Annotated in this window: 54 protein-coding genes, 1 tRNA gene and 2 pseudogenes; 23 read left to right on the top strand and 34 right to left on the bottom strand. The window is 40.1% G+C overall.

The window, feature by feature from the left end:
* Nucleotides 1-85 precede the first annotated feature (85 nt).
* Nucleotides 86-571 carry a DUF2243 domain-containing protein gene (locus tag IQ230_RS13695; RefSeq protein ID WP_193932523.1) on the bottom strand — a complete coding sequence of 162 codons (486 nt, stop codon included), beginning with the start codon at nucleotides 569-571 and terminating at the stop codon, nucleotides 86-88.
* 147 nt (nucleotides 572-718) lie between these two features.
* Between IQ230_RS13695 and IQ230_RS13690 the strand changes: the two genes are divergently transcribed.
* Entirely contained in the window at nucleotides 719-1189 is a 471-nt protein-coding gene (locus IQ230_RS13690; protein WP_193932522.1) for an NADAR family protein, read from the top strand.
* Between the two features lie 124 nt (nucleotides 1190-1313).
* On the opposite strand, the gene IQ230_RS13685 is transcribed toward IQ230_RS13690, so the two are convergent.
* The gene (locus IQ230_RS13685; protein ID WP_193932521.1) at nucleotides 1314-2501 is read right to left on the bottom strand and encodes a glycosyltransferase family 4 protein; all 1188 of its coding nucleotides are present in this window, start codon (nucleotides 2499-2501) and stop codon (nucleotides 1314-1316) included.
* Nucleotides 2502-3263: 762 nt separating this feature from the next.
* Between IQ230_RS13685 and IQ230_RS13680 the strand changes: the two genes are divergently transcribed.
* Nucleotides 3264-4250, top strand: a complete 987-nt coding sequence (locus tag IQ230_RS13680; RefSeq protein WP_193932520.1) for an RNA polymerase sigma factor, RpoD/SigA family — start codon at nucleotides 3264-3266, stop codon at nucleotides 4248-4250.
* Nucleotides 4251-4358: 108 nt separating this feature from the next.
* On the opposite strand, the pseudogene IQ230_RS13675 reads toward IQ230_RS13680, so the two are convergent.
* Nucleotides 4359-5357: pseudogene (locus IQ230_RS13675) on the bottom strand (IS630 family transposase).
* Nucleotides 5358-5622: 265 nt separating this feature from the next.
* Between IQ230_RS13675 and IQ230_RS13670 the strand changes: the two are divergent.
* Nucleotides 5623-6315 (top strand): annotated as a pseudogene (locus tag IQ230_RS13670) (hypothetical protein).
* A 50-nt stretch (nucleotides 6316-6365) separates the two neighbouring features.
* On the opposite strand, the gene IQ230_RS13665 reads toward IQ230_RS13670, so the two are convergent.
* The 3 genes from IQ230_RS13665 to IQ230_RS13655 form a co-directional block, all read right to left on the bottom strand.
* Nucleotides 6366-7376: a DNA-methyltransferase gene (locus IQ230_RS13665; protein ID WP_228054894.1), complete on the bottom strand. Its 1011-nt coding sequence runs from the start codon at nucleotides 7374-7376 to the stop codon at nucleotides 6366-6368.
* Between the two features lie 53 nt (nucleotides 7377-7429).
* On the bottom strand, nucleotides 7430-8527 hold the full coding sequence (locus IQ230_RS13660; protein ID WP_193932519.1) for a Gfo/Idh/MocA family protein: 1098 nt from the start codon (nucleotides 8525-8527) through the stop codon (nucleotides 7430-7432).
* A gap of 170 nt (nucleotides 8528-8697) precedes the next feature.
* Nucleotides 8698-9480 carry a response regulator transcription factor gene (locus IQ230_RS13655; protein WP_193932518.1) on the bottom strand — a complete coding sequence of 261 codons (783 nt, stop codon included), beginning with the start codon at nucleotides 9478-9480 and terminating at the stop codon, nucleotides 8698-8700.
* Nucleotides 9481-10068: 588 nt separating this feature from the next.
* On the opposite strand from IQ230_RS13655, the gene IQ230_RS13650 reads away from it, so the two are divergent.
* Nucleotides 10069-10317, top strand: a complete 249-nt coding sequence (locus IQ230_RS13650) for a DUF6761 family protein (protein WP_193932517.1) — start codon at nucleotides 10069-10071, stop codon at nucleotides 10315-10317.
* 118 nt (nucleotides 10318-10435) lie between these two features.
* On the opposite strand, the gene grxD is transcribed toward IQ230_RS13650, so the two are convergent.
* From grxD to grxC, 6 genes are all read right to left on the bottom strand, one after another.
* On the bottom strand, nucleotides 10436-10759 hold the full coding sequence (gene grxD / locus IQ230_RS13645) for a Grx4 family monothiol glutaredoxin (RefSeq protein ID WP_193932516.1): 324 nt from the start codon (nucleotides 10757-10759) through the stop codon (nucleotides 10436-10438).
* A 67-nt stretch (nucleotides 10760-10826) separates the two neighbouring features.
* Entirely contained in the window at nucleotides 10827-11078 is a 252-nt protein-coding gene (locus IQ230_RS13640; RefSeq protein ID WP_193932515.1) for a BolA family protein, read from the bottom strand.
* Between the two features lie 63 nt (nucleotides 11079-11141).
* Nucleotides 11142-11717 (bottom strand): hypothetical protein, encoded by a 576-nt coding sequence (locus IQ230_RS13635; RefSeq protein ID WP_407646658.1) that lies wholly within the window; start codon nucleotides 11715-11717, stop codon nucleotides 11142-11144.
* A gap of 251 nt (nucleotides 11718-11968) precedes the next feature.
* Nucleotides 11969-12727, bottom strand: a complete 759-nt coding sequence (locus IQ230_RS13630; protein WP_228054892.1) for a lysophospholipid acyltransferase family protein — start codon at nucleotides 12725-12727, stop codon at nucleotides 11969-11971.
* A 267-nt stretch (nucleotides 12728-12994) separates the two neighbouring features.
* Entirely contained in the window at nucleotides 12995-13537 is a 543-nt protein-coding gene (tadA, locus tag IQ230_RS13625; protein WP_322742410.1) for a tRNA adenosine(34) deaminase TadA, read from the bottom strand.
* A gap of 5 nt (nucleotides 13538-13542) precedes the next feature.
* A complete protein-coding gene (grxC, locus tag IQ230_RS13620; RefSeq protein WP_193932512.1) occupies nucleotides 13543-13857 on the bottom strand; it encodes a glutaredoxin 3 in 315 nt (104 codons plus the stop codon).
* A 399-nt stretch (nucleotides 13858-14256) separates the two neighbouring features.
* On the opposite strand from grxC, the gene glpX reads away from it, so the two are divergent.
* The 4 genes from glpX to IQ230_RS13600 all read left to right on the top strand — a co-directional run bounded on the left by glpX (nucleotide 14257) and on the right by IQ230_RS13600 (nucleotide 20457).
* Nucleotides 14257-15294 carry a class II fructose-bisphosphatase gene (gene glpX / locus IQ230_RS13615; protein ID WP_099702068.1) on the top strand — a complete coding sequence of 346 codons (1038 nt, stop codon included), beginning with the start codon at nucleotides 14257-14259 and terminating at the stop codon, nucleotides 15292-15294.
* 282 nt (nucleotides 15295-15576) lie between these two features.
* Nucleotides 15577-16863: a glutamyl-tRNA reductase gene (locus IQ230_RS13610; RefSeq protein ID WP_193932511.1), complete on the top strand. Its 1287-nt coding sequence runs from the start codon at nucleotides 15577-15579 to the stop codon at nucleotides 16861-16863.
* A gap of 128 nt (nucleotides 16864-16991) precedes the next feature.
* Nucleotides 16992-19943, top strand: coding sequence for a UPF0182 family protein (locus tag IQ230_RS13605; RefSeq protein WP_193932510.1), 2952 nt, complete (start codon nucleotides 16992-16994; stop codon nucleotides 19941-19943).
* 94 nt (nucleotides 19944-20037) lie between these two features.
* Nucleotides 20038-20457 carry an acyl-CoA thioesterase gene (locus IQ230_RS13600; protein ID WP_193932509.1) on the top strand — a complete coding sequence of 140 codons (420 nt, stop codon included), beginning with the start codon at nucleotides 20038-20040 and terminating at the stop codon, nucleotides 20455-20457.
* Between the two features lie 20 nt (nucleotides 20458-20477).
* On the opposite strand, the gene IQ230_RS13595 is transcribed toward IQ230_RS13600, so the two are convergent.
* From IQ230_RS13595 to menA, 3 genes are all read right to left on the bottom strand, one after another.
* A complete protein-coding gene (locus IQ230_RS13595) occupies nucleotides 20478-21839 on the bottom strand; it encodes a 2-succinylbenzoate--CoA ligase (protein ID WP_193932508.1) in 1362 nt (453 codons plus the stop codon).
* A complete protein-coding gene (locus IQ230_RS13590; protein WP_193932507.1) occupies nucleotides 21824-22792 on the bottom strand; it encodes an o-succinylbenzoate synthase in 969 nt (322 codons plus the stop codon). Before IQ230_RS13590 ends, IQ230_RS13595 begins: the two co-directional genes overlap by 16 nt.
* Nucleotides 22793-22889: 97 nt before the next feature.
* A complete protein-coding gene (menA, locus tag IQ230_RS13585; RefSeq protein ID WP_193932506.1) occupies nucleotides 22890-23795 on the bottom strand; it encodes a 2-carboxy-1,4-naphthoquinone phytyltransferase in 906 nt (301 codons plus the stop codon).
* A 334-nt stretch (nucleotides 23796-24129) separates the two neighbouring features.
* On the opposite strand from menA, the gene IQ230_RS13580 reads away from it, so the two are divergent.
* Entirely contained in the window at nucleotides 24130-25542 is a 1413-nt protein-coding gene (locus tag IQ230_RS13580) for an isochorismate synthase (RefSeq protein WP_193932505.1), read from the top strand.
* Nucleotides 25543-25571: 29 nt separating this feature from the next.
* Here IQ230_RS13580 and IQ230_RS13575 read toward each other — a convergent pair whose 3' ends face one another.
* Complete coding sequence (locus IQ230_RS13575; RefSeq protein WP_193932504.1) at nucleotides 25572-26870, bottom strand: glutamate-5-semialdehyde dehydrogenase; 1299 nt, start codon at nucleotides 26868-26870, stop codon at nucleotides 25572-25574.
* A 241-nt stretch (nucleotides 26871-27111) separates the two neighbouring features.
* On the opposite strand from IQ230_RS13575, the gene IQ230_RS27685 reads away from it, so the two are divergent.
* Together IQ230_RS27685 and IQ230_RS13570 are read left to right on the top strand one after the other, a co-directional pair.
* Nucleotides 27112-27744 (top strand): hypothetical protein, encoded by a 633-nt coding sequence (locus tag IQ230_RS27685; protein WP_322742409.1) that lies wholly within the window; start codon nucleotides 27112-27114, stop codon nucleotides 27742-27744.
* Between the two features lie 27 nt (nucleotides 27745-27771).
* A complete protein-coding gene (locus IQ230_RS13570; protein ID WP_322742411.1) occupies nucleotides 27772-29106 on the top strand; it encodes a M48 family metalloprotease in 1335 nt (444 codons plus the stop codon).
* Nucleotides 29107-29146: 40 nt separating this feature from the next.
* Here the strand turns inward: IQ230_RS13570 and IQ230_RS13565 are convergent, their stop codons facing one another.
* From IQ230_RS13565 to IQ230_RS13550, 4 genes are all read right to left on the bottom strand, one after another.
* Nucleotides 29147-29305 carry a hypothetical protein gene (locus IQ230_RS13565; RefSeq protein WP_193932503.1) on the bottom strand — a complete coding sequence of 53 codons (159 nt, stop codon included), beginning with the start codon at nucleotides 29303-29305 and terminating at the stop codon, nucleotides 29147-29149.
* A 203-nt stretch (nucleotides 29306-29508) separates the two neighbouring features.
* A complete protein-coding gene (locus IQ230_RS13560) occupies nucleotides 29509-29958 on the bottom strand; it encodes a DUF2141 domain-containing protein (protein WP_193932502.1) in 450 nt (149 codons plus the stop codon).
* A 19-nt stretch (nucleotides 29959-29977) separates the two neighbouring features.
* Nucleotides 29978-30838: a nucleoside triphosphate pyrophosphohydrolase gene (mazG, locus tag IQ230_RS13555; protein WP_193932501.1), complete on the bottom strand. Its 861-nt coding sequence runs from the start codon at nucleotides 30836-30838 to the stop codon at nucleotides 29978-29980.
* 9 nt (nucleotides 30839-30847) lie between these two features.
* Nucleotides 30848-31408, bottom strand: a complete 561-nt coding sequence (locus IQ230_RS13550) for a metal-binding protein (protein WP_193932500.1) — start codon at nucleotides 31406-31408, stop codon at nucleotides 30848-30850.
* Nucleotides 31409-31499: 91 nt separating this feature from the next.
* Between IQ230_RS13550 and IQ230_RS13545 the strand changes: the two genes are divergently transcribed.
* Nucleotides 31500-31572, top strand: a tRNA-Val gene (locus IQ230_RS13545).
* Between the two features lie 27 nt (nucleotides 31573-31599).
* Here the strand turns inward: IQ230_RS13545 and IQ230_RS13540 are convergent.
* Complete coding sequence (locus IQ230_RS13540) at nucleotides 31600-33771, bottom strand: GumC family protein (protein WP_193932499.1); 2172 nt, start codon at nucleotides 33769-33771, stop codon at nucleotides 31600-31602.
* 2432 nt (nucleotides 33772-36203) lie between these two features.
* Between IQ230_RS13540 and IQ230_RS13535 the strand changes: the two genes are divergently transcribed.
* Both IQ230_RS13535 and IQ230_RS13530 read left to right on the top strand, forming a co-directional pair.
* Nucleotides 36204-37070 carry a WecB/TagA/CpsF family glycosyltransferase gene (locus tag IQ230_RS13535; RefSeq protein ID WP_193932498.1) on the top strand — a complete coding sequence of 289 codons (867 nt, stop codon included), beginning with the start codon at nucleotides 36204-36206 and terminating at the stop codon, nucleotides 37068-37070.
* Nucleotides 37071-37289: 219 nt separating this feature from the next.
* Complete coding sequence (locus tag IQ230_RS13530) at nucleotides 37290-38246, top strand: phosphoribulokinase (RefSeq protein ID WP_193932497.1); 957 nt, start codon at nucleotides 37290-37292, stop codon at nucleotides 38244-38246.
* Between the two features lie 76 nt (nucleotides 38247-38322).
* Here IQ230_RS13530 and IQ230_RS13525 read toward each other — a convergent pair whose 3' ends face one another.
* Complete coding sequence (locus tag IQ230_RS13525; RefSeq protein ID WP_193932496.1) at nucleotides 38323-39018, bottom strand: GntR family transcriptional regulator; 696 nt, start codon at nucleotides 39016-39018, stop codon at nucleotides 38323-38325.
* A gap of 220 nt (nucleotides 39019-39238) precedes the next feature.
* On the opposite strand from IQ230_RS13525, the gene IQ230_RS13520 reads away from it, so the two are divergent.
* From IQ230_RS13520 to IQ230_RS26660, 9 genes are all read left to right on the top strand, one after another.
* Complete coding sequence (locus IQ230_RS13520) at nucleotides 39239-40318, top strand: ABC transporter substrate-binding protein (protein WP_193932495.1); 1080 nt, start codon at nucleotides 39239-39241, stop codon at nucleotides 40316-40318.
* A gap of 68 nt (nucleotides 40319-40386) precedes the next feature.
* Nucleotides 40387-41034: an ABC transporter ATP-binding protein gene (locus tag IQ230_RS13515; protein WP_228054891.1), complete on the top strand. Its 648-nt coding sequence runs from the start codon at nucleotides 40387-40389 to the stop codon at nucleotides 41032-41034.
* A complete protein-coding gene (locus tag IQ230_RS26675; RefSeq protein ID WP_228054889.1) occupies nucleotides 40991-41152 on the top strand; it encodes a hypothetical protein in 162 nt (53 codons plus the stop codon). Before IQ230_RS13515 ends, IQ230_RS26675 begins: the two co-directional genes overlap by 44 nt.
* Nucleotides 41153-41193: 41 nt before the next feature.
* Nucleotides 41194-41478, top strand: coding sequence for an ABC transporter permease (locus IQ230_RS13510; RefSeq protein WP_228054887.1), 285 nt, complete (start codon nucleotides 41194-41196; stop codon nucleotides 41476-41478).
* 112 nt (nucleotides 41479-41590) lie between these two features.
* Nucleotides 41591-42634, top strand: a complete 1044-nt coding sequence (locus tag IQ230_RS13505; protein ID WP_193932494.1) for an aromatic ring-hydroxylating dioxygenase subunit alpha — start codon at nucleotides 41591-41593, stop codon at nucleotides 42632-42634.
* A 14-nt stretch (nucleotides 42635-42648) separates the two neighbouring features.
* Complete coding sequence (locus tag IQ230_RS13500; protein WP_193932493.1) at nucleotides 42649-43689, top strand: aromatic ring-hydroxylating dioxygenase subunit alpha; 1041 nt, start codon at nucleotides 42649-42651, stop codon at nucleotides 43687-43689.
* A gap of 180 nt (nucleotides 43690-43869) precedes the next feature.
* Nucleotides 43870-44085: a hypothetical protein gene (locus tag IQ230_RS26670; RefSeq protein WP_228054885.1), complete on the top strand. Its 216-nt coding sequence runs from the start codon at nucleotides 43870-43872 to the stop codon at nucleotides 44083-44085.
* Nucleotides 44086-44093: 8 nt separating this feature from the next.
* Nucleotides 44094-44426 (top strand): amidohydrolase family protein, encoded by a 333-nt coding sequence (locus IQ230_RS26665; protein WP_228054884.1) that lies wholly within the window; start codon nucleotides 44094-44096, stop codon nucleotides 44424-44426.
* A gap of 30 nt (nucleotides 44427-44456) precedes the next feature.
* Complete coding sequence (locus IQ230_RS26660; protein WP_265576215.1) at nucleotides 44457-44789, top strand: hypothetical protein; 333 nt, start codon at nucleotides 44457-44459, stop codon at nucleotides 44787-44789.
* On the opposite strand, the gene IQ230_RS13490 is transcribed toward IQ230_RS26660, so the two are convergent.
* The 12 genes from IQ230_RS13490 to glf all read right to left on the bottom strand — a co-directional run bounded on the left by IQ230_RS13490 (nucleotide 44786) and on the right by glf (nucleotide 56940).
* Complete coding sequence (locus IQ230_RS13490; protein WP_228054882.1) at nucleotides 44786-46207, bottom strand: amidohydrolase family protein; 1422 nt, start codon at nucleotides 46205-46207, stop codon at nucleotides 44786-44788. The genes IQ230_RS26660 and IQ230_RS13490 overlap by 4 nt on opposite strands.
* Nucleotides 46137-46307: a hypothetical protein gene (locus tag IQ230_RS27930; protein WP_407646656.1), complete on the bottom strand. Its 171-nt coding sequence runs from the start codon at nucleotides 46305-46307 to the stop codon at nucleotides 46137-46139. Before IQ230_RS27930 ends, IQ230_RS13490 begins: the two co-directional genes overlap by 71 nt.
* Nucleotides 46238-46747 (bottom strand): type 2 periplasmic-binding domain-containing protein, encoded by a 510-nt coding sequence (locus IQ230_RS27395; RefSeq protein WP_193932492.1) that lies wholly within the window; start codon nucleotides 46745-46747, stop codon nucleotides 46238-46240. Before IQ230_RS27395 ends, IQ230_RS27930 begins: the two co-directional genes overlap by 70 nt.
* Nucleotides 46748-46800: 53 nt before the next feature.
* Nucleotides 46801-47994, bottom strand: coding sequence for a hypothetical protein (locus tag IQ230_RS13475; RefSeq protein ID WP_193932491.1), 1194 nt, complete (start codon nucleotides 47992-47994; stop codon nucleotides 46801-46803).
* A 118-nt stretch (nucleotides 47995-48112) separates the two neighbouring features.
* Entirely contained in the window at nucleotides 48113-49309 is a 1197-nt protein-coding gene (locus IQ230_RS13470; RefSeq protein WP_193932490.1) for a glycosyltransferase family 4 protein, read from the bottom strand.
* A 47-nt stretch (nucleotides 49310-49356) separates the two neighbouring features.
* The gene (locus tag IQ230_RS13465; RefSeq protein WP_193932489.1) at nucleotides 49357-50604 is read right to left on the bottom strand and encodes a glycosyltransferase; all 1248 of its coding nucleotides are present in this window, start codon (nucleotides 50602-50604) and stop codon (nucleotides 49357-49359) included.
* A gap of 49 nt (nucleotides 50605-50653) precedes the next feature.
* The gene (locus IQ230_RS13460; protein WP_193932488.1) at nucleotides 50654-51388 is read right to left on the bottom strand and encodes an FkbM family methyltransferase; all 735 of its coding nucleotides are present in this window, start codon (nucleotides 51386-51388) and stop codon (nucleotides 50654-50656) included.
* 60 nt (nucleotides 51389-51448) lie between these two features.
* Complete coding sequence (locus IQ230_RS13455) at nucleotides 51449-52603, bottom strand: glycosyltransferase family 4 protein (RefSeq protein ID WP_322742408.1); 1155 nt, start codon at nucleotides 52601-52603, stop codon at nucleotides 51449-51451.
* Nucleotides 52552-53757 carry a glycosyltransferase gene (locus IQ230_RS13450; protein ID WP_193932487.1) on the bottom strand — a complete coding sequence of 402 codons (1206 nt, stop codon included), beginning with the start codon at nucleotides 53755-53757 and terminating at the stop codon, nucleotides 52552-52554. The genes IQ230_RS13455 and IQ230_RS13450 overlap by 52 nt, the downstream gene beginning before the upstream one ends.
* 7 nt (nucleotides 53758-53764) lie before the next feature.
* The gene (locus IQ230_RS13445; protein WP_193932486.1) at nucleotides 53765-54823 is read right to left on the bottom strand and encodes a glycosyltransferase; all 1059 of its coding nucleotides are present in this window, start codon (nucleotides 54821-54823) and stop codon (nucleotides 53765-53767) included.
* A gap of 41 nt (nucleotides 54824-54864) precedes the next feature.
* The gene (locus IQ230_RS13440; RefSeq protein WP_193932485.1) at nucleotides 54865-55746 is read right to left on the bottom strand and encodes a glycosyltransferase family 2 protein; all 882 of its coding nucleotides are present in this window, start codon (nucleotides 55744-55746) and stop codon (nucleotides 54865-54867) included.
* A 75-nt stretch (nucleotides 55747-55821) separates the two neighbouring features.
* Entirely contained in the window at nucleotides 55822-56940 is a 1119-nt protein-coding gene (glf, locus tag IQ230_RS13435; RefSeq protein WP_193932484.1) for a UDP-galactopyranose mutase, read from the bottom strand.
* Between the last annotated feature and the right edge of the window lie 731 nt (nucleotides 56941-57671).

Here is a 57671-nt window from a genome sequence, read left to right as displayed (position 1 = left end):
ATTTGGTTGTAAGTAGCAGTATTACACAGCAGATTAAAAACTTACACTATTACCATTTCAAGCGTTCATAGATTTTTATCTATGATTATTTAGCGATCGCCTCTTGCCCAGCACGAACGAAAAGCCATCCAATTATGACAAGAATTGCTCCAACAACGAGAAAGCCGACATCCCAAATGAACTCGTTTGCTCCTGGTTTAACGTGGTGAATACCAAGAATCTGATGATCAATCAATCCCTCTACTAGATTAAATGTTCCTGCACCGACGAGAATCGAGCCAAAAAAAACACGAGACGACCAAGGTACATGATTACGCTTCCCTGCTTGCCAAAGTAAAACAACTCCCACAATTGTCATCAACCACGTACCCGCCTCAAACAAACCATCTCCAACCATATTTAGCTCTAATTCCGGAACAGTTATAGCAGGGCGAATACTACTTAGCATATGATGCCACTGAAGGATTTGGTGCAGTAGAATACCATCGAAGAACCCTCCTAAACCTAGACCAAGGAAAACACCAGCTGCAACTAATGGGCTGTAGCGTTGCGTCTCGTCTTGCGCATCCATCTGAACACCTCAATTACCTAACAATGCCGTTCTAAAAAGGAACAGTGACTAACTGGTAGTACTTGCTGCTACTTAATTTAAAAAATAAAATTTGGTGCTTGCTCTATCTATAGGCATGATAATGGGCATGTACAAGATGTGTGAAAGATGACTATTTACTTTTACAAGGTGAATGAGCCTTATGGCTGTTTTTCTAATTTTTCACCTCACGGAGTTTTCTTACAGGATAAACATTGGCAAACTGTAGAGCACTATTATCAAGCACAAAAGTTTGTTGGGACAGCAGAAGCTACAACAATCATTCCTGTGATTTATGCAGTAAAAACTCCAGAAGAAGCAGCCGCTTTAGGACGTGATTGCACGCGCCAAGTACGTCCCGATTGGGAGCAAGTCAAAATCCCTGTGATGCGAGAAGCTGTCTTGCAAAAATTTCTAACACACAAAGATATTCAAGCGATTTTACTTTCTACTGGAGATACGATCCTTGTCGAAAACTCACCTACTGATTATTACTGGGGTTGTGGTGTAAACAAAACAGGTCAAAACCATCTAGGAAAAATTCTCATGAGTATACGCCAGCAAATTCGTTCAGTGTATACTGCAGAAAATTGCTGCTAGCTTGGCGAATAAATTCGTAGCTTAATAAACCTTATCCACGGAGGCGGATTTGTTAATACTCGGATCGCTATAGTGTGCGCAGGTAAACCTTGTTTGAGTAGCCCAGACTTCAGTCGCAGGAAATCTACATCCAAAAAACTTGCGATCGCTCTTCTATCACCTGATTGTAAACATTCTCTGTTTGCTGTGCTAATTTATACCAATTAAACCGTCGCTCTAAATCTTCGTAAGCATTATCAATCAACCATTGTTTATAACCAGGATTCTTTAAAATCTCCAAAATTCCCCAAGCAAGAGAATCTGGATTGTTTGTCCAAGTCACAATCCCAGTCTTCGTGTGCTGAACAACTTCTGGTAAACCACCTGTATCAGAGACTACGACAGGAACTCTTGCGGCAAAGCTTTCTAATGCGACAATTCCAAAAGGTTCGTAGAGGCTGGGAAATACAGCACAATCTGCGATTGTTTGAAATTTATTGAGTGGTTCGTCACTCATGAAACCTGTGAAATAGCACTTATCCCAGATGCCTAAATCCCACGCTTGGCGTTTCAAGTGGTCAACATGTCCACCACCAACCATGACAAACTTAACACGACCCTCCATTTCCCACAAAACTTTGGGAGCGGCATTGAGTAACACTGAAACACCTTTTTCATAGGTCATGCGACCTACATAGTACACAATACTTTCTCCATCCTCGGCAAACTGGCGACGCAAGTTCATCGCATCAAATTCATGGTGACGCTTTTTCTCAGGACGAATACCGTTAAAGATAACATCAATTTTGTTCCAAGGAGTTTGTAGCGCCCATTCAACTTCTCGACGCATATAGTCGGTACACACTATCACTCGCCAAGCGTTGTATGCTAATAGCTTTTCCTTGCCGTCAATATACTGCTGAATATCGTTGTAAATGCCATTGTGACGACCGTGTTCAGTTGCATGGATTGTGGCAATTAAAGGAACTTTGAAGTTATGCTTAAGGGCGATCGCGGCATCTCCTACCAGCCAGTCATGCGCATGAATGATGTCAAAAGGACCATCCTCTAGCATCAGTTTCGCTCCATGATGCCCCATACTCTCGTTAAAATTCACTACCCAGTGAAAAAAGTCGTTAGCTGGTGCTACTGGTAAGCGGTGTACATGAATTCCATCTACAACTTCATATAAAGGTGCTTGCCCAAATTCTACTGTCATTAAATGAATTTCATGCCCAAGCTTGACAAGTTCTGGATACAACTCCGCTACGTGGCGGGCAATTCCCCCAACAATTCGAGGTGGAAACTCCCAAGTCAAAACGAGAATTTTCATCTACCTCAATCTCACCAGTTTATTATTTCAAGATATATACAACTATCTAAAGATATATATCCACAAATTTAATTCGTGGAATTACGGAAATCTTAATGTATCTTAACAGTATAGTAATATATAAGCTTTTGTTAACGCTAAGATTTTTAGCTGTCATCAGAAAGTTGTTAGCTCCTATCCTGTCATTACCATTACAGCTACTGGCTTACTTTGAGTTCTCAGTTTTGAGTTTTGTTCGCGTAAGCGTGCCAAAGGCAATTATTTTGAATTTTCTTAACTCATAACTCAACATTTCACGACTCGTAACTCCCAACTTCCCCACATCAAGACAGCATATAAACACTCAATGTGGAATGTACCCCATCTAGACTTCGGTTATCCGGATACTGATGAGCATTCACTTGAGGGCTAGCTAAGTCATCATAGTAATAGTTACAATGTTTATTTTTCTTTAATACCTGTTAGGCTTTACTCTTCTTGAGATTTACTATAAGATTAATAATAAAGTCATTATGACTTCAACTTAATGGGATGTAGTCGATTGATAAATTTCTAGCTTGACCAAGCGAATGTGACTCTACAGCAACAATAAACCTGAATGCGCGGGGAAATATCCCCAAGGGATTATCGTCTCTACATCTTCTGTAGGATGCCTATCCACCGAGATTTAGTTAATGTTCCTGATATAAAGTTTGCAATCCCTTTCCCCCTCTGTCCCAGCCAAAAAGTATCTGATTTGTTTACGGAGTTGACGACGCACCAATGCCCACTGTTAACACCCCAACCGAAGAAAACACCAACACCCGATTCACGGCTGATATGGTGCGCACTTATTTGCGCGAGATCGGTCGTGTACCACTACTAACTCGTGAGCAAGAAATTATCTACGGCAAACAGGTGCAGCAAATGATGTCTGTGCTAGATGCCAAAGAAGCTTTAGCAAAAAAATTGCACCGCGAACCAACAGCACAAGAGTGGGCTTCACATGTGAACATGTCTGAAGCTGATATACACGACGTTGTGCGGCGGGGACAACGAGCCAAGCAGAAGATGATCGAGGCGAACTTGCGCTTAGTAGTTGCGATCGCCAAAAAGTATCAAAAGCGTAACATGGAATTCCTGGACTTGATTCAGGAAGGAACAATGGGACTTGAGCGTGGTGTTGAAAAGTTCGACCCTACACGCGGTTATAAGTTTTCTACCTACGCATATTGGTGGATTCGCCAGGCAATTACTCGTGCGATCGCTCAACAAGCCCGCACAATTCGTCTACCTATCCACATCACAGAAAAATTGAATAAGATTAAGAAAGTCCAACGAGAATTGGCACAGCGTTTAGGTCGCAGTCCTACCCCAGCAGAAATTGCAACGGAGTTAGAACTTGAACCAAGCCAAATTCGCGAGTACTTAAATCTTGCCCGTCAGCCAGTTTCTCTAGATGTTCGTGTTGGCGATAACCAAGACACAGAGTTACAAGACTTGCTAGAAGATGAAGGACCATCTCCAGAGCATTACATGACTCAAGAGTCGCTACGCCAAGATTTAGATCATTTGATGGCGGAACTGACCCCACAACAGCGAGAAGTCTTGAACCTGCGATTTGGATTACAAGATGGTAACGAACTTTCTCTTGCAAAAGTAGGCGAACGTCTCAACCTTAGCCGCGAACGAGTAAGACAACTAGAGCATCAAGCTTTAGCACACCTGCGTCGCCGGAGAGCAAATGTACAAGAGTACATTGCAAGCTAAGTTCCTACTGTCCCTAAGTTGTCATACGACCATCTTAATATTGGCAGCCTTTAAGCCTCCTACTCTTAGGAGGCTTTTTAATGGTTTCAGAAAAGAGCTTATAAGTATTCAAGCAAAATTAATTACATAGCCTTTGCCAAATTCTCGCAGCACTTTTTCAACATAATTTACTAAACTTACCCAACTCTCATAGACATTAATTTCTATCCAGTCATATTTCATAAAGCACCAGAGGATTTCAATAAGATTCAGTTGTGGAGAATATGCAGGTAGCCAGAAAATTTCTAAGTGATGATCTCGCCACTCGTCGATTTTTGCTTTAATCTTCTGGCTGCAATGAAATGAAGCTTTATTCATAACTACTACTGTTTTCTTCTGGATGGTTTGGCAAAACTTATCAAGGCAACAAATTACTACATCACTTGTGATTTTACCTTCAAGTATGTAAGCTTCTAACTCGCGCTCTTGATTGAGTAATCCTAAAACATTTAACCGCTGGCTTTGACAGCTTCTTAATTCAATTGTTTTTCCTTTTTCTTGCCATGCATAAGGAACATAAGACATTAAGCAAAAACCTGTCTCATCTAAGTACCTTAAATCAATCTCACCCAGACTATGTAACTTTCTTAATTCTTCTAGCTGCTACTTTTGTGCATATTCAATCGGGTCTGTTTCTCCACAGTACCCTCTTTTTTAGTCGTCTCCAACTCATCATCACAGCTTTTAAAACTCGTTTAATAGTGTCAATACTTACTGTAATTCCCCGTTTTTTTTAATCTGTGTCCACACCTGCTTGAGGTTTTTTGGTGTTTGTTTTGCCCAGTATTTAATTTGTTCTTTTTGGTTGAGAGTAAAAGTCTGTTTTCTGCCACGTCCTGGTTGATTATATAGTCCTAATCATTTATTGTTTAACCACGCAGTTATCCAGTTATAGATGGTTTTTCGACTGACTTGAAAAATTTTTACTAGTTGTTCAATCGTAAATCCTTCATGAATTAACAAAATACAATGCGCTCTTTGCCTGACTTGATGATGCTTACTTTCTTTTTGAATTCTCCTGAGCATTTTTTCTGTTTCTGAACTCAGCTTCTCTCCCAATCGCCGCATTAGCTTTCACTTGTCTCTCGCCAACTCTAATTTTATCCTGTGTAATTAATTTTGCCTATGTATTTATCATCTCCGGTTAAATAACCAGAATATCAGTATCGTTACGCTGTTACTATTGACTAGTTACTAGTCACCCTTCACCTTTACTGACCATTTTTGTTATCACTAATCAACCGGATTTGATATTAGTATCCCTCTTCTATCACTTTCCGAAAACAATCAATAAAGGAATTGAAAGATAAATATCTATAAAGTAGACAGGTCAATGGATGTAGAGTTACAAATTCTAAAGCATTTGGCTTTCTTATGCCCATCCCACAGTTGCCATCATAGATGAATATTGTGCCGAGTATAAAGACTGATTTAAAGAGGTCAGAAATTATGAGTGCTTCAAGTATTTACATTTGGGAATAATTTCCCCAATCAAAAGAAAATCATTACCAGAAATAGCGCGCATTTGTAAGTATAAAAACTGCACAATCATTACTCATTCATTCTGACGAATCTTCAAGGGGATTTGAAGAAAATTTTAGGTGACTTATCTGGATTAAAAACAAGGGTAGAATATGGTTTCCGGCAGTGTAAACAGGAATTGGGCTGGACAGATTATCGTTTTACTAATTTCGAGCAGATTGAGAAGTGGTGGGAGATTATTTTTTGTGTTTATACAATGATTAGTTTAAATTCTCCAGCTTTTTTAGCTTTAGATGAATCCGAGCAAATTGAAACTGAGGTACAAAAAAGTTATTGGGAAGATTTTTCTAATCATCAACAATGGAATCATGAAAGCAGATGGAAGAATGTGCTAAATAGTTTTCGATTAATTGTTCAACCATTCTTACTATTTTGGTTGATTTATCCTGGGGTAGATATGTTTCCCAATTCTAATTTATGGCTTGGATTTAATCACCTAATTAGTGCAATGAATCAATTCAAATTCTTTTATTCTTCTGGATGAAAGGGTTTATCTAGTACTTGTTGATTTCGGAAAGTGACGACAGAGGGGTATTAAATTTGAGGTAGGTATCTTACCTGCCGATCAATAACAAAATGCTGTGAATTAGTTATAGAGATCGACTCTTGCTGACAAAGAAGTTTGTTGTATAGATTAAGAATTTCTTGATTTTGGTTTTTGCCTAAAAAGCGAAAAGCTGAAGCGGCTAAATACGGTAATTTCTCTTCAAAAGCTATCCATTTTCTTTCTAATTCTTCAGCTACAAATCCTGTAGTGTTTGAACCAGCAAATATATCTAAGACTGTATCTCCTGGTTCAGTCAAAAAATTAATAAAAAACATTGGTAGCTTTTGAGGAAACCTTGCTGGATGTGGAGAGATAGAAATAGATTTACATAATTGAATATACTGAGAATTACTTTCGGTATTGGGAATTTCTAGTAAGTTTGAAGGAATAGCACCACCATTATCTGTAGCAAAACTTTTACTAATATTATGTCCAGAAGGTCTTTCTTGCGGTTTATAGTACTTTTGAGGATTTGTATGTAGCTTCTTCATTCGCTCCGAGTAAGGAACTAAAACATTACTCACATTAGCTTTAGGGTTATCAATTTTCGACAACCACCAAACTGTGTTTACAGCATCCTTAGCGCGGATTTTGCGCTTGTTTACCCACTCAATTGGTGAAGGAAGTTTTGCAGGATTAAACCAAAAGAATTCTTGTGCAAGTCTAAAGTCTAATTCGTCACAAAGTTTAAGGAGAATCTGGTAATTGTAAAGCGATCGCACTGGGCGTTTACTTTGATATGCTCCCCCCAAATCAAGTACAAAGCTACCAGTTGGCGAAAGAACTCGATAAATCTTCTTGCAGAAAGCAAATAGCCACTCTACATAATCTGCTTGTTCAACATTACCGTAAGTTTTTTGACGTTGTAGGGCAAAAGGTGGTGAAGTCAATACTAAATCAATAGAATCAGTTTCAATCTGATCTAGCAGTACGAGTGAATCACCAACATACGCTGCGCCATAGCTTGTGGTGTATAAAGGAGCTGGGAGAACCATCATTAGGTTAGGCTTGTTTACTTGTACTGTTACGCTGCGCGATCGCTCTGTTAAAGCTACGTATTTGTAAAATCAGGAACATCTACCCAACTACTACTATTGTGGGAAATATGACTGAGATCCATCAGTAACTGTGAGTACACACCTTCTTTCAAAGATGGTGTCAAAGACTCACCCACGTCAATTCCTTGTACCCAACGATCCACGACTCGAATAAACGGCGCAATGCGACCATCAGGATAAGTTCGAGGAAAGTCTAAACGTTGAGGAATTTCTATTTCGGTGAGAGATTCACCCACAGGTGCAGCCCAAAGACGAAAACCATGTACGTAATCTTTTTGATTGTCGCTTCCTAAAACTAAAGTACCGCGATCGCCGTAAACCTCAATCCAGTGCCCCCGTCCTTGAAACGTACTTGCACTAATACAAACATTGCAGGGAGTACCATCTGCTAACTCTAATATCAGTAGACAAGTATCATCTGCATCAACAGGCTTCATCTCCCCAGTATGATCTGGACGCAGGGAAATTGCTGTATTTAAATGGGCAAATAGCCTTTGTACAGAACCAAATAGCCAACTGACATAATCAAAAGTATGGGAAGCCAAAGCACCCAAAGCACCGCCGCCTTTCTCTTTTTGAGAGTACCAATTCCAAGGTCGCGAGGCATCTGCACGGCTAGAAACAAGCCAATCAATCTTTACTAAACGTTTATTGCCAACATATCCTTCGCTGAGTAGTTCGGCAAAACGTTGCCACGCAGGAACAAACCGAAATTCAAAATCAAGTGCACTCACAGCGCGGTTAGCTTGCGCGAGTTGGTGCAACTCCTGTGCTTGTGTAACCGCAAGCGTTGTTGGTTTTTCGAGTAATAGATGTTTTCCAGCTTGTAGAACGGATTTTGCCATTTCGTAATGCAAAAATGGTGGGGTTGCGATGCTGACAGCTTGTACTTCTGGTAGTGAAACAACTTCTGTAATTGATTGACAAGCATAGGGAATGTTATGAGATTGTGCGATCGCTGTAGCTTTGTCGCGATCTCTGTGGTAAATAGCAACCACTTGCGTACGATGATGTGCTTGAAACCCAGGAATATGGACTTTTTGACCAAAACCAGTTCCAACAACCGCTACGCCAATATTTTGCTGATCCACGAATACTCTTTAAATGACAACAGCACGAATTATATCGTTTTACTTTAAGATTGCTACATATAACGAAGAGCTGTTCTTGAGCTGGGGGAGACAGGGAGTGTTGAGTTTAAGCAAATTTAATTCAAAACTCAAAATTTAAAACTATTTACTAACCACTAGCGATTCTCACTCTAAAACTGTCTACTAAGGGCTGAAGGTTGAGGATTCACATGTTCTGTAGCGATTTGTCTGCGATGTACAACCTCAGGTGCTTGACTAATGTTATTATCCAGTAATTCCATATTGAAGCGATAGCCTACATTCCGCACAGTTTGAATCAAATTTGGTTGTCGCGGATCGCGCTCAACTTTCTTGCGCAAGGACAGGACATGCGTATCAATCGTACGAGGATTATCGATAGCTTCAGGCCAAGCACGACGTAGTAGTTCTAAGCGACTTAAGGGAATTCCTCCAGCTTGTGCTAAGACATACAGTAAACTGAATTCTTGAGGAGTTAAATCGATAAATTCTCCGTGAAAGCAGACACGTCTTTGTACTAGATCAATTTGTAGCGCTCCGTAGTCTAAGTATGCTGGTGCTACTGGAGTACGCTTGCGACGAATTAAGGCTTCTACTCGTGCTAAGAATTCCTGCATCCCGAAAGGTTTGGCAAGATAATCATCTGCCCCTGCTTTTAATCCGGCAACAACATCTGCTTCTGAGTTGCGAGTCGATAGCATTAAAATTAAGGGCTGTTGCTGTCGTTGCAACCAGCGGCAAAATTCCATACTTTCACTATCTTTAAGTTCTGCATCAAGAATCACAAGTGTTGGTTGGCGCACCAGGAATACTTCTTGTGCTTGATAAAGACTCGCGGCTTGGTGTACTCGATAGCCTACTTGTTGCAAGTGCCAACTAAGTAGCGATCGCAAATGCGGATTTCCCTCAACAATTTCAATACAAACCGAACCCACTGTGGCAAGTTTCCTTTGCGTTCGTGTGACTCCAAAAGTACCAAAGCCAGAGTTATGGTTTTGTAACTATTGCTACGATGGGCGCGATTGTCTTTTCGTAGTTGGATCAGTTACTCTACTGATTTGGAAAATTGGCGCACTCGAAGGCTGTATTAAATCAGCTTTATTTCTAGATTATAAATCTAACGTTAATAGTCCATTGGCTATCTTGAGATATATCGCAGGTCACTAGCTTAAATAACTTTACTGTATTGAAGACAAATAGCTCTTTTTACAACTTGTGCATGGCTCGATAGCGTCAGATACTCAGTTTTTTAGTTAATTTTCCTAAGTAAAATAACCCAGTAGATATATGACACTGATAGCTTCTCTGATTACGATAAAAATAAAATAAATTGCGATCGTAATTATTACTACCAACAACGTCAGGAAGTATTGAATATCTCTATAACTGCTATTCACTTAGGTAAGTTGACAACGTTATTATTTAAGCTACGACAAAACCTAGAACGCAAATAGAATTAAACTGTATATAGAGATATTTTTATTCTGGTAATTTTACATTTATTTGTTGTTTGAGCCTTCACCATGCTTCAAGATACTTCAACTATTCGCTTCTATCAAAAAATTACCGACGCCTTCGTCGATATGTGGAATCGCGGCTATCGCGCAGATGATTTACGACTTTACTTAGATGGTTATTTAGCAGCTTTGCACCAAAGTAGCGCTATTGAACCTTACTTAATCCATCAATTAGAAGAAGAAACCGTTCGATTTCTCTACGATCCGTATAATTTTGAATTAGCTCAACCTGAACCCGAGTCAGACTACTATTAGCACAAATACCATTAAGTTTAATACGATTGTCATAGCACATAAGGAGATTTATGATGCAAAAATAAATCCCCTCGCTGGCGTAACAACCGCAGGGGAATTAATTAAACAAATAAGCTATTTACGAAGCAAGTGCTACTTCTACTAACTGTTGTAGTTCGCCTTTCTGGTACATTTCAATCAAAATATCAGAGCCACCCACAAATTCACCATTGATGTAAACTTGAGGAATTGTTGGCCAATTAGAGTACTCTTTGATTCCTTGGCGGATCTCGTAATCTTCTAAAACATCTACAGTTTCAAAAGGAACTCCTAATGTATTAAGGATTTGCACTACATTGTTAGAGAAACCACATTGGGGCATTAGTTTTGTGCCCTTCATGAAAACCATAATTTTGTTTTCTTTGATCAGATGATCAATGCGCTGTTGTGCTTCTGGAGTCATAATTTTTCCTACTCATGCTAAGGTTTACTGTGCTGCCAGGATTTATAGACCTCCTCATAGTTGTTGCTCAACCAACTGCCTGCCAAGCTTGAGGAGTGTAAGTTTTTAGTGCTAAGGCGTGAATAGCTTCAGAGGACATAGCTTGCCGTAGAGCACCATAAACCAGTTGATGTTGTTGTACTAGTCCTTTATTCTCAAATTGAGACGAAACCACCGTCACTTGATAATGATCGCCACCGCCCGTCAAGTCTTGCACCTGAACCTCGGCATCTGGAATTTGCGACCTGATCATTTCCTCAACCTGTTGGGGGCTTATCATTGCAATCTCTATAAAAGCTGTTCAACTCTACTTTTAATTTAACTGTTTCTTCGGGCAAGTAAATTAGCGCTGATTGCTTTGAGAAGTATTTGGAGGCGTTGGGGTTGCACCACTTCTCGGAAAAGGTGTATCAACAAAGCCCAGCTCAAACAACTGTTGGTAAGCTTTTTTTCCCAAGTCACGCGTTGGATTTTGGCTGCGAATAATCTGTACTAACAGAGGCACGGCAAGTTCAGAGCGGTTTTGTGCTCGATGAACAAGCGCTAGTTGATAAGTTGCATCATCACGCATCTGGGCAGTTTCTAGAGCCTTTTTTCGTTGACTATCAGCAACACGATTATCAATTCCAGAGAAACTTGTAGCAAGCTCCTGGTAGAAATTAGACATTTGGTTATAAACTTCCCGTGCCTCCTGTAGTTTTTGTGTTGCTAAGGTATAGTTTTGAGATGCTACTGCATTACTAGCCTCAGCCATGAGACGCTGCCCTGCTGCCGTACTTAATAAGGTATTGTTTTGCGGCGTAGGACGCAGAACATTGGGATTACTTGGGTCTATCGGTTGTGCTTGATTAGGAGTGTCTGGTAGGTTCGGTGTAGATGTCTGAGCATTTACAGGTGAAACAACACTTAAAGCTGCCATAACCGGAAGAAAAGTCAGGCAGGTGTGACGTAAGAAGCGAACAGTTACAGCAGAAATCATGGAGTTATTAATTACGTTTGAGAAAACACAAAAGTAGTTCAAACTTCGGGTATCTTAACTCCGATTGAGTCTTTCACCAAACCAGCGGCACCCAAAGTTTCTTGGTTTAGACTTAACCTACACTAAATTGGTTCCTTTTCGCTGCTTGGAGACGAGGATAAGAAAAATGGTTGGCTATGATGCTGACAGCCCTAGACACTGGCAATAGAATCATCTGAAACAGAATCACTACTTTTTTCAAATTCTGATTGTACTGCTGCAAATTCTGACTCTTGAGCGTTAAGGGCTTTGAGCGCCACTTCTAAATCTGTTGTTAACTCTTTGGCATTCTGTTTAATGGAACCTGCGTTATATTTTGCTACTTGTATTGGAGAACCAATGCGAATAGTTACGTCACAGCCCCACCGAGGGTAAGGTTGGCTATAAAACAGATGAATCGGTACAATTTTGACTCCTAGTCCAGGGTAGTTCGATTCTGCACTCAAAGCGATACGTGCCAATCCTGGCTTGAGTGGGTGAACTGTTCCATCACGAAAAATATTACCTTCCGGAAAAATTACCATCATCTCTCCTGCTTGCAGTAGCTCGACTCCATGACGCAGGGTAGAAACAGCAGGATGTTTGGTATCGATAGGGAATCCTCCCAAACGGCGGATAAACCAACCTTGTAGCCCTTTTACTTCATCTGCTGATACCATAAAGCGTAAGTCTCTTCCTGTTACAATTCTGCCAGTGGCATAAGGTACGAGTAGAGCATCCCAACGCGAGCGGTGAGTAGGAGCAAGAATGACTGGTCCAGCGATCGGTAAGTTCTCTTGTCCAATAACTTTAAGCTTGTGAAAGAAAAATGGTAGGACAAGGCGACTTCCCAAAGGATAGACAAGCTGAGCTAACCAAGGTGAAACACGGGATATATCAGAAGAAGTAGAAGGGGCCACCTTAGTATTCATGCGTGTTTCCAGTGAACCTATAACAAAACGGGAGTCGAGCTGAATCATAGCGGTGGCAAGTCAATGCAAGTAACAATCATGGCAAGTAATCCTTCTTCTACCGTAATTTCTCTATCGCAAAATGTCTTGTATTTCCAGGACACTTTTAGTAGCGTCATGGGTAAAGAGGGGTGAGGAGCGAGGGGTGAGGGGTGAGTGAAAGAGTGATTAGTTTTGAGTTTTGAATTTTGAGTTGAATCTTCTAATTTAGAACTCAACACTCTCAACTCATAACTTTCTGCTTCCCCACTTGATTGCCTCGTCACCCCAGCGTTCTTGTTTAAGTTGTCTTTGGGCTGCAAACCAGGATTGAAGTTGTGTGCGACAGACTGATGCGAGGATGCCACCGAAAACAGTCACATGATGGTAGGAGCAAGCACTATCAGGAATATTAGCGACAGTGCGTATGGCACCAGTTTTGGGATCGTCTGCACCATAGACTAATAATTTTAATCGTGCTTGAATAATTGCTCCCGCACACATTGGGCAGGGTTCTAAGGTGACGTAAAGAGTGCAGTTATTGAGATGCCAATTTTGTATTGCTTGACCAGCTTGGCGCAATGCTAAAATTTCTGCGTGGGCCGTGGGATCTTTATCTCTTTCCCGACGATTTTCCGCAGTTGCAACGACGTTGTGGTTAGAGTCAATAATGACAGCACCTACAGGAACCTCATTTGCTTCACCGGCTGCTTGGGCAAGTGCGATCGCTTTACTCATCCAGTGACAATGTGTGAGATATTCAGGATGGTCGATTATTGGTGTTGAGATCACAGTTTTTAAACAGTTACTGATTTAGCTAATAACGCGTCCAACTGCCCTTGTGCATCTAGCTGATAAAGGTCGTCACACCCACCAATGTGCTGATTATTGATCAAGATTTGCGGTACTGTCCGACGTCCCTGCGCGCGTCCTGCCATCTGGTTTCTGGCAGATTCGTTGCCGTCGATTTTATACTCGGTGAAATTTACACCTTTCCACCACAACAGCAATTTGGCACGAATGCAATAAGGACAAACTTGCCAAGTATAGATTTCTACATTGGCTTTCACTCGTTCAGGATGGCGATTGAGAAGTGAGTTGAAATCAAACATAATGAGATAGGAATCGGGGGTCAGGAGTCAGCAGTACCACAAAATGAAAGAAGCTGAAACTTTTTTTAGTAAATTTGTGATAACTACTAGCTTAGATCAACTTAGAAAGCATCACAAAATAACAATTTCCAGCAAAATTTTTAGTGAGAATTTGGCGTTCAAAAAACAATAGCAAAAACGCTTATTGCTCCCTAGCCTGAGTGCCCCTAGCTCCTCGACGCCAGTTTGCTCAACAGGGGCTACCTCCGCACCTTTCGCTTGGCTTCCCTAGTTCTAAGCAGCAAAACTTAACACCAACTCGTGTCAGACGCCTCGCACAGGTATCCTCCCTTTGGTAGACTTGAGAACTGGTATGACTAGACAAAACAGGGCCGTTAGCAAGCAGTTGGGAGGAAATTTGTGGAAAACACACTAGGGTTAGAGATTATTGAAGTGGTAGAGCAAGCTGCGATCGCAAGTGCTCGCTGGATGGGTAAAGGAGAAAAGAACACTGCTGACCAAGTAGCAGTTGAAGCAATGCGGGAGCGGATGAATAAAATCTATATGCGGGGACGCATCGTCATTGGTGAGGGCGAACGCGATGATGCTCCGATGCTTTATATTGGCGAGGAAGTTGGCATTTGTACCCGAGAGGATGCCAAAGACTACTGTAACCCCGACGAACTTGTTGAGATTGATATTGCTGTTGACCCTTGCGAGGGTACTAACCTTGTCGCTTATGGGCAAAATGGTTCAATGGCAGTGCTTGCTATCTCTGAAAAAGGTGGTTTGTTTGCTGCACCCGACTTTTATATGAAAAAGTTAGCAGCCCCACCTTTAGCACGCGGTCATGTTGATATCAATAAATCCGCTACCGAAAACTTGAAGATTCTTTCTGAGTGTTTGAATCGTGCTGTAGAAGAATTAGTTGTGGTTGTGATGGATCGCCCCCGCCACAAAGAGTTAATTCAAGAAATTCGTCAAGCAGGTGCCAGAGTCCGCTTAATTAGCGATGGTGACGTTTCTGCTGCTATTTCTTGTGCTTTTGCTGGCACGAATATTCATGCCTTGATGGGTATTGGTGCGGCTCCTGAGGGAGTCATTTCTGCTGCTGCTTTGCGCTGCTTAGGCGGACATTTCCAAGGACAATTGATTTACGATCCAGAAGTAGTCAAAACAGGTTTGATCGGAGAAAGCAAAGAAAGCAACATTGCACGGCTCAATGAAATGGGCATTAATAACCCAGATAAAGTTTATAACGCTGAAGAGCTAGCTTCGGGTCAAACAGTTTTGTTTGCAGCGTGTGGTATCACCCCAGGAACCCTCATGGAAGGCGTTCGCTTCTTCGGTGGTGGCGCAAGAACTCAAAGCTTGGTCATTTCTAACCAGTCTCAAACAGCTCGATTTGTAGATACAATTCACATGTTTGAGGAGCCGAAGGCTCTACAGCTACGATAGAAGATAGCAGCTAATGAGATTGAAAAAATTTTCCCGTCTTCAACTTCTTCCTAGGAGAAGCGGGACTACCTCAAATGTATGCCATGATTGTGCTAAACGCAGCACAGCAAAAATAAATAGCCAATTGATTGCGTCCTGAATTTATACATGGCAAAGCAATTGGTAAAAAAGAGTACATTCAATCCTCCTAAGTATAAATTTTTTTGGAAACAGGAAAGCGGTAAACCCCGCCCCGCTTTCCTCCCTGTCTAAACTTGATAGGGTATCCAGCGGGCAATAAGAATGAATATTGCGGTAGTGGGACTCAGTCATAAAACAGCCCCAGTCGAAGTTAGAGAAAAGCTAAGTATTCCAGAACCCCAAGTCGAAAGCGCGATCGCGCACCTGTTGACATACCCTCATATCGAAGAAGTTGCGATTCTCAGTACTTGCAACCGCCTGGAAATTTATATTGTTGCGCGCGAAACACAGCAGGGTATTCAAGAAGTTGCGCAGTTTTTGGCAGAGCACAGTAAGTTACCTGCGTCAAGTTTAAGACAGCATTTATTTATCTTTCTCCATGAAGATGCTGTTATGCATTTGATGCGCGTCGCTGCGGGATTGGATAGTTTGGTGCTGGGAGAAGGACAAATACTAGCGCAGGTAAAACAAACGCACAAATTAGGACAACAATACAACGGAATTAAATTAATTCTTAACAAACTGTTTAAACAAGCCTTAACTGCTGGTAAGCGCGTCCGTACAGAAACAAGTATTGGAACTGGCGCAGTATCGATTAGTTCTGCTGCGGTGGAATTAGCGCAGATGAAAGTGCAAAACCTCGCAGCTTGTCGAGTGATGATTATTGGTGCAGGTAAGATGTCACGCTTGCTTGTACAGCATTTGATCGCTAAAGGCGCAGGGCAAATTTGTATTATCAATCGTTCGCGACAACGGGCAGAAGAATTAGCAAATCAATTTCGCCAAATAGATTTGCAACTGCACTCAATTTCCGAAATGATGTCAATGATGGCAATGTCAGATTTGGTATTTACTAGCACAGCAGCAACAGAACCTCTCCTCGATCGCGCGAAGTTAGAAGCAGCATTAGAACCAAGTAGGGCTTTGATGTTATTTGATATTTCAGTTCCGCGTAATGTTCATGCGGATGTGAATGAGTTGGAATTTGTTCAAGCATTTAATGTCGATGACTTGAAAGCTGTGGTTGCTCAAAATCACGAAAGCCGCCGCCGGATGGCAATGGAAGCAGAGAAACTTTTAGAACAAGAAGTTCTTGCCTTTGATATTTGGTGGCGATCGCTGGATACTGTGACAACAATTAGCTGTTTGCGCGATAAAGTAGAAACAATTCGCGAACAGGAACTAGAAAAGGCATTGTCGCGTTTGGGTTCAGAATTTGCCGAAAAACATCAAGAAGTGATCGAAGCCTTGACGCGGGGAATTGTGAATAAAATCCTTCACGACCCGATGGTACAACTGCGATCGCAACAAGATATTGAAGCCCGCAAGCGCTGTATGCAAACGCTACAAATGTTGTTTAACCTAGATGTAGAAGAACAATTTAGTTAGTAAATGGTGGCTAGTGGCTAGTGACTAGAGCAAAAGTTATGTAGTTTTAATTGTTGATGACAGCGATTAAGTGGTTACAAAACATTATTCAAGATCTATTCACTAATTACTAGCCACTAATCACTGCCATGTCTAAGTTTTTTGGGAACCGAATTTTTTCACCAGTAGTTCTATTAGTAGGGGTGTGGATAGTTGTTGAACTAATCACGCGCTTTATTGGGGAGTGGCTGTGGTTTCAGGATGTCGGGTATTTACCAGTTTTTCTGTTACGTCTAAAGACGCAGTTGGGATTATGGGCGATCGCCTTTTTTCCTTCAGCGACATTTTTGTTTGGTAATTTAGCGATCGCGCAGCGTCTCAAGTCCTCCAAGTACGAAATTACTCAAACAACTACGAGGAAAAACTATCCAATCCCAAAAAGTTTTGGATTGCGCTGGCTATTAACTCTCATAATTTTGTTATGCGTGTTAGCAGGATTAATCTTGGGGTACTACTTATACGAAGCATTAAGTATTTGGCAGCCTCAATTTCGTTTTCCACCTGTCTTTCAGTTACAGTCATGGATGCCAGTTGTTAACTTTTTTCAACAGATTGGGCAACTATCGCCATTTCCCATTCCCTATTGGCAAGTTGTTGTCATTGTGGGATTGAGTATAGCTTTGGGCTTAGGGGGATTGAGTACTGCAATTTTAGCAGGTCCGTATTTTTGGTTAAGAGCGATCGCCCTAGCAATTAGTTTAAGTATTGCTCTCGTAGCTGCCCAGCGTTGGGATACTGTCTTAAAATATTTTTACCCTACTAGTTTTAACGGCGTCGATCCGCTATTTGAGCGGGATATTAGCTTTTATGTATTTTCTTTACCAGTATGGGAACTCCTGAGATTTTGGATTTTAGGATTGTCTCTATATGGTCTAGCTGCGGTTACTCTAACTTACTTACTCACGGGTAATACCCTCAGTCAAGGGAAATTTCCAGGTTTTTCCTTAGCACAAATTCGACATTTAGACGTTCTCGGTAGCTTTGTGTGTGGGGCGATCGCACTTCATTATTGGTTAGGGCGCTACCAGTTACTTTACTCTGCGCGTGGTGCAACCTATGGTGCTAGCTTTACCGATGTCACGGTTGATTTTCCCGTTTACACTACTCTAAGTTTAGGTTCAGCCGCAATTTCTTTAATTTTACTTTGGCAAGCTGTTTTTTCTACTCAACGGCGATCGCCGTTGAGTCCTCTACGTCTTGGTGGTTCTTTCATTTCTGGTGCAGTTGTATACGTTGCTGTTATTGCTGTTGCAACCTACACTGTTCCTGCAATCGTACAACGATTAGTTGTCGAACCAAACGAACTTGCTCGCGAAACTCCCTATATTCAGCGCAGTATTAACTATACTCGTCAAGCTTTTGATTTAACAAGAATTGAGGCGGAAACTTTCAATCCACAACCTACACTAACCGCTGCTGATTTACAAGAGAATGATTTGACCATTCGCAACATCCGATTATGGGATACACGTCCGCTATTAGAGACAAATCGTCAATTACAGCAAATTCGGACGTATTATAGTTTTCCTAATGCGGATATTGATCGCTACACACTTTTGAGTACGGTTCCTGGCGAAACAACAGAAAGACGACAAACAATTATTGCTGCAAGAGAACTCGACTATAATGCTGTACCTCAACAAGCACAAACCTGGGTAAACCAACACCTCGTTTATACTCATGGCTACGGTTTTACTTTAAGCCCTGTTAATACTGTTGCTGCTGGAGGCTTACCAGACTATTTTATTCAAAATATTGGAGATCCAGGAACAGGCGAGGATGGTGCTTTAGAAGTCGCTAACGAACAAATTCGTGCTAGCGTCCCTATTGGACAGCCACGAATCTACTACGGGGAAATTGCCAATACCTACGTTATGACTGGCACACGAGTTCAGGAATTAGATTATCCTAGTGGCAACGAAAACGTTTATACAACTTATGATGGTCGCGGTGGAGTTAATATTGGTTCGTTTTGGCGACGGTTATTATTTGCTCAGTATCTGAAAGACTGGCAAATGTTGCTAACACAAGATTTTACACCGCAAACAAGATTATTATTTCGACGCAATATTAAAAATCGCGTCCAAGCGATCGCACCTTTTTTACGATATGACAGAGATCCGTATTTAGTGGCAGCAGATGGTGGAAATACCAATTTACAAGGTGAACCAACGTATTTGTACTGGATTTTGGACGCATACACAACAAGCGATCGCTATCCCTATTCTGATCCTGTTGTAGATGACTTCAACTACATTCGTAACTCTGTCAAAGTTGTCATTGATGCCTACAACGGTTCAGTAGATTTTTACATTGCCGATCCGACAGATCCTGTGATTAATACAATAGCTGCCATTTTTCCTGGATTACTCAAGCCACTTGATGCGATGCCAGCAGCGTTACGTAGCCACATTCGCTATCCAATAGATCTTTTTACTACCCAGTCTGAGCATTTACTAACGTATCACATGACAGATGCTCAGGTCTTTTATAACCGCGAAGACTTATGGCGAATTCCTACAGAGATTTACGGAACTGAACCACAACAAGTACAGCCTTATTTTCTGATTACGCGCATACCAACCGAAGAAACTGAAGAGTTTATTCTTTTACTACCATTTAACCCTGTACAGCGTCCTAACTTAATTGGTTGGTTAGCAGCGCGTGCCGATGGCGAACAGTACGGTAGATTGCTGTTGTACGAGTTTCCTAAACAACTTTTAGTTTATGGACCTGAACAAGTTGAAGCAAGAATTAATCAAGATCCTGTTATTTCACAACAAATTACCCTCTGGAATCGTCAAGGTTCGCGAGTTATTCAAGGAAATTTACTAGTAATTCCAATTGAAGAATCTTTATTATATGTAGAACCGCTTTATTTAGAAGCCGAACAAAATAGTCTACCAACATTTGTACGTGTTATTGTTGCCTACGAAAATCGCATTGTGATGGCAGAAACTCTTCAACAAGCACTCGATGCTATTTTTCAACCAGAAATTACGCCTGCAACACCAATTATTCGTCCTGTAGAAGAGAATTAAGAATAGTGCATTGTTACTAGATCAGTAATGTAATTAAACTAGTCTTAGATTTAGGGTATGTATCTTGTGCCTAACTCGTTCTCAATAACTCCAAATGGCATTTACTTATACTCGTACTGTTCGCTTTCAAGATACTGATGCTGCTGGTGTCGTTTATTTTGCTAATGTTTTAACAATGTGTCACGAAGCTTATGAGGCTTCGTTAGCAGTTTCAGGTTTCGATCTAAAGGTGTTTTTTAGTAATTCCACTACTGCATTTCCAATTGTTCATACTAGTGTAGATTTTTTTCGTCCTCTGTTTTGTGGAGATAGTTTGTCTATTAGTTTGACTCCACAAAAATTACAGAGTGATAGTTTTGAAATTGCTTATGAGATTTCTGTTGGAGAAAAAATGGCGGCGAAAGCACTAACTCGACACGTTTGTATTGATGGCAAGAGTAGAAAACGGCAAGAATTATCTATGGAAATGGGGCTATGGTTGCAGCAGTGGGGAGAACAAATCACGGAAACATAGAAAACGCAGAGGAAAGAGGATTAAAGAGATTTTTCTTGGAGTATGTTTAAGGCGAGTTGTTGTAGATGTTGACGGTTAACTTTTCCTTGGGTGTTGCGGGGTAATATAGTGAGGGAAACCCAATGTTTGGGGATTTTGAATTTACTTAGTTTGTTTTTGAGAGTTGTTTGCAAGGTTGTTATGGATGTAGTTGATTTAGGAACATAGATTGCTGTTACTGCTTGTCCCCAGTGACGATCTGGAATGCCAACAATACAAATATCGTTGACCATTTTGGTATCGCGAATGGCTGTTTCAATTTCGATTGGATAAATGTTTTCTCCGCCAGTAATAATTTTTTCACTGCTACGTCCGATAATATTTAGATAGCCTTGAGAATCAAAATACCCTAGGTCATCTAATATTAACTCAGGTATTTCAAAAACATTAGGGTAATAGCCTAGGGCTAAAGATTTAGATTGAATTTTAATATTACCGATTTGGTTTTGTGTACTGCAAATTTCAACTTTTGCATGAGGCAGAATTTTCCCACAATTATCTTTTCCTTGTAAAAAGTCTTCTGGTTTGAGAGTTGCTATTTGCGAAGCAGTTTCTGTCATCCCATAGGTAAGTGCTAAAGGAATATTTTTGGATCGGGCTTCTACTAATAGTTCATTCCATGCTGGCGCACCACCCAATAACACAGTTTGAAATTGTGCTAAGCGATCGCTAACTCGTGCTTGTAATAGTCGTTGTAGTTGCGTTGGTACTAAAGAAATAAAAAATTCTACAGGGTTGACTTGATATTTTCCTTGATATTCTAGTTGCTTGAAGTTTTGAATAACTAACTTTCCTCCGCTTGTAAAAGAACGAATAAACTGCATTAATCCACTGACGTGATACAGTGGCAGTATGCAGTAAGAATTAACTTGCTGAAGTTGAAAATATTGTCTAAAACCTATTACTGATGCTATGAGTGTTTCCCAGGTGTGAATGGCAAATTTTATTTTACCTGATGAGCCACCAGTGGGAATCATGATTTGTTGGGTAATTGGTAATTGATAATTGGTTATTGAAACTTGTTTGCTAGTAATGGGTAGTTTGTCTAAGTCGTCATTTGCTAAAATGATGTCAGGTTGAACTAAGTCGAATACTTGTTGCCATTCTTGTTCTCCCCAGTCAGGGTTACATAGAAAAATAGGATAGCCAGCTGCACAAGTAGCCATAAAATAGGCTAAAAATTTTGTTGGTTCTCTCTCAGCTATAAGAATGTTAGGAATCTGTGTTCGAGGCTGAGTAATTTGTGAGTAGATCTCCTCAGTTAACTGCGGTAGGCGATCGCTGTTTTCACAAAGTAAATGATTCTCTATGTAGTTTGTAAAATCCTCTAGCGAGTATTCCATAAGTTTTCTAGCCAGTGACTATCCGCTTCTTGAAGCAAATGATCTACTCCAAATCCAATCGCCCGATGGGGAGAAGATAGTTCAGTTGCAAGTCTCAAAGCCGCTAACCTACCAATTTCAGTTTCAAAGACAGAGGAGAAGACTGCATCGATTTGATATTTGTGACAAAACTGGCGCAAACGTGAGGGAAAACCGGCGATCGCTGGCTTAATAATAAAAATTCCTCGCCAGCCTTTGTGATAACACTCTTGTAGTTGTTGGAGTGTTGCGACTGACTCATCTAAGGCAATTGCACATTTGTAGCTGCGACTCAACTCTAACATCACGGCAAATTCTGCTACTGCTAGTGGTTGTTCTAGATATTCAACTTCTACAGATATTGTTGGATCTTCAGAGGTGCGATCGCACCTCTGTAACCATAAATTCGCCTGGCTGTAACTCAATCCTCCATTAGCATCTAATCTCAGTTTCGCTGATACAGGTAATCGCATCAGTTTTTCAAAGATTTCTAGTTCTTGTGCGATCGCCTCAACGCCAATTTTCCATTTAAAGGTACGATAACCTTCTTCCCACAATCTCTGCCAAGCGACTAAAGCTGCGTTTCCCGCAGGTAACAACCCACAACACTCTAGATTATGTTCTCTATCCCTAACCTCTGCCAATGCTGACTCAAACCCGAACTGACACGCAGGTAGAGTATCAGGAATCGAAAAAATCATTTCTGGAGTTAATTCTTGTGGTAGCTGACAGCAGAAAGTCTCAGCTTGTTCTATCGTTTCTGAACCAAACCATCTTATCGGGGCAATTTCACCATAGCTAACTTTGCCCATCTTATCTGTAAAACGTAGGATAATTCCTGTGCGTACTTCCCAGTTACCATGACTTGTGTGCAAAGGTGACTGAAACTGCCTTTGATAGTAGCGAAATTCAAATTGATAAGTTGGTATTTTCACAGGCAGTCATTGAAGTGCTTAAGTAAAAAGCTAATTGCTAATCACTAATCGTTATCTATGACTAGCTATTCAATTAAATTGATATCATTACCCTTATTTAAGTTACTGATAGGATAAAACCTAAACCTAACAGTAAACTACTCCAAAAATGCATTTCTACAGCTAAGAATTTACAGTTGCTGACTTTTTCTGGTTGATTATAATATTCCAAAACATGACGAAATAGCTTCAATGCACAGGGTAAACTGATCAAGCTAAGTAACGTCCAAGTTGGAAATATCCCAAACAGTACGAAGAAAATAGCGAGAATATAGATACTACCACCAACCCAAGGCAAAATTTGCGCGGATCTTTTTGTACCAATACGGACAATTGGCGATCGCTTTCCAGCGGCTAAATCGTCTTTTACTTGATGAAAATGCGAACAAAATAAAATTAAACTTGTCACAATCCCTACAATGACACTTGCGGCTAAGCTCGTCAATGACCAAGATTGAGTTTGACTATAGTATGCTGCTGCAACGGCTAGTGGACCAAAACAAAAAAAGCAAATAACTTCTCCTAAACCCTGATACCCTAAACGAAAAGGTGGTCCTTGGTACATATAACCTAATAAACAGCATAACAAAATTACACCAATTACGGTTAAATCTTGTTGCCACCAAGCAATTAATAGTATTCCTAATAACCCCAAAGCTAAACAGAAATTTCCTAACCAAAATACAAATGATTTATTTCCTGTTAAATTAACAAGAGAATGAGCTTTATTTTTATCTATTCCAGTTTCTGAATCAAATACATCATTGCTTAAATTCTCCCAAGCAAGAATGAAGATAGCTGCTGCTATAAATGTAGAAAATACTGCTGGATGAAAATATTTAGTTTCAGCAAAGGCAACCGCACTTCCTATCCATATTGGCATAATTGCCACACTGTACATCGGTGGCTTAATTGCTGCCATCCATAGTTTGGTATTTGGATATTCTATCAGTTTTGTAGTCATTATGTTAGCTTAATTCAACTGCTAGATTACATGAAAGTTGTTATATTATTAAACTTTCTTTGTAGTAGCTAAAATCATCATGTTTTTAATAGAAAATTATAAAGAAATATTTGAATATTGTCGATTTTGTAACATAGTATGAGATATTAAACTGCAATGATGATGTACTTTGACAAAGAAGTCTTATACAGCAAAAGCCCTCCCAAGCCTGCCTAGTAGATTGTCACTAGCCAGCAGAGTGGTTAATCACAGCATAAGTATGCTACTAGAAATGCACCACGGTTAATCACAAGTCAGGAAGAAAACTTTAAAAAAATTTACTTTTTCGACATCCATGCCAGTTTTACCGTGTCGCCCTAATACGTTTCTTTACCACAATGAGCTATACCAGTTTCTTTCACATTGTCAACAAAATTGTGCAGTAGATTCTTCACATATAGTCAGTATTTCTCTTGAAGTTGAGAACGTCGATCCGTTAGTAGCACTTCAGGAAATAGCGCAGCCAAATCAACTAAGTTTTTACTTTGAGAACAAAAGTAATCAACAAGCGATCGCTGCTATTGATGCTGTTGCCCAACTACAAACTGATGGGGTAAATCGTTTTTCTCAAGTGCAAAAGTTTATTGATTCATGCCTTGATAAAACTATTCAAGTAGCTACAAGTAATCAAGTTTCTACAGGACCTCACTTTTTTTGTAGCTTCAGTTTCTTTAATGAAACGTCTCAAATAGATTATCCTTTTCCAGCAGCTACTATTTTTCTACCTCGCTTGCAGATATCTCGCTGTAGCGATCGCTGTATATTAGTTGCAAACTTCTTAATAGATAAGGAGACAAATTTAAGTGGATTATACCAGGAGTGGTGTCAAAAGATTAAAACAATAAACTTATTAAAATTTCAAAATAATTTAAAAAATAATTATAAGTCGATCATTCACAGCCAACAGATAAAAAACATTAAAAATTTTAAACAATCAATTACATCTAGTTTGAAGTTAATTGAGTCAAATTACTTACAAAAAATCGTTTTAGCACATCCTCTTGATGTAGTTTGTGACGAACCTTTTAGACTATTTCACTCTCTCGATAACCTGCGTAACATTCATCCAGGATGCTACATTTTTGCAGTTAGTAATGGTAATGGACAAAACTTTATTGGGGCAAGTCCAGAACGTTTAATTAATATTAATAATCAACAATTAAGTACCGACGCATTAGCAGGATCAGCACCGCGCGGAAAAACTTTAGCAGAAGATACTAGATTAGCGAATTGTTTATTGAATAGTGAAAAAGAAAGACACGAACATCGCGTTGTGCTTGATTTTATTACTCAGTGCCTGTATCAATTAGGGATAGTGCCACAAACCTTACCACCTCGACTGCGGCAACTCTCTAATATTCAGCATTTGTGGACGCCAGTTCAAGCAAAATTACCAGCAAATGTGCATCCTTTAGAAATTGTTGCTGCACTACATCCTACTCCTGCAGTAGCGGGTGTCTCGCGCGATGTCGCTTGTACGAAGATTCAAGACTATGAGACGTTTGAACGTGGTTTGTATGCTGCACCTTTGGGCTGGCTTGACGATCAAGGAAACTGTGAGTTTATTGTCGGAATTCGTTCTGCTTTGATTGATGGCGATCGCGCGAGACTTTATGCTGGTGCGGGTATTGTTGCGGGTTCCAATCCTGATCGCGAAATTGCGGAAATTCAGCTTAAACTCCAAGCCTTACTCAAAGCTTTAGTTTAAGAAACACAACTAAGGTGCTTATGCCACTTTTAGTCCAAGTCTTTGTGAGTAAATAACTTAGAATTTTCACCAGTGTAAGTTGCCACAACATGACCCTCGCCAGTCAGTTTGTACTTATAAGTTACTAAACCTTCTAGTCCTACAGGACCGCGAGGCGGTAGTTTTTGTGTACTAATTCCGACTTCAGCACCAAAACCGTAACGGAAGCCATCAGCAAAGCGTGTGGAACAATTATGAAAAACTCCTGTTGCGTTAACTTGCGCTAAGAAAGTATCCGCTGTTTCTGCATTTTCAGTCACGATCGCATCCGTGTGTCCCGAACCATATTCATTAATGTGTGCGATCGCATCTGTTAAAGAATCGACAACCTTAATTGATAAAATCAAATCGCTGTATTCAGTTGACCAGTCGGTTTCTGTTGCAGGTGCAATATCCAAAATTTTGCGAGTTTCTACATCACCGCGTAATTCAACATTATGTTGTTGCATCGCTGGGGCGACAAGTGTTAAAAATGCTGGTGCGATCGCTTGATGAATTAACAAGGTTTCAATTGCATTACACGCCGCTGGATACTGCGTTTTTGAATCTATAGTAACTGCTACGGCTTTACTTAAATCGGCTGCACGATCAATATAAAGATGACACACACCATCAGCATGACCTAACACAGGAATGTGCGTATTTTCCTGTACAAAGCGCACAAACGAATTAGAACCTCTAGGAATGATCAAATCAACAAATTGATCGAGTTGCAACAATTTCAGTGTTTCTTCACGGGTTGTCAATAACTGGACAACATCAGGACTAATTACTGTTTGAGACAATCCGAGATGAATTGCTTTAACAATAGCCTCACAAGAGCGTGTTGCTTCTTTACCACCCTTAAGAATGACACCATTTCCTGATTTTATCGCCAAAGCGGAAATTTGAATTGCTGCATCAGGACGAGCTTCAAAAATGACACCTAATACACCTAAAGGACAAGTCACGCGCTTGAGAATTAAACTATCATCAAGCTGACGATGAATTTGCACTTCCCCTACTGGATCGGCAAGTTTTCCGACATCACGGACTCCCGCGATCGCACTTTGCAACTTCGCTCTATCTAACTTCAGCCGATGATACAGTGGTTTAGGAATTTTATCGTATGCTGCTGCACAATCCGCCGCATTTGCTGCCAAAATTTCATCTGTAGCTGATTCTAAAGCTTGCGCGATCGCCTCAATTGCCTGATTCTTCTGTTCAGTAGATAAAACTGCTAATGTTTGCGCGCAGTCACGAGTTTTGCGGGCGATCGCAGTTAAGGGAAGGTCAATTTGAGTAGTCATAACATTACAATAATGACTGCTTTACAATCCTATCAATCATTGTTCTCATTCGTAATGATTGCCTCCGGCACCTTTGTGCGCGAACGTAGTTCTTAATTAACTATTTCCCACTTCCTGTGCGTTTAGTCAGGTTCTTTCAAGTCATAATTTACACAATCTTCATTAAACTGCTCCAAATTGAGCGCAAGTATTCTTGAAGTTCTGGGTATATATAAAAACAAGAACTTACAGAGGCAATCTTATGTCTCCTCAATTTGAATTATTACAAACAGCCGTAGAAGCTTACCAACAACAACGTTACTACGATGCAGTAGAATTACTAGAAAAATATTGCAATAGTAGTATCAAACATAACAATAAATACTATCTACAAGCACAGTTTTGGTTAATCAAAGCGTACCAAAAAACACATCAAAAGCAACAAGCGATCGCCTTGGCAAAACAGCTAGCAACTCATCCCAACTCAGAAGCCCAAAAGTGGGCAAAGCAGGCACTTGATTTAAATAATCAATCGCAATCCCGTATTAAACACAGTAAACCGAAACGAGCTGCACAAGCAGGAATCAAACTTGCCATAAGCGGTGTTGCGAGTAATCTTGCGCTTGCCTCCGGCGTAACTATAACATTGCTCTTAGGAATGGTGTTCGTCTTATTTTTAGCACTGACATTCATCCTCAGTAGCGATAATCCTACCAGCGGATTGATGGTTGCGATCGTTGGGACACTCGTATTCAATACCGCAGCCTTTTTCCTATCACCACTACTCATGGACTTGATGCAGAATTCGCTGTATCATACTCGCTGGGTATCTTTAGCAGAAGTACAACACCAGAGTCCAGAAGCTGCCAGAATCATTCAGCGTATCTGTGCCTAACAAAAGCTACAGCAGCCCAGATTAGGAATTATTGACGATCAAAACCCCACTGCTTTTACCTATGGTTCGCTACCGAATACAGCGCGTTTAGTCGTCAGCCAAGGACTTTTCACATACTTAGAAGACGACGAAATTGCTACAGTATACGCGCATGAACTCGGTCACATTGTCCACTGGGACTTTGCTGTGATGACGCTGGCGTCAACTCTAGTCCAAATCACTTACTTAATTTATACCTTTGCTCGCAGGTTAGGAAGAAGTGGTGGTGAAAAAATTAAAAATGCCGCAGGTACAGCTGCAGCAGTAGCCTACGTGTTTTACATAGTCGGAACTTATCTACTTCTTTACCTCTCACGCACGCGCGAATACTATGCGGATCATTTCGCGGCTGAAGCCACAGGTAATCCTAATGCACTATCTCGCGCTTTAGTCAAGATCGCCTACGGTGTTTTAGAAGAAAGTAAACACGCTGCTGAACCAAGCCGCTTAATTGAAGGTACTCGTGCTTTAGGTATCTACGACGCCAAAGCTGCGACAGCAACCGGAACCGCGTATCAAATTGCGCAACCGCAACAACTAGGGCGTGTTTTCTTGTGGGATATGTTTAACCCTTGGGGTTGGTTCATGGAATTCAATTCCACCCACCCCTTGACTGGAAAACGCGTCCGTGCTTTGAGTACTTATGCCGAACAACTAGGATTAGAAACTGAATTTGATTTTAGTCGTGTTGTTGCTGAGGGTAAAAGTCTTGATAAGAAAAAACTCTACGGTAACTTTGCGTTAGATGTCTTACTTTATGGTGCAGAAGCGATCGGAATTCTTATTGGTCTTGTCGTTGGTTTACTACTATTTTCTGCCGAAATTGCGAGTGGAACAGTTATCCTGACAACAGTTCTCATCGGTTTTGGCATAGGAACTTTAATTAAAACAGCGGTGATGTTTCCTGATTTTCAATTTACCGCTAGTTCTGATGTTCTTAACTTAATGTCTGATCCCTACGCAAGTCCCTTGCGCGGTAAACCAATCCGACTTAAAGGTGAATTAATTGGGCGTGGTGATGCTGGCTATCAGTTTGGTTCTGATTTGAAGCTACAAGACCGTACAGGTATGATCTATCTACGCTATGCTTCGCGCTTCGGTGCGTTTGGAAACTTCTTTTTTGGTATGAACCGCGTCAAAAACTTAATTGGTTCCCCAGTGAGTACCGTTGGTTGGTTTCGCCGTGGTGTTATGCCCTGGCTAGATTTAGCGCAGTTGCGCACCGATGCAGGTACTGTTGTTAACAGCTATCACCGCTTTTGGTTGTATGTTACAGGAGGTGGTGCAATTATTTTAGGTTTAGTGATACTACTACTCTTTTAAATCACTCCTAGAACACAACTAGGGAGTGAAAACGCACTTCCTAGTTTTGTATTACTGGTGAAGTGGGTGAAATATAAGGCGTATAATCACTACGATAGTTTGTAAATCCCAAGTATCCTAAAAACAGTATTAAGCCGACTAAACCAACAAATAGTTCGAGGCGCAAAACTACGCTAGCACTGTACAAAAGCTTACCCATTGCAATCTCAGAACTTACCACAAACTCACTAATAAATAAATATAACACTAAAGTTTATGTTTTCGTCAACAATTATTTAGATTACGGTTCTAGATAATATGCGATCGCGTTAAAATTTACTGCTCTCAACAATATCAAATCGCTGCCAATGTACTTGCATATCCTCATGAATACAACTACTTGATTCTACAGTTTTGATGTACTTACAAATATCGCATATTGACTCTAATTGTTGTATCTCCCTCAACACTGAAACTAGCATTACTAAATTTTGGTGCGCCAATTTTTACAGGAGGATTATTAGAAATTGCAAAACCTTCTCTGGGAATCCCTAAGAAGTTTGTATTTAGTTTTTGGTCATTATTTTCATCGTGAAATACTGTTACCGCATAGCTTCCAGGCTGTAGTGCATGAAATTCTGCTATTACTGAAGAACCTTGAGCATTCGTGCAACCACTTTGAATCACACCAGCAGCATTCCGCGGAAAACCTTTTTCTTTATCGTAAAGTCGAAAGCAAACTTGACCTCTCGGACGGGCAATTCTATCTACAACTACGGTTAACTTGTGGCTTGGTTGCGCCACTGTTGTACTTGCGATGAAACTGGTAGAACTTGCGATCGCCAAGCTGAAAACTTGCAATATTTTTACCATAAAATATATTTACTTAAGACTAAACTGCATCTTCAGAAGAATGGATATTTTTAGCTAATTTGACTTTAGCTTGTTGCCATAAATTTTCTAATTCTTCCAGCGTATACTCAGACAAAGGTCGCTCTGCAAAAGTTTCCATTTGGATGATACGTTGGACAAATCTTTGATTGGTTCCTTGTAATGCTGCTTCAGGATCGAGTTGATACCATCGTGCCAGGTTAATAATCACAAACAACAAGTCGCCGAGTTCTGCTTGTTGTTCTGGTGAATGATGTGCGATCGCTTCTTGAAATTCGGCAAGTTCTTCGTGATATTTTGCCCACACGCCCTCAACGTTTTCCCACTCAAATCCCGCCGCTGCGGCTTTTTGAGAAATTTTCATTCCTGCCATGAGTGGCGGAAGCGATCGCGCATATCGACTCAGTTTATAACCCAACTTTTGGGCATCTGTCAGTGATGTGCCTTTTTCTGCTGCTTTGATTTGTTCCCAGTTTTGCCGCACTTCATCGACATTTTGAACACTGACATCACTAAAGACATGAGGATGACGGCGAATCAGTTTCTGAGTAATACCTTGGGCAATTTCTTTCAGACTAAAGTTACCAACTTCTGAGGCAATTTGTGCTTGTAACACAACTTGTAGTAGTAAATCTCCAAGTTCTTCAGCGATCGCATCTCGATCTTGAGTACGAATTGCGTCTACCACTTCATAAGCTTCTTCAATCACGTAGGGAATCAAAGTTTCCGGTGTTTGTGCTAGATCCCACGGACAACCACCATCAGGCGATCGCAGTTTTGCCACAACATCAATAAGTTCTTGTATCGCTACCAAAGTTTCGTCAGTAGCCTGCGGTTGATTTGATTTTTGAAAGTGAGTCATCCGAAAACGCTATTTACGACGTTTGAGTTGTGTTGGACTTCCTTTACGTTTCTTCATTTTGGCACGATTTTGTTGTAACCGTTTATAAGCAGAACTACTCCAATCACTCAAAGAATGACTCATTGCTCCCAATTCGAGTCCGGCAAACAGATAGAACCATTCTGCTGGGTTTTGTGTGAGCGATCGCCTACTTTCTGTAACCAACTGTTGCCAAGTTAATTCCACACCCCAAATCAAGTGCGCCACTCCCAGGCAAAAAATTCCTATAAGGGTAAGCCAAACACCTAAATACAATATTCGCACAGTTGTTCCAATCAATAACCCGTGTGAAAAAATCGAGCGATGTCGTAATGCTTTTTGGTAGGGTAACCAAATCCACCGGAAGTAACCCCAACGTTGGTATTGTCTAGAGTACAGATCCAAATCTGGACCAAACATTAAGCCACTAAAGAGATAGGCTCCAGCCACAATCAAAGTTAAGTTACCACTCTGAGTATGAAAAAAAGTCAGACTAGTAATCAGGGGTAAGCCCCATAAAGTAATGCGATCGTGCGTTCTACCAGAGGGCATTGAGTTTAGTTAATGTATTCAGCAAAATATTTTGCAAAAATACTAGCTTTTCTGGCAATGATTTGCTACTATAAATACTTGCGTACAAAACGGGCGGTTAGCTCAGTTGGTAGAGCGCCTGCCTTACAAGCAGGATGTCACTGGTTCGAGTCCAGTACCGCCCATAGCTTTATTTAATCACCGTTTTGATTTTACTCTTTAGTCAGATTAGCAATCAGCCCTAAAACTGAAGAGCTTGATAGCTTAAGTCTTTCTAATGATTTCTTCAAACATGAACGGTTTGTTTTTGTCAGCCCTACAACTAAAATGCTGGCATCAGTTTGTGTAGCTATTATGCTACTATCTGCAAATTCCAAGAGCGGTGGTGTGTCATATATGACAAAATCAAATGTAGAGTAAAAATCCTTGGCTAACAATTGCATTTTCTGCGAAGCCAGTAGATTAATAGGATTAGGTGGAACTTGTCCAGCCGTCAAAACAAAGAAGTTATCCACCAAAATTGGTTTGGCTATCTTTAATTCTACATCGACTGAATTGTAACCTTCAGATGTCATTAATGTATTAGGCGATCGCTGAATCACATCTTGAAAATTTAACTCGTCAGCAATCACATTACTCAACCCTTTCGTATTTGGTAAGTTCAAAAGTTTATGAATTTTAGGATGACGCAAGTCTGCATCTACTAACAATACTCGTTGACCCATCGCTGCGATGGTTTGCGCTAAATGCACAGCAATAGTAGAGCGACCATCTCCAGAAGCCGCTGAGATAATTGAAAGCGATCGCGCAGGTGTATCAAAGCTAAGGAAACGAATGTTGGTATATAAAGAGTGTAATGATTCTTGATAAGCTTCATGATACCGCTGATGAGGAACTTCAGATAAAAGTGGGATGTTAGTTATTGCCTTAACTTCGTCACTTGTATAAAAGACATTTTTTAACTTATCTATTAATAACGCAGCCATAATGCCTAAGATTAAACCTAGAGCTGTTCCTAAAAAGAGAACTTGCTTAACACTCACTGTAGATGATCTAGGTTGAGTTGGAGGGGTAAGTAACTGCCAAGGACTCTGCTTTTGTGCAGCATCGATCCGCAGCGCTTCTCGCTTAGTCAAAAACTGATTAAGATTATCAACTGCAATTTTGAGTTGTCGCTCTAAATCGTCATGTTGACGCACAAGTACAGGAAATTGTTGAAACTGTTGTCTCAAAGATTTTTCTGCTTGTGTCAATGCTTGACTTTGAGCCTTTAATGCTTGTATTTGGTTTGCAGTATCAAAAGATTGCTGAGTTTGTTGCTGACGTAATGAATTAGGGGATGCTAAAGTTCTTGACTCAAAGATACTACTAGGTACTTTATCTAACAAGACCCGTCGTCCTTCTTGTTCAATTAAAGGAAGCAAATTTCGCTGTTGGTCGCGTAGTGCTTGAATTTGGGGACTATCTTCATGATACTTAGCTGACTCTACTGCAATCTGACTTTCTAATTCCTGTAATTGGTTTAACAGATTTTGGTAGCGAGGAGCCTCGCTTAAAGCTGAAGCAGTTTTAGCTTCATTGGGTTGAAGTTGCAACTGATTTTGCAAGGTACTGTGGAGTGATTGAAATTTAGCTAACTGTGTTTGTGTTTCCAATCGCTGCTGAACAATTTCATGTAGCTGATCGGCAAGTTGCTTGCCTTGATTTGCGGGATCAATGAGATTGTACTTTTGACGGAATGTTTGTAGTTGTTCTTGCAGTGTTTCAACTTGCTGTTGTAATTGTGGTAACTGCTGTTCTACAAATTGAATACCTTGGCGGACATCTGCTTGACGCTCTTCTAAGCTGTATGCTACGTAGGCTTTAGACACTATATCCAAAACTAGAGAAACCTTTTCAGAGTCTGGAGCTTGATAACTAACCTCTAAAACATTTGTCCCTTGGATCAAGCTGAAATCAAGCTTTGGCGGATCATACCCTGGATATCTCGCTTCAATTTCTTTGACGATAGGAGACATTATTTTAGGACTTTGTAAAATCCTAATTTTAGTTTCATCTACACCTTGAGACTGCTGACCCGCTTCTTCATTTAAAAGCGATGGTGTTAATTTATTTTCAACAGTCTCTGGTGTAATCAAAAGTTCAAACTTAGCTTGATAAGTCGGAGTAATCGACAAGGCAAAAACTAAAGAGGTAGATGCGATCGCAGTTGTTATACCAGCAATAACAATAATTCTTCTCCGTAAAGCCCTGAGTAACTGACCAAGCTCTAAGCCACCTTCATCTCCTTCCTGTGGTTGAGCTGTATAAACTACAGGTAAAGATTGAATTGATTTACCCTTCTTCTCTGGTAGTAACTTCGGAAAGTAGCTTTGAGTTTCCATTTCAATTTCAATATCTCTGTTATGTCAAATTTATATAAAAGATATCTGGTCAAGTTAGATATCTCGAATTAAGATCAAAATCAATAACTTTAAACCTATAAGCTTTTAATAAAAAATCAATAATTAAGTATTTCAAAAAACATTAATTAGCAGCGAGTAAAACTAACTGTTTATAAAGAAAGACTCAAGTCAGTAAAGTACAATAATATATTCTCAATCATAGATTACAAAATATAGTTTCATATAAACTTTATAGATTGATAGTACCATGTAAAGCTTAAGTAAATCTTACTTATTATAGTAGCAATTTTTCTTTCTTTGATTATGATAGTACAGAATTAATTCATGTTTTTTATACTTATTTGTTGTAGTAAAGTAGTTTAAGTCATGATTCAAGTATAGATAGTGCTAAGTTTATAAATAGTATTAGTTTTTTTAAAACTAGAGTTGTTTAAGTTTTTAAACGAAATGAGTTTGATAGATTTCTATTTATTTTGTTCAGTAATCAAAACTTACTAAAATTGACGTCAGAATTTCTTGATATTAGTATAATTAGAGATTTATTAATTCTATTGTTTTCAAGAAAATACTCACCCAGCTTAGTTTATTAGTTGCTTAAAGTATGTTTCAAAATTTATTTACAGAATTATCGATGTTATTAGTTATCATTAATTTTACATAAGAATATGTAGATGCAACAAAGTAGAATATGTTTCTATATATAGCTATCCGGAGTAAAGAATATTAACTGCCAAATTCATATATGCATATTTAACCACATCACGTACCTTTTACTTGAAAAAATAGTGTATCAAAATCTACTCTGGAATAGAGCGAGTAAAGGCTCATTACTTAAGTTAATCTATCACTTCTACAACTCAACAGAAGGAAAAATTAAGTTTTATTGATTTGAGATTCTTGGGTTCTCTATTGAAGACTTTTATCACTTATTAATAATCTTATTTCAGTTGTTTGGTATCCATCAAATTACTACTGTAAAAAACACTGCTTTGGGCGACTTTTCCATACAGCTAATTTCTCATAAGATGGAGACTGCACATAGAGATGCAAAAATATATAAAATTATTACGCATTTACCGCAAGGAGACGATATACTCCTGGGCAAATCTTTGGTTAAAGGTACGGATTTTAGTGATGAAGAATGACAGCAAATTACTTTAGGAAGAGTGTTGCTAAATATTGAAGCATAGTCGTGAGCTGAACTCATTTGTACTTATTAACATCTAGATTAGAATTAAGTTATTAAGTAAGCTATGTGCCGAGCGATAAGTCAATACTCTTTTTAGATCTTCTGCTAGCTAGTAACTTAGTTAAACTACTTATCTCTCTTGGAATCATAAAAAGCGTGTAAACTGACTCCATAACACAGCTACTTACTACGCAAGTTAAACACCAAATAGCCTTACAAGTGTTTATTTCCTTAAATGAACTAGAAAGTTTTCCTTTCATATTAAAAGAAGAGAACACTTACAGGATTAAATTTGGCATATCTTTCATGCAACACTTTACCTAAAGGGCTTTCTCTTATTCGCTGCAATATAAATTTATTTTGAGAACAAGCCTGCTTGTTCTTTTTTCAGTAGTTTGTTTGCCCATTCTCAGTAGTCAAAAAGTGCCTGCAGGATTTACTACCTTAAATTATTGGAGTTATAATAAAAAAATATTTAATCTCAAAGTTTTTAGAAAGCTTTTGCAAATTGTAAATTATTAGTACTTGTTTTTCATACTAATAAAGATAATTTATATTGCATTAAATTAATTTATGTATTACATTTTTAGCTATAGAATTAGCTTGTTAATAATCTAAAATTATAACTACAACCATCTATATAGAGTGGATTAATTATATTGAACAAGATAAATATAAAATGAATTTATACACTCTTTACAAAGGATGAAAATAAACACTCACAATAAACTTATTAATGTCTTTTTGCTTAAGAGCAAGATGCATTATTAAGATAATATTTTACTTAGAATTTACAAACAAATCTATAATATTTAAGCTGGAAATTCTAGAAACAAACAAAATAAGCAATTTCAAGCTTACTAACAAAAAAATCATCATTCTGTAGATATATTTTTTTTGTAAAAAAGCATTTTTTGGTTGCCTCTAATACTATCGAACATTTAAAATTTTGAATATAAATAATGCATAACATACTGTTTTATGCAGATGTTTTGACTTTCGTTCTACAAAAATAAATTCAATACTGAAAACATTTAAGAGTAACCTGCATAGCATTCTTATTAAGTTTCGGTATTGCTGTAGCAACTTGAGTAATACTCAAGTTTGTACTTCTTTTTTGCTTGTTTTGCTGATTGAAAGCATTCTTGCAAATCAGGTATCACTTTATGTCTGCAGACAAAATGATTTGAACATACATTTTATTCTTCATTTGTACTAAAATATGTCCTTAGCTTTAGCAACAGTCACAACCGAAAAATATTATTTACAAATTGTTAAGACAGTTGTCAATGTAATTGACTTACCCGTTACTGCTCTTTCATTAAAAGAACAGCTCGAAATAATCCTCAATTGGGCTAGTCACTTTGAAAGTAAAACTGTCTGCGTAGCAAATGTCCACATGTTGATGGAAGCTTGCAAAAATCCTAATTTTTCCACTGTTTTAAAAGATGCAGATTTAGTTACACCTGATGGCATGCCGTTAGTTTGGATAATGAAATTAATGGGAGCGCCTTGGCAAAATCGAGTAGCTGGTATGGATATTCTTTTATCTCTGTGCCATCTGGCTCCAAAAAGAAATACTAGTCTTTTCTTCTTAGGTTCCACAACGAAAATATTAGAAAAGATGAAAGAAGAAATACATGATAAGTTTCCTGATTTGCAAATTGCTGGTATGGAGTCTTTACCTTTTAGACCACTTACAGAAGAAGAGGATAGGGCAATTATTCAAAAGATTAATAGTAGTGGTGCTGGAGTGGTTCTAGTATCCTTAGGATGTCCAAAGCAAGAGTACTGGATAGACCAACATAAAGGAAAAATTCATGCTGTGATGATTGGGTTAGGAGGAGCATTTCCTGTATTTGCTGGAATTCATAAAAGAGCGCCTTTTTGGATGAGAAATATGGGGTTAGAGTGGTTGTATCGCCTGATTCAGGAGCCTCGCAGACTTTGGTATCGCTACTTGACAACCATTCCGCCTTTTCTATTTCTAGCTTCAGTACAGTTAATAACGTCAAGGCTGAGTATTTGGCAAAGAACGACAAATTTATGGAGTCAATTTGTAAATAAAACTGCCACAAATAAAGCGTAGGCGATCGCTCAGTGCAAAAACATAAACTTCATGCAATATCTGCTTGAGTAGGACTTTGCGAGCGCAAATCTACGCAGTCAAGCGTACTGAGCAAGATTTACTTCTTGGTTATAAGTAGATATAGATATTGAGATGGTTCTTGAGTTGAGTTCGATTACTGCTTAAAATGATAAGCATTTCACATATAAGCAGTAGACGCTCTCTTGTCCTGGAGGAATCATGAGCCATCGCCCTATTATTCTTGGTATTGTTGGAGACAGTGCTGCTGGTAAAACTACATTAACTAAGGGAATTGCTCAAGTACTTGGACCAGAGAATGTTACAGTTATCTGCACAGATGACTACCATCGTTACGATCGCCGTCAGCGGGCTGAGACAGGCATTACAGCACTGCATCCTGACTGCAACTATCTTGATATCATGCAGCAACATTTGTCCTTGTTACGTACAGGACAACCAATTCTTAAGCCTATTTATAGCCATAAAACAGGTACTTTTGAGCCACCGCAATACATCAAGCCCAGCAAGTTTGTCATTGTAGAAGGCTTGCTTGGTTATTCTACACGAGGTGCGCGAGACTCTTTTGATGTCAAAGTCTACCTTGCACCACCGGAATCACTGCGTGCACAGTGGAAAATTAAGCGCGATACACAAAAACGAGGATATACACCAGAGCAAGTAAAAGCAGAACTTGAAAAGCGCGAGCCGGATTCCGAGCAATTTATTCGTCCTCAGCGCCAATGGGCAGATGTTGTCGTGAGTTTTTATCCTCCTGGCAATAGCCCTGATCAAGGTAATGGTCACTTGAATGTACGTTTAGTATTGCGTCCGACTATCCCACATCCAGATTTTACACAAATTTTGAATATTATTAGTAGCCATCCTCATCCAGCAGTTCGCTTAGATTTAGATCGAGATATGAATAAGCCTGTAGATGTCTTGGAAGTTGATGGTCATGCAACATCTGAACAAGTGGATGAGTTAGAAAAGATCATCTGTAATGATATGCCACCTCATCTATCACATTTTTGCAGCCGCGAAAGTAATCCTGAGTTAGGAAAGGTTGCTGGTACAACTGGAGAATCAATTCAGAGTTATCCTCTTGCCATGACGCAACTCTTAATTACGTACCATATGCTCAAAGCAACACAAATTTATCAACAAGTTCCTGTTTAGATGAGTAGCTACTATTAGCGGTACTAAAGCTACCAGCTAACTGCTAATAGCTTTAGTTACTGAGCTTTTAAATTACTCAAGTCATATATAATCGTGCGATTCCTTCTTTGATAACCTCAACGAGTTGCTCTTGTCGCAGACTGACATGGGCAGACATACAGTTTACAGCAGCTTCTACATTGCGTTTCTGTATAGCTTTTAAGATGAGTTGATGTTCGTCGCAAGTATTGTGACGGTAATGGACTTTTTCCATAGAAATGAGACGTAGATAATGAGCGCGAGCATTAATGGCTTGTAGTGAGTGCAACAGTTCTGCGTTTCGTGACAACGTTGCGATCTGCTCGTGAAAGCGTTCATCACACTGAGCGCACTCAAGCGGTGATAACTCACCAAATTTTTGTGATGCTGTCTTCCAAAGCGTCACTAGCGTGCTTACTTCAGCATCGGTAGCCCTCTCTGTAGCTAGCTTTGCACTCATCATTTCTAAGCCACACCGCACCTCATATAAATCGAAAATCATTTTGGTATCAAGTGCTCGGCAAGAAAAGCCGCGACGCGGCACGAAATCTAATAACCCCTCTGCTACTAAACGGTTCAGCACTTCCCGCAGTGGTGTGCGGCTCACCCCGAAAGATGCTGCTAGTTCTACTTCATTGAGCGGTTCTCCAGGACGAAATTTATAATTCATCGCCATTTGCTTCAGTCGCTCATAAATGCGGTCAACGCTGCTATTGCTAGATTTGCGAACTATTGGTTTTGAACTGTTCATCATCAATTCCTGATAAAAGTGAGCAATAACGGTAGCCAGTGATACGGAAATCTCTCTTATAAACTTTTACTCTTTTGTATACAAACTTGTATTTGTTTCTGTATTTAGCACTGTATATTATAGAGTACTCGAATATTTAGCGATGCATCTTTAGTTACTAAGCATTGTTGCCAAGGCTTGCTAAAAATATTTGGTTTATTAGCCCTTTTGCAAAAAACCTTTCATGCACAACTCTAAACTTTCATCTTTCCAATTCGCTTTGAATCGCCGCAAGTTTCTCAAGTATGGATCGCTAGCATTAGGAACTGGACTACTCTCAGCTTGCGTCGGTACCTCAAATAGCACAACCAATGCAGGAAGCACAAGTTCTACAACATTTAGTAAATTGAATAAAGTTATCCTTGGGACAAGTTGGTTTGCTCAGGCTGAACACGGCGGCTTTTATCAAGCCGTTGCAACAGGACTTTATCAGAAACATGGATTAGATGTATCCATTAATATGGGTGGTTCTCAAGTAAATGGCAATCAACTACTCATGGCGGGAACCATTGACTTTAAGATGGGATATGCGATTGAGGCGATCAAGGCAATTGAGTCAGGACTTCCCAAAATCACAGTTGCTGCTATGTTCCAGAAAGATCCTCAAGCATTGCTAACGCATCCCAACGCAGGTAACGATAGATTTGAGGATCTAAAAGGTAAAAAGATTTTGCTCTCTACTATTGCCCACACGACTTTCTGGCCGTTCCTCAAGCAAAAATATGGTTACAGCGATAGTCAAATTGGTGTTTATACCTTCAATGTGGGTTCTTTTGTCGCAGATAAGAGTTTAGTTCAGCAAGGGTACATTACTTCAGAGCCTCACAAAATCGAGCAGGAAGGCGGTTTTAAGCCAGTAGAACTATTAATGGCAAACCACGGTTACACACCATATAGTTCTACTATTGAAACAAAACGCGAGTTGGTGGAAAGCAATCCTGACTTAGTACAGCGGTTTGTGGATGCTTCGATTAAAGGCTGGTACAGCTATCTAGAAGATCCGGCTCCTGCAAATGTACTCATTAAACAAGACAATCCTGAAATGACAGATGAGCAACTTGCTCATAGTTTGAGCAAAATTAAAGAATACGGCATTGTCAAAAGTGGTGATGCAGAAACGTTTGGCATTGGTGCAATGACGCAAGAACGCTGGACACAAATTTATACCGACATGGTTGAGGCAAAAGTATTCAATCCAAATGTGAACTATCAAGAAGCCTTCACGCTTGATTTTGTCAATAAAAGTGTGGATGCATACGTATAAAGCTAAATGTCTTTTGGCTAAGAGTAACTTGCCTAAATTTACCAAAATTGATCTCTGCAATAATCACTATGCATACTTCGCCGATCATTTCCTTAGAAAACATTTCTAAAACCTATGTGAATGGGACGATCGCTCTTCAGGATTTAAATTTAGAAATTACTCCTGCAACACTTGTGAGTTTGGTGGGACCATCGGGTTGTGGCAAAAGTACCGTATTACGCTTGATTGCTGGATTAGGCAATATGAAAACAGGCGCGATCGCCTGGAATCACACCCATAATCAACACAGGCTAGCTTATGTGTTTCAAGAAGCAGCATTATTGCCTTGGGCTACTGTACTTGATAACGTGTGGTTGCCATTGAAACTAGCAAAATTACCCAAGCGACAAGCCCTAGTGGCAGCATCAGAAGCGATCGCTCAAGTAGGCTTAACTGGATTTGAACATTGCTATCCCCGCGAACTTTCTGGCGGGATGAAAATGCGCGTTTCTATTGCTCGTGTGGTGACTCAGCCCGATATTTTACTCATGGATGAACCTTTTGGTGCATTAGATGAAATAACCCGCAGTAAGCTCAATACCGACATTTTGAACTTGCAACATCAGATGCAACTAACCATTATTTTTGTCACTCATAGCGTGTATGAAGCAGTCTACTTACCGAGTAGTCATAATGGCAGCGCGTCCTGGTCGAGTGACAGAAGATATTGCCATTGATTCGCCTTATCCTCGCGACGAAAACTACCGCACTTCTCAGACCTTCAACCGCTACTGCCGTATGGTGTCGCATCACTTGTCGGAATCGGCTAAAGATCTTGCAGCAGTTGCAGTGTAATTCACTCTCTGTGCTTGCTGTCCCTTGCATTACCCCTCACTATGACTCTCCATCGTTTGCCCTACTTTCTAGCAGGGTTACGTATTAGTGGTGGTTTGGCACTCATCGGTGCAGTTGTAGCAGAGTTTGTTGCTGAAACTGGAGGCACTAATTCAGGGTTGGCTTACCAAATTCTGATGTCAGGATATAACTTGCAAATTCCACGCATGTTTGCCGCATTGCTTTTAATTACCCTCTCAGGAATTGCCATTTTTACCTTGTTGAGTTGGTTCTCAAATGCTTTGCTCAAAAATTGGCACGAAAGTGTAATGATACGCGAAAACTAACAACTTAAATCTTGTCCTCATCTTGTCTCCAGATGAGAGCTATAGATCAAAGTTCTCCCCTGTCCCTCTGCTTCCTTTGCTCTCTTACTTGTATCAACTTGGAGAATAACTTGTGCTAGTTACTCAACAGCCTATTTTGCGGCGTTTCTGGTATCCAGTTGTGCCGATCGCCCAACTTTCTACTGAACATCCCTACCCCTTTCAACTGCTTGGTCAAAAAATTGTATTGTGGTTAGATTCATTAAAACAGCCTGTTGCTGTTGCTGATAAATGTTGTCACCGATCAGCACAGTTGTCAAAGGGCGCGATCGCCAACGGTTGTATTCGCTGTCCTTATCATGGTTGGGCTTACAACAAAGAAGGTAAATGTGTTGATGTACCGCAATTTAAGTCACAACCAATTCCTGTTAGTTATCAAGTAGCTGCTTTTCAGTGTGTGGAACGTTATGACTACGCTTGGGTGTGCTTGGGCGATCCTTTACACCCAATTCCCGCTATTCCTGAAGCTGATGATTCCAGTTTCCGCATGATTCACGAATTTTATGAAACCTGGCAGGTGAGTGGACTGCGGGTGATTGAAAACTCCTTTGACAGTGCCCACGGACACTTTGTTCATGCTAGTTCTTGGGGCGATCAGGGCAATCCAGTGCCGCCGCCAATTGATGAAATTACAGAAACTGAGACAGGGTTTGTCATGAAGCATTGGCTAGAAGTGCTAAACCCCGAACTACAAAAGAAAAACTTGGGCATTGCCACTGAAAAAACGATTCGCACAAATGAACGACGCTGGTTTATGCCGTTTGCCCGTACCCTGAAAATTCAATATCCTAACGGACTGAACCACCTAATTTTTACTGCCTACACTCCAATTGACGATCGCACTTCTCAACTCGTGCAATTTTGTATTCGTAATGATACCGAAGCGGATGCTCAAGCTGCTGATATTATTGCTTTTGACCGTCAGGTAACACAGGAAGATCGCGACATTTTGGAAACTACCGAGTACGACGCACCTCTTTGTTTAGCAGAAGAACAGCATATGGCATCAGATAAGCCAGGTATTATCATTCGCCATCGCTTAGCAGCATTGTTAAGAGAGTATGGCGAGGTAGAACAACGGCGATCGCAATCCACTTCAACTGCTGTGCAATCTTAAGGAGTCACTTGCTAATGTTAGTAACGCAACAACCCGTCCTCAAGCGCTTTTGGTATCCTGTAATGCCGATTGTTCAACTGTCAAGCCAGCCGCAATCATTTCAGTTGTTAGGACAAGCGATCGCTCTTTGGCTTGATGCAGAAGGGCAACCTGCTGCTATTTCCGATCAATGTTGCCATCGTTCGGCAAAACTGTCGAAAGGAGAGATTATCAATGGCTGCGTGCGCTGTCCTTACCACGGTTGGTCATTTAATCGGCAAGGAACTTGTGTTGTGGTTCCTCAACTTAAACCTAAGCAATGCGTTCCCACCAGTTACCAAGTACCGTCGTATAATTGTGCTGAACGCTATGGCTATGTATGGGTGTGCTTGCATGACGAACCACTGCTGCCTATCCCGTATATTCCGGAAGCAGAAGATGCTACGATGCGGCTAATTCCCCAATTTTATGAACCTTGGCAATGCAGTGGACTGCGTTTAATGGAGAACTCCTTCGACAATGCTCACTTTAGCTTTGTTCATGCAGAATCATTCGGCAATCAGCAACAGCCTGAACCAGCCTCATCTGAAATAAGTTCTCTAGAGTATGGTTTACAAGTTCAAGCAACGGTTCCTGTAGTTAATCCACCAAGTCAGCGCAAAAACCTCAAGATTGAGGATGAAGTTACAGTGCGTTATGTGGTTTCAACTTGGTATATGCCCTTCAGCCGCACTTTGAAGATTACTTGCCCTAATGGATTAATGCATCTCATCTTTACTGCTGCAACTCCTGTCAGCGATCGTATATCTCAGGTTGTGCAATTCTGTATTCGTAATGATACCGAAGCAGATGCTAATGCTGCTGCTATTATCGCGTTTGATCGGCAGGTGACGCAAGAGGACAAAGTCGTGCTAGAAACTACAAATTATGACACACCATTAGATATCAATGCCGAACAGCATATGCCTTCAGATCAACCAGGTATTATAATGCGACGCAAGCTAGCCGCTTTACTCAAAGCGCATGGTGAAGTAGAGCAACGCTTAGAAATGCTGGTGTCATCTATTTCTCTTTGAGCTATGAATATCCGGTTAGTGCATCAAGGCTGGTAAATAGTCATTGGTAATAGTATCTAGTCCTCAGTTACAGATTACCGGTTACTTATTACCTGACAATAGCCAATAATCAACAAGTTGTCGCGTTCGCCAAGCATTAGAAGCTCTCTATATGTCCAAACAATTACGAATTACAAAATCATGTCTGTCTTAATTCACGATGTCTTGATTCCTGATGACGACTCGACAACCTCGGCTTCTGTTCAATTAAAGGGCGATCGCATTTACGAACTTATTCTACGACTGATTCAATTACTGTATCCGATGATAGCTATATTGATGGACGTAATAAGTTACTTTTACCAGGATTTGTTAATGCTCACACGCACCCCTCTCAGGTGTGGCAACGAGGACTGATTCCCTAGTTGCCTTTAGAACTATGGCTAGCGGATGTTTTTGATTCTACTCCTACTGACCTGGAGCAGTTTTATCTAGGGGCATTAAGTACAGCAGTCAATACACTGTTATCAGGAGGTACTTGTCTAATTGATCATGCCTATATTGTGCCAGGACAAGAATTGGAAACTATTGCAGCCTTAGTGAAAGGCTATAAACAAGTCGGCATTCGTGCTTTTATTGCACCATTAGTTCAAGATCTACCATTTGTTTTTGGAGCCGCTAGTAATGATGCCCAAAATCTCTTAGAAGCAGTGAAGCTTGGAACTATTTTGCACACTGTCACTGAGCCAGATGATTAGCATTGGTTGTCTCCTCATACAGTACTGCAAATGGCAGCACAGAATGGTGCTCGTGGTGTAGGATTAGAACAATTAGGAGCTATTTCCCTTGGTAGTATTGCTGGCATATTTTTGTATAACCTGGCACATCCTTATTTATTGTCATTTAACGACCCATTGCAATTATTAGTGCTGGGTAGACCAACTGATGTTGTAGAGCGAGTCTGGATTAATGGCAAGCTGATTGTTGAAGATGGTAGCGTGAAAACAGTAGATGTAGCTGCGTTGCATCAAGAGTTATGCGATCGCACTCGCCATACTAATCTACCCCAATTTCATACGCTAAAATCAATCGAAGCACACTACCGACAGATGTTGCTTTAGAACAAATCATCAGTCAGAATTGCAGAATCGACGGGTTGTGTCAAACAGCGATCGTAAATTTGACGGTAGTAAGGCAAAAAAGTCTGTACGGTGGCTTCCGATTCTTGCATTGCAGGTAATATTTGATGATGCACTCTACAGATTGCTTCGATCAAAGCTTGCTCGTTGACTTGAGTTAATTTACCATTGCGCATAACTTCAACACCATCAACAACAACTAAATCTACAGCACCGGTTTCTGCGTAAACGAGTTGTCGTAGAGGATGATTCAGCGGTACAAACGATAGATTATTGAGTCGGTATCCAACAAAATCAGCCTGGTAACCAGGAGCAATTTTTCCCAATTGCTCAAAGCCAAATGCTTTAGCACCTCCAATTGTGGCAAACTGAAAGGCTTCTTCTGCAGATATCCACTGTTCTGGAAACGTTGCAGGTGACTTGTTAAGTAAAGCAGCAGCTTGCATTACCGAAAGCATATTAAGACTATCTCTTGACCCATATCCATCACTGGCAAGGGCAATGTTAACTCCTGCTTCTTGAAAAGCACGAACAGGCATTCTACCACTACCAAGTTTAAGATTGGAAAGTGGATTATAAACAACACTCGCGCCTGATTGAGCAAGCAGTTTAATGTCATGCGGTGTCAACCAAACACAATGCTGTAAGGCAATGCGATCGCTTAAAATACCCAACTCGGCTAAATACTCAGTCATCGAACACTGGTAAAACAATTGTCCTGTCACTGCTTGTAAGCGTGTTTCGAGTAAATGTAGCATTATGGGTAAATCGTATACTTGTGCCAATTCCCCAAGCTGAATTAGAAAAGAGCGACTGCAACGCTGTGGTGCAGAAGGTGCAACAATATAGCCGACTCGATGTTGATTGGGATGGCGTGTTTGAGCCAAATGTTGTGCAATAGTTAACAGGCGATCGCGATCGGGTAAACCTTGGCGATCCAACTGTTCGCGCAGGTGTACTGGCACTTCTTCATCAAAGAATGGTACTGCACGGTAAAACGATAAATCGTAAAGACTAACGCTAACTAATGCCCATAACCCAATATCTTCATAAGCTTGAAAAACGGCATCAATACACTCCATAGAAAACTGAGGAGCATGGTTGACATCATCCACGACAAACGTTGTACCTGTACAGATGGCTTCAATAGCGCCAATCATCGTGCGCAGATAAACCTGCTCTGGTGTCAGAGGTGGCGATGCAACTGGCGGACGCACAAAGTGCATCCACAACTCAAGCGGTAGATTGTCAAAACATCCTTTATGAAAATGCTCGTGCGAATGAAAGTGCCCATTAATCAAGCCAGAAGTTACCAATAACCCCTTTGCATCAATGACAGTACAGCCTGAAGGAATTGATAAATCCGCAGCAACCGCGACAATCGTACCCTTCTCGATCAAAAAAAGCAGTTCCCACCGTACTTTGCATACTCACAAGCCCAAGACGACCGGCAAACTCCGGTTTCCACAAGTCTTCCCATGATGTAGGCGGTGTAGAAATTCTTGCCGTATTATAACCAATGCCGATCGCTTGAACAGCTCAGTAGGTCCCCACTCATCAGCTTTTGTTTGATACTGGGGTAACAAATCTTGAAAGTTTTCACTGAGGTCAACGGGAAAGGGTTGTAAAATTTCCTCAACAGGCGCATTACGAAATGGTCCTGCATCTAAGAGTGCCACATCATAAGGAGGGCTATTAGCTGATGCAGTAAGTTGTGCGACTTGGTCGATTGCTAATTGCGGTACTAAGTTAGTCGTAGTTCCAGTTTTCTGGGCAAAGTAGGGTACTAAAATTGTACGATGTGCTTCTTTCCAACTTCCTGTAAAAGTTGCTGCAACGAGTCTACCACCATTACCTGTTTGTGATGCTTCATTTCCACCACAACCTTTGAGCAATAAGCTTGTTCCCGTAAAAAGTCCAGCACCTAATTTGATTGACATGAAACAAAAGTAAGTTTGAAGATACAGCTAAGCTGTATGCAAGTTGGTAAAAATTATGACAATAATTTTGCCTTCTGGATTCGATGTTCGTGCCAGCGTAATCCAATGAGAGTAACCATAGAAAGCATAAAACCAGGTTCCTCAACTTGCGTTAGAAAGAAACCATACACAAAAATGGTAAGGGTGAGAAATTTACAATAGTCATCAATACAAAAATACTTCCATACTAAAAAACCAAGATACAAGTAAGCAGCGACTCCCAGCCATCCCTGATCGCCCCAGATTCCAGCCCAACTAAACAGTGGTACATATAAGGTGGTTGATAAGGCAATCCAATTATTATTAATAAAGCTCCACATTTCATCGTATAAAGGATGTTTAGTAGCTCCGAGCCGAGATAAGATACTCCACATATCACTAATTGTCCAACCTCCTAACCGACCAAGCGTATGCCCTGGACCCAGTCCTAACAACCAATTGATAGGAGAATGGTAGTATGAAAGAACTTTGCGGATACCCTCTGTTTTGACATCAAGTCCGCCACCAGAATTACTATTGTTGATATCATCTCTGCTAAACCATTGAACGTAAACTTCAAATAATTCTATGTTATGAGTTGCCCACCAGAAAGCTGCAATGGCTAATCCGATGCAAGTTACATAGACTAGAAGCTTTCTCAAATCCTGAACTTTACTTAAGGCAAGTAAGCCCCAAGCTAGTCCGCTGACGAGAAGTACCTGTTTAGTGTCCGCAATTTGAATTTGATAAATTGTCCCTACTAGTCCAAAGATACGTATCCAAAGCGGAACTGTTTTAAGATATAGAATGCAATAAATAGAAACACTAACTGAGACAGCAGCAGAGATGTAGCCTCCGGCTCCCGATATAAAAAAAACTCCCTGTACCCCATCTGTTTCATCATATGGCGCTGCACTTATATGTCCTGCAACTAAAAGGAACTTTTGAATAATTGCTAATAACAGATTGATTAATGCAGAGACGATCAACCAACGCCTGAATTTATTAAGACTTTCTGCATGAAAATCAATACAAGCGATCGCTATGAGAAACATGAAGGGTTCCCCAAGGATTAGGAAGTTAACGATGACATTAGGAATTCCAGCATGGTTGACAATTGCACTGGCAAGCATTACACCTAGGAAAATCAGAAGTGCAAAGAAAATCGACCAAACAGCATTAAGTTGACGGTAATCTTTGGTTCGAGTCGCTGACATTGCAACTACCATTGCAAAGGGTATAGTCGCGAAGTGAAAAAAGTTGAGAATTGAGGGAGCACGCGCTATTGAACAAAAGATACGAGAGTAGAAAGCTGTCGAGAAGGCAATAAAAACAAGTGTGGAACTTTTAATAAATCTTGCTTTTTTCTTCCTTAAAATAGTTGTCGGTTGATTTATCATTGCAATTTGGTTTGCATGAAGATTGGCACGTTTTAGAATATAGTTTCAGATATTTATAAGCTGCATTTGACTTTGAAAATCGGTCATCTCGGATTCGATTAGGAGAAGGTTGCTCCAGTGCCTGACTGATGGCTTGGGAAAGGTTTTCGACTGGGTTGTCCTGCAAATCAAAATAGATGCAAGACTCAGAACCTACCTCCTTAAAAATTGGAATGGCTGAACAAACTACTCGGCACGAAAGATATAAGGCTTCTGCTAAGGGAATGCAAAAGCCTTCTGTGGAAGAAGGAATGACAAATAATTGGCAATTTTGATACAACCAGCATAATTTACTATCGTTAATTGCTGATACCATTAATACTTGCTCTTCTAAGGACAGTCGAGCAATCAATCGCGAAAGGTTATCTGTTTCAGGACCTGCACTGCCTACAATGACAAGCTTAGTAGAAAGTTCTAACTTATTTTCTTGTAGCAATAAGGCAAACGATTGAATTAATAAATCTAGGTTTTTATTCTTGCGATGCTGACCAATAGTTAATAGAAATGGACTGTATAAATTATCTTCTATTTCTCCTAAAGGTTGAGGAATAATTTCATCAAAATTGACATAATTATAAATTATAGAGGTTATTTTCTTTGAATTTATACTAGGAAAAAAACGTTTGAAGCTTGCCAATGTTGTTTTAGAAACACAAGTCAAACCGTCGCTTTGGTAGATACATTGCTTAAGAAAGAGACGATTGAATAAAACTTGTCGATAGCCAAAATTTTCTGGATATTCGTAAGGATAAAAGTCGTGAATAGTAGCAACAACTGGACAGAGAAAGCGCGATCGCAGAAAAGGTATTGGAAATGATAAATGAATGATATCTGGATTGAGTTCTTTTGCTAACTTCGGTAGTCCAAATAAAAACCAAAGATTTCTAGAAAGAGAGCTATTTTTAATATCAACAATGCTTAAAATAATTTTAGGTGATTTTAAATAAAAAGCTGTTTCAAAGTAATGTTTTTGCCAGTTACCCACAACTAATGTAACTTGGTTGACCTCTTCTATCTCTGCCAGACATTGAGCTAAATTCACAGCATATCGACAGATACCTGTAGGATTTGAAGGTCTATGTAAAGCGGCAATTAAAATATGCATTAAGTATTAAGTAACTCCTTCAAAAATTTGCAATACGTGGCAGAAATTTATATATTTATAGCCATGCGATGGGATGAATTTAAATCTTGATAAATTTGTGTGAATAGTTTCCCTTGAGCATCCCAACTAAACAACTCTCTGACTCGCTGTTGTCCTGCCTGTCCCATTTTGACGCGCAGGTCTACATCTTCAGCTAGTTGAATCATTGCCCTGGCTATACCAGAGACACTTTGCTTTGGGTTGTCTGCTGGAACAACAAAACCTGTTTCCGAAGTCACTTGAACTGCGGGTCCTCCTAAATCTAGACAAATGACAGGGCGACCTGCTGCCATTGCCTCTAAACAGACCAAGCCTCCTGAATCATGTAAACTAGGATGAACTAGAGCCGAGCTACTACCTAGCTTGACCAAAGCTTCTTCTCTGGGTAGATGTCCCAAAAACTTAAGCTGATGCTTAATTCCTAAATCCTCAGATAAAGTTTGCAACCGTTTCCATTCTGATCCTTCTCCTAAAATCCAGTACTCGGCATGTGAAAGTTTCGCTTCAGCAAAGGCACGTAGCGCTAAGTGTAATCCTTTCCAATGCAATAATCGAGCAATGCTGATAAATCGCACAGGTTGGGTATGAGGTGAAGGCAGTTGTACAAGTTGTAGAATTTCTCGCTCGGATAGGTTGCACTGAGATAAAATCTTGACCTGGGGCGCTCCTATAGTACATATCCGTTGAGCGGTATCTGAGGTGGTAGCAAAGGCGATCGCACTACGACAAGCAGTCAGTCGAGTAAACGGATCTTGCTCTCCAATCCAGCGCCATACACTACGCAAGATTTCATATAGCCGGTTATTTAAGTTGAAGTCTTGCCAATAAGCTTTTGGCGCAGACTCGCCTCCTCCCACTGGTCCCCAGACGAATGGAACAGGAAGTAGAGCAAGAAAGCTGGGACTAGAGTGCCTCACAAATGTGATATGATGAGTCAGGTCAAAACCAATTTTTCGATGCAGCTGCCGAGCAACAAAATATGCCTGGATTTGCCACAGGTAGTAATGAAGTTGCATTCCACCAGAGTGTCCCCAACGACGGCTATCTTGCCAGAAGGGTAAAGTAAAGTAGACGAAATGCAGGCTTGGGACAGGGTTGCGTGCCAGTTCTGCCTCAATAATGTCCTTGCTCTCATCAGGACGAGTCAATACCCAAACCTGGTGGTATTTTGCAATTTCTTGTACTACATTCCAGCCAACGCCAGGCTCAGATCCTTGACCTGGTTCGCAGGAATATGCTGATATCAAAACTTTCATAATGAGGTTTATAGAAAGAGTAAACCAATTAAATTTTGTAGATTGCGGTTTAGGCAGATTGGGGTTTGAAAATGAAATTACAAACGTAGGTTTTTCCTAACGAGGAAAGACCGTTGTAATTTCTAATATTTTGATGTTTTTCCTTAGAAAACTCGTTCAGGCTTTTGAGAGTTCCATCTAGTAAAAAGAACCCCTCATATCCCAAAGCCAGAATTTTAGAGAATATTTCAGTGATATCCTTATCAGTATGATGTTTTTGTTCAATCTCAATCATGAGAGTTGGACGTTGTTTGGTAAGCAGGTCAATAGCTCCATCAATCGCTGCTTCCTCGTGTCCTTCAACATCAATTTTGACAAATCCGACATTAGTATGTCCTTGGTCATCTAAGCGTTTGAGAGGAACAGTAAACGTCTTCATTCTTTCAGAATTATCCTGGTGCTTCAAGCTACCAAGCTGGTCGTACTCGAATGTATCTACAATAGGAACCGATAGAGTTGCAGTTCCTTCTTCATTTGATAAGGCAATCGGGTAGACACTAACCTTTGAGCCAATGGCTTTAATCAGAAATGTTGCTAATTCTGGATTGGGTTCGTAAGCAAATACGTGTTGGGACAATTGCGAGAGAAAGTAAGAATAAACTCCTTTATTGGCACCGACATCAATACTATTTTTATTAGGATCTACAAGGTCTTTGAGTATTTTCAATTCTGGTTCGCCCGATTTGTAATTGGTTGTGGCAATCAGGCGAATAGCGATCAATGGAGGAAGTATTTGCCTGAGCATATCCTTGATAAACATTAATATCATTTGGTATTTCCTGTTTTAAAAAATAGTGTTAAATCGTCATTTTTCTATTAATATGCGGGTATAAACTTCAGCCACTTTCTCTGCTGTTTTTTCCCAAGTAAAGGTTGTAACCCGCGTCAAACTGCGCTTGACTAGTTCTTGATAATGTGTCGGGTCGTAATATAAATGAATAATAGCGGCAACGATTTCGTCTGGACTTTTAGGGTTGACTAATACTCCAGCATTACCAACCACTTCTGGCATAGCAGAAGTATTAGAAGTGACAACTGGCGTACCGCATGCCATTGCTTCCAGCAATGTAATCCCAAAGCCTTCATGCAGCGAGGGGGCTAACAAAAGCTCGGCAGCATTGTAAAACTGTACCAGAGTTGATTTATCGGGTTTTCCAATATATCGAACTGTCGATTCAAGTTTGCAAGCCTGAATAAATTGCTTTTGCTGTGCTGTAAAGTCTGCTCCGGCTTTGCAGAACAAGATAGGCAGTTTTTTGTCTTTAAGAATTGCGATCGCCCGAAGAATTGTGTCAATATTCTTGCGGGGGTGATTAGCTCCTACATTCAGCAGACATAAAGTCTCCGGTGCAATGCCTTGTTGCTGACGAAAAGCAGTAACTTCTGATTTTGGCAGGGGGTGAAATATGGATTCTACCGCATTGGGAATCACTGTAATTTGAGTTGGATCGATCTTCAAGATCTGCGTTGTATCTTTTGCAGTGGCGGAGGAAACAGCAATAATCCCATCTGCGTAACGCATCCCATTGACGGAATGCAGCCAAGCATGCCTGCTAACAATTGGTAATTGGACAGAGCCTTGTAAATTGTCTTTGTAAAAAAAGTTGACTAGATCGTGGCAGGTAACGACAACTGGTCGATTCGTTTTTCTTAACCAATAGACAATGTTGGCATCGCAGGGTTCTACTATATGAATAAGATCTGCCTCTTGCTGTTGAACAAACTGGGGATAGCGCCAGAACCGTTCGTAGTATTTTTTAATTCTTACAGACAGTGAAGAACTAGTACGATCAAATGATTTGGGAACTAACTCCAGGATTTCCCATTCTGGACGAGCTTTTCTCAGTCCTGCAATGAGATTATCTGTGTAAATATCTAAGCTAAACTCAGCCATTGTGCGAGCGATCGCTATGCGCATTCGATTACCTCCGCTTGCTTCTGATTGATCGCTGTCTGCCACAGATTCAGTAACCTTTGTGCAATCTGCTCGTGGGAATAGAGTTGCTGCACTCTGCTAATTCCGTATTGTTTTACTTCCTGTCGCCAAGCTGAGTCACAAATCATGCGTTTCAAAATTGCTGCTAGTCCAAAAGCATCACCTTCTTGGAAAACTAAATCCGATCGCCCGATCGCATTGGGAATTTCACCGCAGCTGGAGCCTATCACCGGAACTCCCATTGCCATTGCCTCAATTAGTACGTGACCAAACTGCTCTTTCCAATCAGAAGTTGATCGCGAAGGCAAAACTAAAACATCGAATTTGCTAATCTCAGCGGGAGCCTGTTCGTGTCGGATTGCTCCTCGCCACGCGATCGCATCGGCAATTTGTTGAGTTTCTGCGTTGTCTTTGAGAGATGCTTCGGCAATTCCAGACCCGCATAGGGTAATTTTAAATTTGAGTCCCTGCTCTTGTAGTTGACGTGCGGCGGCAAACAGAATGTCGATGCCCTTTTCAGGTACTAATCGCCCCAAAAATCCAATATTGAACTCATCATGATTGCAATCCAACAATTGAGGTGAGAAGAACTTAGTATCCACTCCCATTTGGGGCATAACTGCGATCGCTCCGTTATAGCCCCACTGCCTCATGAGTCTCGCCCCATCCTCATTACCAGGAATTAAAGCGCGAGCAGTATTGAGTACAAATCGACACGTCCACTGGCGCAAAGCAGAAAGCGATCGCTCTAGGTTTTCCCAACCAAATACAACCAAGGGTTTACCTGTCAACCTACTCCAAATAGCAAACTCAAAGGCAAGCAGAGAGAAGACTTCTTCCTCAACCTGGACAATATCTGGCTGAAAATCGTTCAAAACTCGCCAGAGCAGCCAAGGAGTATAGATGTGAGCACCTCCACGACCGCTAAATAGAACTGATGCTTCATAAAGTTGGATGCTGGAATAAGGGTTCTCAACTGGAATAAGGCGATTCCACTCCAAAGCTTTCCAGTTACTGGGAACAAGTAACCCAACTTTAACGCGATCTGTTGCTGCGATCGCAGCTAACTTGCCCTGATTAACACCAACGACGTAAGTATGACTGACAAATAAAACACGCAAATCTCGACTTTTTTTATTCTCTACAAGCTTAACTTCTGGTAGTGTATCGACCTTCATTTCTTCTTTAACCACTTACTAGAACGCGAATTCTCTTAACAGTCCAGTCAATTGCTCTTGGTCGAAATTGAGGAGCATATAACCAGGTCATCGCTGGTTTTGCTAAAGGTATTGGCATCAACCCAACCCAGAGAAACCACAGGCTATAGATGAGTCGCTTTTGCCAGTTAAAGGTAGAATACTTCCACAGAGAACGGATTCCTTGATAAATCAGTGACAATGTGCAATCAGAGGCAACAGGATGGTTTGCAGCATCTAGTCTTAAAGAGATAATGCGAGACCACAGCCGTCCGATCGATCTCTGTTCCAAATCTTTGGGTACTGCGTAGCCTAGTGCATTGGCTTTCTGCACTAGCAAAGCATAGTTCTGTAAATCGTGCCGAACAAAGCGACGGAAGCGATCGCCCGTCACTGATGCCAGCGCCCATTGATTGCTATCATGAATTCGGTAAGCACCAAGTGGTTCTTCGATTGCAACAACTTCTCCATAAAAAGGGATCGAGATAGATAAGTAATCGTCGGCTGTCAATTTATATTCATCAGGAATGGGAAAAATTGGCTCCATTGCCTTTCGATTGAGTGCATTGCCACTCGTAGGTGTACTGACGTATCCGCCAAACTTCAGTAAAGTCCGCCAAACTTCACCATTTGCTAGCGGTTGGCTGCCTTGAGGAGAGGAATAACCGAGAGATTGACCAGAAGTATCTACCACTGATAAGCGGTAATGCACCTTAGCAATATTTGGTTGCCAAACAGCGACAATGCGTTCTACTGCATGAGGGAGTAGGTAATCGTCAGAGTCAAGGAATAAAATGATCTCACCTCGACTTTTCGCAAATCCACTATTAAAAGCAGCTGCTTGCTTTCCATTAGGTTGCAAAATTGGAATGATGCGATCGCCGTACTCTGCAATAATCTTACGAGAGTTGTCTGTGGAGCCGTCATCAACAACAATAACCTCAATAGGAGAATAGGTTTGATTTAAAGCACTGTCAATTGCTTGGGATAAAAAGCGATCGTAAGTGTAATTATTAATAACGATACTAACTAATAGAAAATTATCCATATTCAAAATTTCTTAATTCTCAATCAATAAAACATACATTTTTAACCCCAAAAATAATACTTTAAAGCTCTACTGTAGTAAGCTAAAGCCCTTAGAAATTTTCCTTCTCTTAGGTAAGCGTTACCAGTTCTTTTACTGTTATAAACACAAACATTTCTATAATCAAATGCAATCCCCTCAAAACAGGGATTTGTATAAATTTTTTCCGATACGAAAAGAGTTTCTAGAGAATTTTGTATCTTCCGAGTCGAAGTTCCACTTCCAGAGTGAATCCGATACTCAGTTAGTCTTTCTGGTATATAAAAAACGTCCATGCCACTACTTATAAGACAAAAGCTTAAAAAGAGATCGTATGCACCTCCTACCTTGTCAGAGTAGGCTGACCAATCAATGGCTGATTTACGAAAAACTGCTGATGATGCAAGAGGGATGGATTTATTAGAAATTAAAAGTTTAGGCTGTTTAACTAAACCTTGGGTAAGAAGATGTCTGCCAAATTTGGTAGTCTGTTCTTCAGTTGCTTCAATCATATGCCTTCCTTCAGAATCAATCAGCCAGTGATCGCTGAAAGCAAGACAAATGCGAGGATTAGATTGCATCACTGGAACCAACTTTTCTAAAAAATGAGGTGTCCAGCGATCGTCGTCATCTAGTTTTGCTATCAAGTCAGATCGAGCAGCTTGAAAGCCACCAAAATTATTCATGGCAATTCCTAATCGCTGTTTATTTGCTCGATAAATAATTCGAGAATCTCCATAGCTATGACAAAGGGCTTCTATTTTTGGTTCAGCACTGTCATCACAAACAATGAGTTCAAAATCTGAAAAAGTTTGAGATAGAGCACTTTCAATAGCTTCTGCTAAATAATCAATTCGCTTGTAAGCAGGAGTAATAATTGAAACTGCAGGGAGTATAGTATTCATAGATTTTAGCTTATTTAAATTTGGTTCTTGAACCGATGAAAATAAGTTGATAAATTCTAGTTTTTCTAAGACTTGTCAACGATTTACCGCTACTTCTAGTAACTCTTTGCTACTAATTTGTTTAAATATCGTTAAGGCTTGCGCGACAACCTGATCCATGTTGTAGTACTTGTAAGTTGCCAGTCGCCCTACAAAATGTACTTCTGGAGTTGCGTCTACCAGTGCTTTGTATTTTTTGTATATTTCTGCATTTTCAGGACAAGGAATGGGATAGTAAGGATCGCCTTCTGCTTTAGGAAACTCGTACACAATGCTGGTTTTTGCATGTTCCTGTCCCGTTAAATATTTGAACTCTGTAACGCGAGTGTATGGATGTTCGTTGGGATAATTGACAACGGGTGCAGGCTGAAAGGTTGGTCGCTCGTGAGTTTCGTGCTTAAAGGCTAGCGAGCGATAAGGCAACTTACCAAACCTGTAATCAAAAAACTCATCTACTGGACCTGTGTAAATCATTTCTTTATAAGAAATGACCTTTTGAATTTCACGATAATCCGTATTGAGCATGATTTTAATATTCGGATGGTTGAGCATATTTTCAAACATCCGCGTAAAACCATAAAGTGGCATTGCTTGATAGGTATCTGTGAAATAGCGATCGTCTCGGTTTATTCGGGTTGGAACACGGGCAGTTACAGAGCGATCGAGTTCTGACGGATCAATGCCCCATTGTTTACGTGTATAGTTACGGAAGAACTTTTCATACAATTCTCGTCCCACTTTACTGACTACGACATCTTCTGAGGTCAAAATTTTGTCTCGTGGTTCCGCCACCGATGCTAAAAATTCTTCTAACTGAAATGCACTGAGGTTTAACCCGTAGAGTTTATTAATGGTGTTTAAGTTAATAGGAATTGGTACAAGCTGACCATCGACACTAGCAAGTACTCGGTGTTCATAATGTCGCCACTCAGTAAACAATGATAAATACTCAAATACATCGCTGGAGTTCGTATGAAAAATGTGCGGACCATACTTATGTACTAGAACTCCATCGTTGTTGTAATGGTCATAAGCATTGCCACCAATATGATTGCGGCGATCAATAATCAGCACTTTCTTGTCCAACTGATTTGCCAACCGCTCAGCTAAAACACTACCTGCAAACCCTGCACCAACAACCAAGTAATCGAACATAAAAACATTCTCCTAATTCAAGATGATTATGTATCAGCAATCTAGACATCGAGTAAACTATTATCCATCACACAAAACTCAATATATGTATGTGTTTTAGAGCAATGTATTGTCAAAGATATATAAGTTGTAAAAACTATTTTCCTATGTTTTAACAATTAATAATATTTTGTTGTTTATACTTAAAACTTATGTAGCTTTATAATTAGAATAAAAAAGCAACCAAAAAATTAAATTAGGCACTAACTTTTACTTAATTAAAAAATATTGATAAACAGTTATTGAATTTAAGCATTGAATTCATTTGAACTAAAGACAATCTCCAACTTTTTTTAAGAATAGCCAAGCAAAGTATAAATTCTCATGCTAAAGCAAAAAAATATCAAAAATTTCACAATAAGCTCAAAAATGTATACTGCAAATTTATTTATGTAATTTGTCAAAGATTTATCCAATGAAAAGTAAAACAGTAACTATATAACAGAACATTATTGAATATTAAAAATTTAGTTCTAGGTATCTAAAATACCATTAAAATCTTTGTTTTTTTTAAATTTTTTTGTGTATAGACAAGTTGTAAAGCTGGAAAATTGGCAAAGCTTGTTACAGCCTATTGCAGTTTTATGAGGCACAGTAGCAACAGTGAGTAAACCAGTTTTTCAAATGCACGGGATTAATTAAATCGAGTGCAGTGGCAATGAGAAGATCAACCCTGAATGCAGTAGTTGGGG

Origin of the sequence: Gloeocapsopsis crepidinum LEGE 06123 (assembly GCF_015207655.1) — a bacterium.
Lineage (GTDB): Bacteria > Cyanobacteriota > Cyanobacteriia > Cyanobacteriales > Chroococcidiopsidaceae > Gloeocapsopsis > Gloeocapsopsis crepidinum.
The sequence above is the reverse complement of the archived record's forward strand: the minus strand, read 5'-3'. Positions and strand labels throughout refer to the sequence as shown.

Bases quoted from the DNA above. Each gene is read 5' to 3' on its own strand.
- IQ230_RS13695 (WP_193932523.1), bottom strand. From the start codon at position 571: ATGGATGCGCAAGACGAGACGCAACGCTACAGCCCATTAGTTGCAGCT.
- IQ230_RS13690 (WP_193932522.1), top strand. From the start codon at position 719: ATGACTATTTACTTTTACAAGGTGAATGAGCCTTATGGCTGTTTTTCT.
- IQ230_RS13685 (WP_193932521.1), bottom strand. From the start codon at position 2,501: ATGAAAATTCTCGTTTTGACTTGGGAGTTTCCACCTCGAATTGTTGGG.
- IQ230_RS13680 (WP_193932520.1), top strand. From the start codon at position 3,264: ATGCCCACTGTTAACACCCCAACCGAAGAAAACACCAACACCCGATTC.
- IQ230_RS13665 (WP_228054894.1), bottom strand. From the start codon at position 7,376: ATGATGGTTCTCCCAGCTCCTTTATACACCACAAGCTATGGCGCAGCG.
- IQ230_RS13650 (WP_193932517.1), top strand. From the start codon at position 10,069: ATGCTTCAAGATACTTCAACTATTCGCTTCTATCAAAAAATTACCGAC.
- grxD (WP_193932516.1), bottom strand. From the start codon at position 10,759: ATGACTCCAGAAGCACAACAGCGCATTGATCATCTGATCAAAGAAAAC.
- IQ230_RS13640 (WP_193932515.1), bottom strand. From the start codon at position 11,078: ATGATAAGCCCCCAACAGGTTGAGGAAATGATCAGGTCGCAAATTCCA.
- IQ230_RS13635 (WP_407646658.1), bottom strand. From the start codon at position 11,717: ATGGCAGCTTTAAGTGTTGTTTCACCTGTAAATGCTCAGACATCTACA.
- IQ230_RS13630 (WP_228054892.1), bottom strand. From the start codon at position 12,727: ATGAATACTAAGGTGGCCCCTTCTACTTCTTCTGATATATCCCGTGTT.
- grxC (WP_193932512.1), bottom strand. From the start codon at position 13,857: ATGTTTGATTTCAACTCACTTCTCAATCGCCATCCTGAACGAGTGAAA.
- IQ230_RS13610 (WP_193932511.1), top strand. From the start codon at position 15,577: ATGAATATTGCGGTAGTGGGACTCAGTCATAAAACAGCCCCAGTCGAA.
- IQ230_RS13605 (WP_193932510.1), top strand. From the start codon at position 16,992: ATGTCTAAGTTTTTTGGGAACCGAATTTTTTCACCAGTAGTTCTATTA.
- IQ230_RS13600 (WP_193932509.1), top strand. From the start codon at position 20,038: ATGGCATTTACTTATACTCGTACTGTTCGCTTTCAAGATACTGATGCT.
- IQ230_RS13595 (WP_193932508.1), bottom strand. From the start codon at position 21,839: ATGGAATACTCGCTAGAGGATTTTACAAACTACATAGAGAATCATTTA.
- menA (WP_193932506.1), bottom strand. From the start codon at position 23,795: ATGACTACAAAACTGATAGAATATCCAAATACCAAACTATGGATGGCA.
- IQ230_RS13580 (WP_193932505.1), top strand. From the start codon at position 24,130: ATGCCAGTTTTACCGTGTCGCCCTAATACGTTTCTTTACCACAATGAG.
- IQ230_RS13575 (WP_193932504.1), bottom strand. From the start codon at position 26,870: ATGACTACTCAAATTGACCTTCCCTTAACTGCGATCGCCCGCAAAACT.
- IQ230_RS27685 (WP_322742409.1), top strand. From the start codon at position 27,112: ATGTCTCCTCAATTTGAATTATTACAAACAGCCGTAGAAGCTTACCAA.
- IQ230_RS13565 (WP_193932503.1), bottom strand. From the start codon at position 29,305: ATGGGTAAGCTTTTGTACAGTGCTAGCGTAGTTTTGCGCCTCGAACTA.
- IQ230_RS13560 (WP_193932502.1), bottom strand. From the start codon at position 29,958: ATGGTAAAAATATTGCAAGTTTTCAGCTTGGCGATCGCAAGTTCTACC.
- mazG (WP_193932501.1), bottom strand. From the start codon at position 30,838: ATGACTCACTTTCAAAAATCAAATCAACCGCAGGCTACTGACGAAACT.
- IQ230_RS13550 (WP_193932500.1), bottom strand. From the start codon at position 31,408: ATGCCCTCTGGTAGAACGCACGATCGCATTACTTTATGGGGCTTACCC.
- IQ230_RS13540 (WP_193932499.1), bottom strand. From the start codon at position 33,771: ATGGAAACTCAAAGCTACTTTCCGAAGTTACTACCAGAGAAGAAGGGT.
- IQ230_RS13535 (WP_193932498.1), top strand. From the start codon at position 36,204: ATGTCCTTAGCTTTAGCAACAGTCACAACCGAAAAATATTATTTACAA.
- IQ230_RS13530 (WP_193932497.1), top strand. From the start codon at position 37,290: ATGAGCCATCGCCCTATTATTCTTGGTATTGTTGGAGACAGTGCTGCT.
- IQ230_RS13525 (WP_193932496.1), bottom strand. From the start codon at position 39,018: ATGATGAACAGTTCAAAACCAATAGTTCGCAAATCTAGCAATAGCAGC.
- IQ230_RS13520 (WP_193932495.1), top strand. From the start codon at position 39,239: ATGCACAACTCTAAACTTTCATCTTTCCAATTCGCTTTGAATCGCCGC.
- IQ230_RS13515 (WP_228054891.1), top strand. From the start codon at position 40,387: ATGCATACTTCGCCGATCATTTCCTTAGAAAACATTTCTAAAACCTAT.
- IQ230_RS26675 (WP_228054889.1), top strand. From the start codon at position 40,991: ATGGCAGCGCGTCCTGGTCGAGTGACAGAAGATATTGCCATTGATTCG.
- IQ230_RS13510 (WP_228054887.1), top strand. From the start codon at position 41,194: ATGACTCTCCATCGTTTGCCCTACTTTCTAGCAGGGTTACGTATTAGT.
- IQ230_RS13500 (WP_193932493.1), top strand. From the start codon at position 42,649: ATGTTAGTAACGCAACAACCCGTCCTCAAGCGCTTTTGGTATCCTGTA.
- IQ230_RS26670 (WP_228054885.1), top strand. From the start codon at position 43,870: ATGTCTGTCTTAATTCACGATGTCTTGATTCCTGATGACGACTCGACA.
- IQ230_RS26660 (WP_265576215.1), top strand. From the start codon at position 44,457: ATGGCAGCACAGAATGGTGCTCGTGGTGTAGGATTAGAACAATTAGGA.
- IQ230_RS27395 (WP_193932492.1), bottom strand. From the start codon at position 46,747: ATGTCAATCAAATTAGGTGCTGGACTTTTTACGGGAACAAGCTTATTG.
- IQ230_RS13475 (WP_193932491.1), bottom strand. From the start codon at position 47,994: ATGGTAGTTGCAATGTCAGCGACTCGAACCAAAGATTACCGTCAACTT.
- IQ230_RS13470 (WP_193932490.1), bottom strand. From the start codon at position 49,309: ATGCATATTTTAATTGCCGCTTTACATAGACCTTCAAATCCTACAGGT.
- IQ230_RS13465 (WP_193932489.1), bottom strand. From the start codon at position 50,604: ATGAAAGTTTTGATATCAGCATATTCCTGCGAACCAGGTCAAGGATCT.
- IQ230_RS13460 (WP_193932488.1), bottom strand. From the start codon at position 51,388: ATGCTCAGGCAAATACTTCCTCCATTGATCGCTATTCGCCTGATTGCC.
- IQ230_RS13450 (WP_193932487.1), bottom strand. From the start codon at position 53,757: ATGAAGGTCGATACACTACCAGAAGTTAAGCTTGTAGAGAATAAAAAA.
- IQ230_RS13445 (WP_193932486.1), bottom strand. From the start codon at position 54,823: ATGGATAATTTTCTATTAGTTAGTATCGTTATTAATAATTACACTTAC.
- IQ230_RS13440 (WP_193932485.1), bottom strand. From the start codon at position 55,746: ATGAATACTATACTCCCTGCAGTTTCAATTATTACTCCTGCTTACAAG.
- glf (WP_193932484.1), bottom strand. From the start codon at position 56,940: ATGTTCGATTACTTGGTTGTTGGTGCAGGGTTTGCAGGTAGTGTTTTA.